Annotated in this window: 33 protein-coding genes and 3 pseudogenes; 12 read left to right on the top strand and 24 right to left on the bottom strand. The window is 43.0% G+C overall.

Features of this window, described 5'->3' with window-relative positions:
• Window positions 1-477 precede the first annotated feature (477 nt).
• The 9 genes from Q1A70_RS09960 to Q1A70_RS09920 form a co-directional block, all read right to left on the bottom strand.
• Window positions 478-630 carry a YoaH family protein gene (locus Q1A70_RS09960; protein ID WP_299689929.1) on the bottom strand — a complete coding sequence of 51 codons (153 nt, stop codon included), beginning with the start codon at window positions 628-630 and terminating at the stop codon, window positions 478-480.
• 41 nt (window positions 631-671) lie between these two features.
• On the bottom strand, window positions 672-1,832 hold the full coding sequence (traF, locus tag Q1A70_RS09955) for a conjugal transfer protein TraF (protein WP_299689932.1): 1,161 nt from the start codon (window positions 1,830-1,832) through the stop codon (window positions 672-674).
• A 50-nt stretch (window positions 1,833-1,882) separates the two neighbouring features.
• Complete coding sequence (locus tag Q1A70_RS09950) at window positions 1,883-2,770, bottom strand: DUF2861 family protein (protein ID WP_299689935.1); 888 nt, start codon at window positions 2,768-2,770, stop codon at window positions 1,883-1,885.
• Window positions 2,770-3,429 (bottom strand): response regulator transcription factor VxrB, encoded by a 660-nt coding sequence (vxrB, locus tag Q1A70_RS09945; RefSeq protein WP_299689938.1) that lies wholly within the window; start codon window positions 3,427-3,429, stop codon window positions 2,770-2,772. The genes Q1A70_RS09950 and vxrB overlap by 1 nt, the downstream gene beginning before the upstream one ends.
• Window positions 3,404-4,858, bottom strand: a complete 1,455-nt coding sequence (vxrA, locus tag Q1A70_RS09940) for a sensor histidine kinase VxrA (RefSeq protein WP_299689941.1) — start codon at window positions 4,856-4,858, stop codon at window positions 3,404-3,406. Before vxrA ends, vxrB begins: the two co-directional genes overlap by 26 nt.
• Before the next feature lie 231 nt (window positions 4,859-5,089).
• The gene (pntB, locus tag Q1A70_RS09935) at window positions 5,090-6,487 is read right to left on the bottom strand and encodes a Re/Si-specific NAD(P)(+) transhydrogenase subunit beta (RefSeq protein ID WP_299689944.1); all 1,398 of its coding nucleotides are present in this window, start codon (window positions 6,485-6,487) and stop codon (window positions 5,090-5,092) included.
• Window positions 6,488-6,497: 10 nt separating this feature from the next.
• Window positions 6,498-8,042, bottom strand: a complete 1,545-nt coding sequence (locus Q1A70_RS09930) for a Re/Si-specific NAD(P)(+) transhydrogenase subunit alpha (RefSeq protein WP_299689947.1) — start codon at window positions 8,040-8,042, stop codon at window positions 6,498-6,500.
• Window positions 8,043-8,341: 299 nt separating this feature from the next.
• Window positions 8,342-8,623: an HlyU family transcriptional regulator gene (locus tag Q1A70_RS09925; RefSeq protein ID WP_299689950.1), complete on the bottom strand. Its 282-nt coding sequence runs from the start codon at window positions 8,621-8,623 to the stop codon at window positions 8,342-8,344.
• Between the two features lie 38 nt (window positions 8,624-8,661).
• On the bottom strand, window positions 8,662-9,030 hold the full coding sequence (locus Q1A70_RS09920) for a late competence development ComFB family protein (RefSeq protein WP_299689953.1): 369 nt from the start codon (window positions 9,028-9,030) through the stop codon (window positions 8,662-8,664).
• Window positions 9,031-9,297: 267 nt separating this feature from the next.
• Between Q1A70_RS09920 and Q1A70_RS09915 the strand changes: the two genes are divergently transcribed.
• Window positions 9,298-10,539 (top strand): GGDEF domain-containing protein, encoded by a 1,242-nt coding sequence (locus Q1A70_RS09915; protein WP_299689956.1) that lies wholly within the window; start codon window positions 9,298-9,300, stop codon window positions 10,537-10,539.
• A 67-nt stretch (window positions 10,540-10,606) separates the two neighbouring features.
• Here Q1A70_RS09915 and Q1A70_RS09910 read toward each other — a convergent pair whose 3' ends face one another.
• Window positions 10,607-11,554, bottom strand: coding sequence for a diguanylate cyclase (locus tag Q1A70_RS09910; protein ID WP_299689959.1), 948 nt, complete (start codon window positions 11,552-11,554; stop codon window positions 10,607-10,609).
• Between the two features lie 152 nt (window positions 11,555-11,706).
• On the opposite strand from Q1A70_RS09910, the gene Q1A70_RS09905 reads away from it, so the two are divergent.
• Window positions 11,707-12,144, top strand: coding sequence for a DUF3069 domain-containing protein (locus Q1A70_RS09905; protein ID WP_299689962.1), 438 nt, complete (start codon window positions 11,707-11,709; stop codon window positions 12,142-12,144).
• A 210-nt stretch (window positions 12,145-12,354) separates the two neighbouring features.
• Here Q1A70_RS09905 and modC read toward each other — a convergent pair whose 3' ends face one another.
• From modC to Q1A70_RS09880, 5 genes are all read right to left on the bottom strand, one after another.
• Window positions 12,355-13,461: a molybdenum ABC transporter ATP-binding protein ModC gene (gene modC, locus Q1A70_RS09900; RefSeq protein ID WP_299689965.1), complete on the bottom strand. Its 1,107-nt coding sequence runs from the start codon at window positions 13,459-13,461 to the stop codon at window positions 12,355-12,357.
• Complete coding sequence (modB, locus tag Q1A70_RS09895) at window positions 13,458-14,156, bottom strand: molybdate ABC transporter permease subunit (RefSeq protein ID WP_299689968.1); 699 nt, start codon at window positions 14,154-14,156, stop codon at window positions 13,458-13,460. Before modB ends, modC begins: the two co-directional genes overlap by 4 nt.
• On the bottom strand, window positions 14,157-14,915 hold the full coding sequence (gene modA / locus Q1A70_RS09890; protein WP_299689971.1) for a molybdate ABC transporter substrate-binding protein: 759 nt from the start codon (window positions 14,913-14,915) through the stop codon (window positions 14,157-14,159).
• Window positions 14,916-14,965: 50 nt separating this feature from the next.
• Entirely contained in the window at window positions 14,966-16,414 is a 1,449-nt protein-coding gene (locus Q1A70_RS09885) for a cobyric acid synthase (RefSeq protein WP_299690023.1), read from the bottom strand.
• 522 nt (window positions 16,415-16,936) lie between these two features.
• Window positions 16,937-18,406 (bottom strand): hypothetical protein, encoded by a 1,470-nt coding sequence (locus Q1A70_RS09880; protein ID WP_299689974.1) that lies wholly within the window; start codon window positions 18,404-18,406, stop codon window positions 16,937-16,939.
• Between the two features lie 631 nt (window positions 18,407-19,037).
• Between Q1A70_RS09880 and Q1A70_RS09875 the strand changes: the two genes are divergently transcribed.
• Together Q1A70_RS09875 and Q1A70_RS09870 are read left to right on the top strand one after the other, a co-directional pair.
• The gene (locus Q1A70_RS09875) at window positions 19,038-19,415 is read left to right on the top strand and encodes a NirD/YgiW/YdeI family stress tolerance protein (RefSeq protein ID WP_299689977.1); all 378 of its coding nucleotides are present in this window, start codon (window positions 19,038-19,040) and stop codon (window positions 19,413-19,415) included.
• 118 nt (window positions 19,416-19,533) lie between these two features.
• The gene (locus tag Q1A70_RS09870; RefSeq protein WP_299689980.1) at window positions 19,534-20,058 is read left to right on the top strand and encodes a hypothetical protein; all 525 of its coding nucleotides are present in this window, start codon (window positions 19,534-19,536) and stop codon (window positions 20,056-20,058) included.
• Between the two features lie 107 nt (window positions 20,059-20,165).
• On the opposite strand, the gene Q1A70_RS09865 is transcribed toward Q1A70_RS09870, so the two are convergent.
• Genes Q1A70_RS09865 through Q1A70_RS09855 form a run of 3 tightly spaced genes read right to left on the bottom strand, consistent with a single transcriptional unit; the run spans window position 20,166 to window position 25,365 of the window.
• Window positions 20,166-23,225, bottom strand: a complete 3,060-nt coding sequence (locus Q1A70_RS09865; RefSeq protein ID WP_299689983.1) for an efflux RND transporter permease subunit — start codon at window positions 23,223-23,225, stop codon at window positions 20,166-20,168.
• Window positions 23,222-24,277, bottom strand: a complete 1,056-nt coding sequence (locus tag Q1A70_RS09860) for an efflux RND transporter periplasmic adaptor subunit (protein ID WP_299689986.1) — start codon at window positions 24,275-24,277, stop codon at window positions 23,222-23,224. Before Q1A70_RS09860 ends, Q1A70_RS09865 begins: the two co-directional genes overlap by 4 nt.
• Entirely contained in the window at window positions 24,277-25,365 is a 1,089-nt protein-coding gene (locus Q1A70_RS09855; RefSeq protein ID WP_299689990.1) for an efflux RND transporter periplasmic adaptor subunit, read from the bottom strand. The genes Q1A70_RS09860 and Q1A70_RS09855 overlap by 1 nt, the downstream gene beginning before the upstream one ends.
• Before the next feature lie 150 nt (window positions 25,366-25,515).
• Between Q1A70_RS09855 and Q1A70_RS09850 the strand changes: the two genes are divergently transcribed.
• Window positions 25,516-26,256, top strand: coding sequence for a TetR/AcrR family transcriptional regulator (locus Q1A70_RS09850; protein ID WP_299690026.1), 741 nt, complete (start codon window positions 25,516-25,518; stop codon window positions 26,254-26,256).
• Window positions 26,257-26,378: 122 nt separating this feature from the next.
• Here Q1A70_RS09850 and Q1A70_RS09845 read toward each other — a convergent pair whose 3' ends face one another.
• Together Q1A70_RS09845 and Q1A70_RS09840 are read right to left on the bottom strand one after the other, a co-directional pair.
• The gene (locus Q1A70_RS09845) at window positions 26,379-27,650 is read right to left on the bottom strand and encodes a DEAD/DEAH box helicase (RefSeq protein ID WP_299689993.1); all 1,272 of its coding nucleotides are present in this window, start codon (window positions 27,648-27,650) and stop codon (window positions 26,379-26,381) included.
• A 57-nt stretch (window positions 27,651-27,707) separates the two neighbouring features.
• Window positions 27,708-28,319 (bottom strand): ACP phosphodiesterase, encoded by a 612-nt coding sequence (locus Q1A70_RS09840; protein ID WP_299689996.1) that lies wholly within the window; start codon window positions 28,317-28,319, stop codon window positions 27,708-27,710.
• 284 nt (window positions 28,320-28,603) lie between these two features.
• Between Q1A70_RS09840 and Q1A70_RS09835 the strand changes: the two are divergent.
• Window positions 28,604-30,048: pseudogene (locus Q1A70_RS09835) on the top strand (methyl-accepting chemotaxis protein).
• Between the two features lie 528 nt (window positions 30,049-30,576).
• Here Q1A70_RS09835 and Q1A70_RS09830 read toward each other — a convergent pair.
• A complete protein-coding gene (locus Q1A70_RS09830) occupies window positions 30,577-31,305 on the bottom strand; it encodes an HAD-IA family hydrolase (protein WP_299689999.1) in 729 nt (242 codons plus the stop codon).
• A gap of 360 nt (window positions 31,306-31,665) precedes the next feature.
• Entirely contained in the window at window positions 31,666-32,160 is a 495-nt protein-coding gene (locus Q1A70_RS09825) for a hypothetical protein (RefSeq protein ID WP_299690002.1), read from the bottom strand.
• 248 nt (window positions 32,161-32,408) lie between these two features.
• On the opposite strand from Q1A70_RS09825, the gene Q1A70_RS09820 reads away from it, so the two are divergent.
• The 5 genes from Q1A70_RS09820 to arfB all read left to right on the top strand — a co-directional run bounded on the left by Q1A70_RS09820 (window position 32,409) and on the right by arfB (window position 39,139).
• Window positions 32,409-32,882, top strand: coding sequence for a CreA family protein (locus Q1A70_RS09820; protein ID WP_299690004.1), 474 nt, complete (start codon window positions 32,409-32,411; stop codon window positions 32,880-32,882).
• Window positions 32,883-33,006: 124 nt separating this feature from the next.
• Window positions 33,007-34,311, top strand: a complete 1,305-nt coding sequence (locus tag Q1A70_RS09815) for an inosine/guanosine kinase (RefSeq protein ID WP_299690006.1) — start codon at window positions 33,007-33,009, stop codon at window positions 34,309-34,311.
• Window positions 34,312-34,573: 262 nt separating this feature from the next.
• Window positions 34,574-36,322, top strand: a complete 1,749-nt coding sequence (locus Q1A70_RS09810; RefSeq protein ID WP_299690009.1) for a formate--tetrahydrofolate ligase — start codon at window positions 34,574-34,576, stop codon at window positions 36,320-36,322.
• 299 nt (window positions 36,323-36,621) lie between these two features.
• Complete coding sequence (locus tag Q1A70_RS09805) at window positions 36,622-38,526, top strand: diguanylate cyclase (RefSeq protein WP_299690013.1); 1,905 nt, start codon at window positions 36,622-36,624, stop codon at window positions 38,524-38,526.
• A 202-nt stretch (window positions 38,527-38,728) separates the two neighbouring features.
• Window positions 38,729-39,139: an alternative ribosome rescue aminoacyl-tRNA hydrolase ArfB gene (gene arfB / locus Q1A70_RS09800; RefSeq protein ID WP_299690016.1), complete on the top strand. Its 411-nt coding sequence runs from the start codon at window positions 38,729-38,731 to the stop codon at window positions 39,137-39,139.
• A 122-nt stretch (window positions 39,140-39,261) separates the two neighbouring features.
• Here the strand turns inward: arfB and Q1A70_RS09795 are convergent.
• A pseudogene (locus tag Q1A70_RS09795) lies at window positions 39,262-39,590 on the bottom strand (helix-turn-helix transcriptional regulator).
• A gap of 373 nt (window positions 39,591-39,963) precedes the next feature.
• Here Q1A70_RS09795 and Q1A70_RS09790 point away from each other — a divergent pair.
• Window positions 39,964-40,275, top strand: coding sequence for a hypothetical protein (locus Q1A70_RS09790; protein ID WP_299690019.1), 312 nt, complete (start codon window positions 39,964-39,966; stop codon window positions 40,273-40,275).
• 136 nt (window positions 40,276-40,411) lie between these two features.
• Here Q1A70_RS09790 and Q1A70_RS09785 read toward each other — a convergent pair.
• Window positions 40,412-40,557 (bottom strand): annotated as a pseudogene (locus tag Q1A70_RS09785) (IS630 family transposase); the annotation flags it as partial.

Below are 40,557 nucleotides of genomic sequence, written 5' to 3'. Positions count from 1 at the left end.
GAGGCTGTCCATAGCGTCTTTTTTCACGAAGAAGTAACAGCCTCAATTAGATCATATTTTTACTTAGATTGGTATAACTCCAATCAAATTATCAAAAAGGCCAGATCGTCATATTGGATATTTACTCTCAACGTACCGCTTAATGTTTATTTGTTTATATAAGCATATAAAAGTGACAGTATCACCCCCTCAAAAACCCGACAATTGACCGTTAAATTCAGGGTCAAAAATCATGACACCAGATTTATTAAGCTAAACCTACTCAGTACCTCTTGTAATTAAATTACACAAAAGGGAGTTGTGACCTTTACTTTAGTTAATAACGCCACACTAACCTATTGATTTAAAGGTGTAAGCTTTGAGGGGTAACCCAATCTGTGGCTATTCACGATGTGTTTTAATTAGGCAGGATATTATATTGAAGTGCAGTTTATTTAGTTATAGTGCGTTAAGTTGTAAAAAAGAAGGGCTTCTGCCCTACTCTTGTTTGTTGCTCATTTCTTCTCTAATTTGCACCGCAACAATTTTGATAGCTTGTGCGGTGCTGACGCCTTGGGTCATCATTTCTTGGATACGCTCAACAGCTTTCTGTTGCTCTTCATGAGAAAGGGTTGGTAAGTCGTTTAGCATGTTCTGCTCCTCTATTTGGGAGCAGAACTATATAAGGAGAATTAGTAACTAGCAAGGAAATTAAGTGATGCACCCATTGCGTTTTCGTTGGTGTAGTTCGCACTAATGTCTATTTGGAACAAATTCAGTGGCGACACGCCAATACCCGCGGTGAAGGTTCCCTCTGAATCAGAGTAAGCTAGGTTCTTGTAATACCCTCCCCTTAACTTAAGCTGACGTAGTAAGTCCACTTCGGTACCAACACGAATCATCTGTTCGTTGTCATCAAATGATTTAAACTTCTCCGCCTCATTCAAATCGTAATCCACGCTCAACGTAAAATAGTCAGCAACAATACCAGCGCCAACGGTATAGATTGGGCCTAAGTTATAGCTATAGCTTTTCCCGACCGTCGTGGTCGTGCCGTCTGTGGCCGTTAAAGTTTTTGTTGCAGTTTTTGTTTCAATATCGCGATCAATTAAGTTAGTCGCCGCCAGCCCTACACGGAATGGACCGAAAAACCAGAGTGCACCGGCATCGATATTAAAAATGGTTTCACCTGTTCCGTTTTCGCGAACATCAGTCAGTTCATAATCTGTGGTACTCGCGACATAGTTGTATGTGTAGATTCTTTGCAGTTTTGGTGAAATACCAAATGAAAGGTGCTGGCCCATAAACGTTTGATATTTAGCTAGTGAAATACCGGCTTCAGCGATGCCGATCGACACCGCTTGTATTGCAGTCAACTCAGCATTAGTCAGCGAATTTCCGTCTGAATAAACGTCAAGGGTAACAAATGATTCGGTATAAACTTTAGCAAAAACATTAGCGGCCACAAATTGATTGGGAATCGCAAAGGCGGCGGCACCGCCAACTTGTAAATTCAGATTATCGCCATCTAAATTTACAAGTGCTTCATCTAGCTCATTCGGTGTCACAGTGCTTGATTCAAGAAGATTGACGAGATGGTCAAGATCATCGACCAAGTTGTTTGGGTCGTTATAGTTCACGCCAAGACTTGGAACAATCATACCCATGTCATCATTGCGACGATAAATCGCAACCAATGCCGGATTATAAAATGGAGCGGTTAGGAAATTTGCTGATACAACACCAACACCACCCATTGCATCACCGCGCGCTTCAATGGCGTAGTTAGCAGCAGAAAGTGGTAGGCAGGCAAAGGAAATTGACGCTGCGAGTAGTTTAGTAATTTTTTTCATTCCGTTTATCTTTTTTAGATCCCTTAGATAGTTAGCGGTACAATCTTAAATTACTTTACCTCTTCCTCGCTAGAAATATCATAGGTTTTACTAATAGTTTGTGCTTGTTCTATCGCTATGTCGCCTTGCCAACGAGAATGTCTCATTGAAACAGCTAAGACATATCGGTCATTGGGGATATCTTCACCGCTCAGACTCATTGGATAATCGGATTCAAAACTTCTTCCCCAAACTTGCTCGTAGTCCTCTTCCACATAGTCGTATAGACCAATATCCAATTTAGGTAATGGGCAATATGGGTTTAAAAGCTCTTTCTTATCGACTCGCCAAGTATCTTTCGACGCCCAGCGAAGCTGCTGTCGCATCCTCACTTCACCGAGGATAATCCAAGCACTCCAAGTCACCCCTTCATCTGTTTTGACACTTAAACGATAGAGACCAGAATCTAGTTGAGAAGGGAGATCATAGCGTTTGTTATAAACACGCACTGGTTCATTGTTGACGATTTTGTTCACTTCCGTCAGCTCACTATCTGAAGAGACGGCTTTATCAACCCACTTTTCGAAAGTTATACGGCTAATGTCGTGTTCTGATTCAACATGAACAACAACCCGGAAGGTATCTCGTCCCGGGCTTTGAATAACATGTCTTTTAACAACAACGGAGTTAATCCAAGTTGGTAAGGTCGTTTGGGTGAGGGTTTTGCCACAATCCTTGTTTAATGCTTGATAAAACAAATTATTAAGGTGCTCTTCTCGAACCTTAGAAGAGTTGATCTGCCAAACTTCCACTAATGAATCAAACATTAAGGGTAAGTCATTATCTAATAGATGTTTGTGTGCCTGTGTTAGCACATCACTGCTCTGAAACCAATCAGAAGCTTGTGATGTTTGGCATACACCCATCAATATACAGAGTGAAAATAAGGCTTTTCTCATTACGCTTTCATCTTGTAACCAACGCCCCGTAAGGTCTCAATTTCCAAACCTGGGAGTTTCTGTCTTAACTGCAGTACATGGGTATCGACGGTACGCGTTGTTGGGAAATGATTGTAGCCCCACACGTGATCAAGCAATTCATCACGGGTAAAAACTCGACCTAAATTACTTGCTAAGAATAACAATAGATCAAACTCTGTGCGTGTTAGCGTGATTTCTTGTTCGTTGAAAAAAACCTCGCGGGTTGCTTTGTCGATAATTAAGTTCTGTGCGATGACTTTCGTTTCATCTTGTTCTTCGGCATCAGGTCGACGAAGTTGAGCACGAATTCGTGCAAAAAGCTCAGCTTCAGCGAAGGGTTTAGTCAGGTAATCGTTGGCACCCGAATCTAACCCCGTCACTTTATCTTTTACCGTGACAAGTGCCGTAAGCAGAATCACTGGAATATCTTTCTTTTTCTTCCAACCAGGCAGAGAGCTGACAGAGTCACCATCAGGAAGCTGGCGATCAAGAATAACCAGATCCGCTTGTTCCCAGTAGCCTTCAACTTCAGAGATCAACTCTGCATGTAAACATCTATACCCAGCTTGCTCAAGGCTGACTAATAGGCCGTCAGCTAAATTTTTATCATCTTCAACGAGAAGCAATGTCTGTTTCACAAGGAATCTCCAAAATAAATGTTGTTGGGGGGCCAATCAGCGTCATTTGACCGCCCATTTTTCCGACCATAGATTCAACTATCGTCAGACCTAAACCAAGGCCACTCTTGCTGACAAATGGCTTTCTTAATTGCCCCCAATCTTTGGCCGACAAGTCTCCATTATCAATAACTTTGAATGTCAGTTTTTTGTCAGAAGTATTCAGTTCTAATATCACTGGGGCCACACCGTATTTGACGGCATTTCTTATCAGGTTATCGATACACGTTCCTAACCAATATACATTCAATTTTGCGGCAATATCTTGGTTTATACGCAGTTCAATTCCCGGTGCGAAATCTTCTTCAATTTTGTACTGAAGCCACTCGTCAACACTTGGCACCCATTCTGTCGCCAGCGGTTGGTTATCTGACTGCAAGTAATCTTTACTTGCTTCTGCCAACTGCCTTAATCGGCGTGTGTCTTCACATAATCGGCGGAACTCATCATAGACCGATTCAGGTAAGTGCTCGAACTCACGTCGGAACCCTTCGACCGTGAGTGATAAGCTGGCAATTGGTGTTCTCAATTCATGCGTTAAGATCTGAAGAACCAACATTCGGCTTTTCATCTCTTGTTTCTTACTGTTCCAACGGTAAACCGCCCAACCCAAGACCAGCATGATGTTGGCGATCACCAAGATGAACATGGCAATCCTCAGAAGATCTGAATGATCTTCGATTTCCCAACATACATTACCACGTTGTACGAAACAGCTGTTCCCTTCTGAAGACAAACTGAACGATAGCCCCGCGTCCTTGGCATTGCTATTCCACATCGGTTCATTATACAGATAATATATGTCACCGCGCTTGAGCCACATTTCATCGAGTTCAACGAACATGCTGGCACCTGCTAACAATGCGGTAATGGCTTCGCTATCCATGTGCTGCAATCGAGACAACAGTTCATCATGGGCGGTGTTTGGCCGCTCTTGAATATGCATAAAACGTTTTAAAGAATCGAACTCTTCAGGATACTTGTCAACATATCGTGCAGCATACGAACCACCCCCTGGGTGAATTAAGCCACTCCGGCTAAACCAGCCTTCCGATAGCTTGGTGCCTTTACACATTGCACGAGTGAAGACTAAAGGTTCGGTAATCAAAGGGCTTAGTGGTAATTTTCCACCGCAGGTTTTTGATAGCTGATATAAGCGTTGAATATCATTGAGCGGATATTCAGCGGTTTGCGGCAGCATAGAAGATGGGGTGATCAAACGCGTTGGATAGTCTGTCTGGAGTTCACGAATATCATAAGAGTCGATGGCTTGTTGATGATCAAACAACTTAGTAAATTGATCGATACGCTCAGGCAGAGAGTCAGCAGAAACATTGACTGAAACGAGTAACGTTACGATGAGGAGGAGATAAGTTCTTTTAATGATCACAAATTAAGCACTGATTCATACTGATCAAGCAAATATATACTATTCCCTATAAAAGATAAATTTCTAACCTCATCTAAAGCTCTGTAATATCAAATAATCCCATGTTGTTGCGGTTACGCGTTATAAGCCACCACAATTTATGGTGAGTAAATCAAAAAAAGGAGCTCAAATGAGCTCCTGATTATCAGCGTGTTTTGTTGCATAACTCATGCTCAACCAATGCTGTTCATTTTATAAATGCTCTAAAATACTAGAGCAACTCGCCTTAGCATCACCAAACAACATTTGCGTGTTCTCTTTGAAAAACAGTGGGTTTTGAACGCCCGCGTAACCGGTACTCATCGAACGTTTAAAGACGATAACGTTCTCAGCGTTCCAAACTTCAAGCACTGGCATGCCAGCAATCGGGCTGTTTGGATCTTCTAATGCTGCAGGGTTCACGGTGTCGTTTGCACCAATAACCAATACCGTATCTGTCTCATTTAAGTCATCGTTAATTTCGTCCATTTCAAGAACAATATCATACGGCACCTTCGCTTCAGCAAGCAGTACGTTCATGTGACCCGGTAACCTACCAGCAACTGGGTGGATACCAAATCGAACATTGATGCCCTGCGCTCTTAGCTTCTCAGTGATTTCGTGTACTGGGTACTGAGCTTGAGCTACTGCCATGCCGTACCCTGGAGTGATGATCACTGACTTAGAGTTCTTAAGCATATCAGCCACATCTTCAGCTGAAGTTTCACGGTGTTCACCCTGCTCTTCATCGCCATCAGATACTGTTACTTCTTGACCAAAGCCACCAGCGATAACACTAATGAACGAACGGTTCATCGCCTTACACATAATGTACGACAGGATTGCACCTGACGAACCAACCAATGCACCAGTTACAATAAGCAAGTCGTTCGCAAGCATGAAACCTGCCGCCGCTGCTGCCCAACCTGAGTACGAGTTGAGCATAGAAACAACCACTGGCATATCTGCACCACCAATCGATGCCACTAGGTGGTAACCGAATGCGAATGCGATAAGTGTCATCACCATCAGTGCCAACATGCTGCCATCCGCTTTTACGAACATGATCATTAGCAATGTAGAAACTACGATAGCCGCTAGATTCCACTTGTGCTTATGAGGAATGTTCAAAGCAGACGATGAGATCACGCCGCGAAGCTTACCAAAAGCAACAATAGAACCTGTAAACGTCACCGCACCGATGAACACACCAAGGAACACTTCCACTAGATGGATAACGTGCTCTGCATGAATATCTGCAGGGTTGATAGACACAGCAGCCGGTGGATCAATGTAGCTGTTGTAACCGACAAGTACCGCCGCCATACCGACGAAGCTGTGCAAGATCGCCACTAGCTCAGGCATTTCGGTCATTTCTACTTTTCTTGCATAGTGGATACCAATACCACCACCGATCACCATCGCAATGATGATCCATACAATACCCGCTGAATGAGGACCAAATATCGTCGCGATCAAGGCGATTGCCATACCCGCAATACCGTAATAGTTACCTGCACGCGCAGATTCCTGTTTCGATAACCCAGCCAAACTCATGATAAAGAATACAGCAGCAACAATATAAGCTGCTTGTACTAATCCTTCAGACATCTGCTACTCCTCAGTCTTTACGGAACATTTCAAGCATACGTTTGGTCACGGTAAAGCCACCAAAGATATTGATACTTGCAATTAATACGGCAATAAATGATAAGAACGTGACAACGCCACTTCCTTGTCCTATCTGTAACAGTGCACCGACCACAATGATCCCTGAGATCGCGTTAGTCACGGACATCAAAGGCGTATGCAGAGAATGGCTTACATTCCAAACTACGTAATAACCCACCACACAGGCGAGAACAAAAACGGTAAAGTGAGATAAGAACGCAGCAGGAGCCACCGAAGCTATCCAAGCGAATGCACCAACAGCAACCGCCATACCCGCCACTTTCTTAATCGGCGACACAGGCTCTTCAACTTTTGGTTCTGGTTTTTCTGCTTTCGCTTGTTGTTGTGGTTGAGCTGAGACTTGAATAGGTGGCGCTGGCCAAGTAATCTCACCCTCTTTAACTACAGTAACACCACGCAGAACAACATCTTCAAAATCGATATTGATGTTGCCATCTTTCTCTTTGCAAAGCAGTTTCAGCAAGTTAACAAGGTTTGTCGCGTATAACTGAGAAGATTGAGTCGGCAAGCGGCCAACCATATCGGTGTACCCTACAACCTTCACACCATTGGCAGTTGTGATGACTTGATCCGCAACCGTGTATTCACAGTTACCGCCATTGGCAGCCGCAAGATCGACAATCACACTGCCCGCACTCATGCTGTCTACCATCTCTTTGGTGATCAACTTAGGTGCTGGACGCCCAGGAATAAGTGCCGTTGTTATGATGATATCGACGTCTTTCGCTTGATCCGCATAAAGCTCTTCTGCTTTTTTATTGAAAGCATCAGACATTTCTTTTGCATAGCCATCACCTGCGCTGGTATCTTCCTTGAAATCAACTTCCAAGAATTCAGCGCCCATTGACTCGACTTGCTCTTTGACTTCAGGACGAACATCGAACGAACGAACAATAGCACCCAAACTACCCGCCGCGCCAATCGCTGCAAGGCCAGCAACACCAGCACCAGCAACCAGTACTTTCGCAGGTGGAACTTTACCCGCTGCCGTAATTTGACCCGTGAAGAATCGACCAAACTCATGCGCCGCTTCCACAACCGCACGGTAGCCGGCGATGTTAGCCATAGAGCTCAACGCATCTAACGCCTGAGCTCTTGAGATACGAGGCACTGAATCCATCGCCATCACGTTAATGTTACGACTTGACAACTGCTCCATTAACTCTGGATTTTGAGCTGGCCAAATAAAGCTGACCAATGTCGCGCCATCTTTAAGTAGGTCGATTTCATTCTTAGTATCATCAACGATTGGAGCGTTAACTTTAAAGATAATATCGGATTTCCAAGCTTCATCTGCGGTGACAACTTTTGCTCCGGCTTGTTCATAAGCGGCATCTTCAAAACTTGCTAACGCACCTGCTTGTGATTCAACACAAACTTCAAATCCTAATTTTAGAAGCTGTTCTACCGATTTCGGTGAAGCAGCGACTCGCGTTTCGCCTGCGAGTGTTTCTCTTGGTACACCAATTTGCATAGCTATTCCTTGACTATTGGCACAATGACTTATTCGTTTGTATCTAACGACAACTAATACTTCAAGCGTTTTATTCAAAGAACAGCAAAAGTTATTACTTATAACAAATTGGACGGAATTTAAGCACTCAGCCTAAATAAATCATGGATCGCTCGAATATAGAGGTCAAACCACATGCCAATAATCCTTTAGATAACAACTCTCTAGCTGCTCTTCATCCCTAAAACCAAAAAGAGCTTTCAGCATATACACTGAAAGCTCTCCAAATTATGACCAATATCAATTCTAACTCTAATTGACTAACTAAATATATTGTCGCCCATTTGATCGATAAACATCTGCGACTTCTTGAGCATCAATTCATTGGCATCTTCTTTGTTTGAAACAACATCTGAACGAATAAAGCGATGCGTTTTTAATTCATCGCCAATTTCTTTCTCGATTCGCCCAGCAACACGGTACTGACCAGACTCTGCAATGGCATCTTGATAGATATTGAAACCTTTATATTCGACTAGTTCAATCTCTACTTTTTGTTCGGATTTTTCTTTACCACCAAATAATCTAGAAAAGAATCCCACGTTTTTACTCCTTAAATGACCGTACTGACACTAAACTATCATGACTGTTTACGGTCCAACAATGGCTTTTCATACCATTCCAGTTCAACATCATCATCAAAGTTATGTTGACTAAAGATGACAGGCACATTGTCATGTCGTTTGCGTCTTCTGTCATCAATGATCATGGTTTCTGCATTTTTAACGGCGACTTCACTATTTCTTTTATAAAGTACCAGTTTGTCTTCTGGTAGTGCCGAAAGAAAATCGACATCAAAGCGGATGTAGATAGGCTTAAGCTGTCCTAAAGCCAAACACGCGAGATCGGCCAACTGTTCATTGGTATAACTCGACACATATTCCTCGGTAGCTAAAACATTCCCTACCAAAGTTTCCATATAGTTATGTACATCGACACTAATTTGCATACTACATCTCCATTTGCAGTTTTCACCGATTAGCGGCATAAACATTGTTAGCATCTATAACAACTAATCAATCCATTTTATATACTTGTAGTTCGTTCTGAGGTTAAGATCAACTAAAATAATATAAAAACAATTGCACACTTACCGACCTATAGCTATGTTTTTGCACCAATTTACGCAAAAAGCTTGGCATTCTCTTATTTAATCGTATTCTAAATGTGAAATTAAATTACAAGATCATCAATATAGTTAGGTTTACCGTATCCAATGGCCTCTTCTTTTGTAACGTCGAGTATGTTTCGATTTTGCTTTCCTCTATTTTTGCTGGCAATTTTACTCATAGGTATGGACAGTGTCATTCTCGTGACAGACTCAAACTTAGGGTTTGCTAGTAACCTGCCATATATCTTATTGAGCGTGTCCGTTGTGCTATGCCATATATTCAAACAAGGGCGCATGGCAATGATCTCGTTAACAATGCTTATCGCGTACCTGATTATCCAAGGCCGGCTACAAACCCCCTTAAATACTGGAACCACACTACTGGAGTTGTCGTTACTTGCTGCCTTAGTGCCTGTTAGTTGCTTATTGGTGTACGCCTTTCCTGACACCGGCGTGAACTCAAAAGCGATGTTTCTATTTACCGTCATCGTCATACTCTTCATGGTTTGGGCAAAATTGATTGTCTCTCACTTTCATGCCGGAGGTTTTGAATCATGGAGTGAAGGCCTATTATTTACCGTAAGAGACTTCTCTAAGCTTCCTTTCGTATTGGTACTGTATAGCCTGTGCCTATTGGGGCTGACTGCCATTTTAGTTCTGGTGTATAACCGATCCATCGATGTGGTGGTTTACAGTGCTATCTTACTCTCATCGAGTACGTTCATATTCTTTGATGTCCAATACATCTCTAGTACGATGTTTTCATTATCGGGAATCTTGCTCATCGTGTATTTAATGTCTGCTAGCCATGAGATGGCCTTCAATGACCGACTGACCAATATCCCGGGAAGGCACGCCTTAGAAGTCGATATGAAACACTTGGGTCGCAAATATTCGATGGCTATGATCGATATTGACCATTTTAAAAAATTCAACGACACCTATGGGCATGATATTGGTGATGATGTATTAAAGTTGGTGGCAGGTATGTTAAAAGAAACGTCTGGCGGGGCAAGAGCGTATCGCTATGGTGGGGAAGAGTTTACAATCATCTTTAAAGGTAAGCACTCTGAACAAGTTAAACCCCATTTGCAAGCCTTGATCACCGATATCCAGAACAAAGATATGACGATACGTAATACTCAAAATCGGCCAGATGATCGTAAAGTCGGTATAAAACATCGTGGAAAAAGTGAAGAACCGACCAAAGTGGTCAATGTTACCGTCAGTATTGGTCTTTCAGATAGTTTGTCTACTAGGCAACCAGAAGAGGTATTAAAGCTTGCAGATAACGCACTATACAAAGCAAAAAAAGCGGGCCGAAACCGGCTCAGTTCACACAGTTAACCCAATATTTGGGACTCCCTGACCGGTTTACCTGCTGTATGTATGGCTTTTTAGCTGTATTAAGCCACTACACAATCCCTCTAATATCACGCTGTATATAGGTGTTCCGGCCACTTTGTTTCGCTTGATAGAGAGCTTGGTCTACCTTTTCATAAATAGAGTCTAGGGACTCATCGCCTTTAGGAACAAAAGTGAGCACACCTTGTGACACGGTCACTCTATCCGATACTTGAGAATAGTTATGTGGGTAGTTCATTTCAAACAGCGAATCTTTAACACGGATTGCATGTGACTTAGCGGTTTCTCTGTTTGTATCACTTAGGATCACAATAAATTCTTCACCACCATAGCGACCGACATATTCACCGGCACGTATGAATAGGTTCTTAAGCGTACTAGCAAGACCTCTCAAACAATCATCACCTTGAATGTGCCCGTAATTATCATTATAAGGTTTAAAATAGTCGACATCTAACAGTATAGCCGTCATCGGTAAGTTATGCCGCCCGTGCCACGCAATCATCTCTTCAAGTTTACTGTCCATATATCGACGGTTGTACAGCTTGGTCAGTCCATCCTCGTTCGCTTGTTGCTGAAGCAGGATATTGAACTCTTCTAGCTTTGCCGTACTTTGTTTGAGCTCTCGCCTCATATGCGCAATACGTTGCATTGCAATAAGTTTAGAGTTGAGAACGACTTTGTCGACAGGTTTAATGAGGTAATCATCGCCACCAGCCTCAATCGCTTTTGCGATCATTTCTGGCTCTTCATGACCACTCAGAAAAATGATAGGTATCCATTCAGGGAATTGAGAACGAACTTCGTTCGCCACCTCAAAACCGTCCATGTCGGGCATACTGATATCGAGCAACACCAGTTCTGGTTCGAAGCCAGAATAGACACTCAGGGCCTCTTTCCCGCTACCTACAGCTTCAACAATATGCCCTAGCTGCTTGAGTCGAATAGCAAGTTGAATCCTGTCTAGTTGAACGTCATCAACCAGTAATATGCGCATCGAAGATCCCTTTTCTATCATCACATCACCTTTATATCGTATCGAATATTCAAAGTAGCTCAATTTAAGGCTTAAATCATGCCCTAATTTCCATATTATATTGACTTTTGTACAGATCTTTTTAGCATTGTTTCTTTTTAAAGAGAAATACTATGTCGGACACTACACACAACGAACAACAAGAAATCGATTTAACTACAATCTCGCCAGAGCTTCGTCAAGTTATCGAATTCGATGAAGTGCCAAAAGAGATGCACTTTATGGTGACTTCTATTCATGAAGTGTCTGAAGAAGCAGTACGCGAAGCTTGGGATAGCCTGCCAGCAAGCGCACAAAATGTTTTGGACAACTTCGAACAGTTCCACGCTCTTATCTCAGTGAGCCAAGCTTTCGCTGGTATTAACGTGATGGAAGAGTTCCCTACTCTTAAACTTCCAGAAGACATGACTGACGAAGAAAAAGAAGAGTACCGTGCTCAACTGCTAGACCAAGTACTACACAACTGTGTGAAAGACATGGTTAAGCAGATCAAGAAAGCTCGTCGTGATGCGATCTTGAAGCGTGATTTTAAAGAAGTCTTTACTAAGTAAGTTACTGTCGTCTAATACCAATCACAGATTGACTACGATTGGTATAAGGTTAGATACACTCGTTATTTCGATGTGCGACTTTAAACTGATCGCCAACAGTAATACCTATGATTAAGCCGCAGGTTGTTTTACACAAGCGGCTTTTTTGTGCCCACAGCTATTCATAGCTTAACAGTACAGTTGTACTAATTCAGACCTGAGCCTATTCACCTAATGCGTCACCGCAATATCTCTCTGGGCGACACTTACTCCTTTGATCTGCGCATAAACTTGCTGTCCTACTTCTAAGGCTAACTCATCCAATGCCCACAAAGTGATGGTTGCCCAGAGGCTGCATTGCGACTCAAGCTCTAACTCAACCGCGACACTCTGCTTATTTGTGCCTTGTTGATGCTTCTCTATGCTTTTAATCGTCACAGGTAGGATATTACGTATTGAAGTGGCTTGCGGCTGCTCTAGTGTAATAGAGACATCATTTGCCCTCACTTGCAGCCTTACCTTTGCACCAATGTCACTCGACACCTTCTGAACCCAAAGTGACGTCGATTTCCCTAACGTCAGACGAGACAGCGCGTAATCATTATTATGCTCAGTAAGTGTTGCTTCAAACAGTGAGCTTTGTTCAGAGAACGATTGCCATGGTTGCATCGCCCTTGATGCCCACACTTGTTCTGTGACACCCGATGACAGCACCTTCCCCTGATCAATAATCACTAAGTGGTTCGCCAAGCGTAAAATCTCATTGAGGCTATGGGTGACATAGATGATCGGGATTTGAACCTTTTCCGATAGGCTTTCCAAAAACGGCATGACCTCACGCTTGCGTGGTATGTCTAGAGACGCTAACGGTTCATCCATTAACAAAATACTCGGTTTAGACAATAGCGCACGGCCTATCGCAACTCGTTGTTTCTCACCGCCAGACAAACGAGCAGGATAACGGTCAAGCAGTGCTCCCAAAGACAACAGCGAGACTATTTGCTCAAAATGAGCCTTATCAACTCCTTTCATGCCATATTTAAGATTGCCTGAGACCTTCATGTGCGGGAACAGCCGCGACTCTTGGAATACATACCCGACATTGCGTTTATAAGTCGGTAGGTCAATGCCATTCTCACTGTCAAACAAAGTGGTTCCAGATACGCTGATCACTCCTTTATCGGGCTGCTTAAGACCACTAATTGCATTAATAAGTGACGTTTTCCCTGCTCCAGAGCGGCCAAAAATCGCCGTGATGCCATGACTCGGCAATGTTAAATCAATATCAAAGAAGATCTCGCCAAGCTGTTGCTGGTACTGAAGGATTAAAGCACTCATGCATTCCCCCCTAAGCGCTGTGCCGACTTTCTATTAAGCCATTCAGATAGCATTAATGAACCAAGGGCAATCACTATAGAAATGACACACAAACGCGCCGCTTCCATCTCTGCGCCAGGGGTTTCAATAAAGGTATACATGGCTAATGGGATGGTTTGAGTTTCACCGGGAATATTGGAAACAAAGCTGATTGTCGCGCCAAATTCTCCCAGGCTTCTCGCGAAAGAGAGCATGGTGCCGGTAATGATCCCTGGGATCATTAAAGGCAGTGTAATGGTGAAAAAAACTCTCATTGGCGAAGCGCCCAATGTGGCAGCCGCCTCTTCAAGCTTGCTGTCGACGGTCTCTAGACTTAGCCTGATAGAACGGACCATTAGAGGTAAAGAAACGACCACACAGGCAAGCGCCGCGCCCTTCCAACTAAAGCTGAATACAATACCAAACACATCATTAAGCCATGCTCCAATGATGCCTTGTCTACCCATCATCACCAGCAACAAATAACCGATGACCACAGGTGGGAGTACCAAAGGCAGATGCACCACACTCTCTATAATACTCTTTCCAACAAAGTGTTTTTTAGCGAGCAGCCACGCTAAGCCAATGCCGATAGGAATCAGCCACAAGATGGCAAAACCAGCCACTTTCACGCTCAACATCAGCGCTTGGTATTCATATTCCGATAAATACATCATTTAACGCACTTCAAAACCAAAACTGTTTAAGATGTCCTTCGCATTTTCGCTATCGAGAAAACGATAGAAATCGTTTGCGACCGATTTATCGCTCATTTTTGCGACAGGGTAACGTATTGGAGTGTGTAGCTCTGAAGGAAATATCGATACCACATTCACTTCTTTTGATAATAGCGCATCGGTTTTGTAGACAATACCAAGTTTTGCTTCACTGCGTTCGACCAAGGCCAATGCGACACGAACATTGTTACTTGGCGCTAATCGATTCTTTACGTTGTCCCATACCCCTAGGGCTTGTAACGCTTCTTTTGCGTAGATACCGGCGGGAACCGACATCGTATTACCGACAGCAAGCCTTTCATTGGTCAGTAGTTTTGCCCATTGTTCGCCTTGTGACAGCTCCAATGATATCGACGTCTCCTTCGGCGAAATCAACACCAATTCGTTTTCGCATAAATTAGTGACATTGTCACTAGATACAACTTTTTGGTCGACGAGATGAGCCATCCACTTTTCATTTGCTGAGATAAAGATATCAGCCGATGCTCCCCTTTCTATCTGCCGTACTAGTGAAGACGTACTGGCATACACCGGAATAACATCAACTGAATGTTGTTTCTCAAACTCGTCAACTAATAGATTAACCGCATTAGTCATAGACGATGCCGCATAAACTCGTAGCTTTTCTGCGGCAAAAAGGTGACTAGAAGTCAACGCCGTACTTAAGGCGATAATTAAAAGAATAGTTAGCTTTTTCATTGTTCCCACTGATTTATGATGCATTTCAGTTCTTGAATGACCCGTTAAATTCAGGCCAAAGCGGTGAGTTCCGGCCAGAGTAAATCAAGATCTAAATATTCTTCAATGGCATCTGCGATCCGGTTTATACCCAACTCTTTTAATTGTTCATGGTCAATCACGGTAATGTCACTGGCGCCTGCCCATTCGCAAATAAGCGACAACGCATCACTGTTATCAAATACGCCATGCAAGTAGGTGCCCAATATCGAGTTATCTTGATTGACTGCGCCATCAAGGCGATTGGATTTCAACTGAACCGGTTGAACCGTTTCATTAACATCTGTTTTACCTACATGAATTTCATACCCTTTAACTGGCGCAGCTTTGCCACAAAGCGTGATGGTGCCACGCACGTTGGTTAAGGTTTTCTGCTGGGTTAAGGTGGTTTCAGTATCGAGATGCCCTAATCCTTCACTGCTACCGGGCTTCCCTTCCACACCATCAGGATCATGGATGAGGTTACCTAGCATCTGGTAACCGCCACAGATCCCCATAACCTTGCCGCCTAAACGTAAGTGTCGCTGAATATCTTTGTCCCAGCCTTGTTGTCTGAGATAGTCTAAATCGGCTCTTACCGACTTAGTCCCCGGTAAAATAATGAGATCAGCGCTGTTCAGGCGCTCGCCCTTACCGACATAACGTAAATCGATTGAAGGGTTCAGTCGTAGCGCATCAAAGTCGGTATGGTTGCTGATTCGAGTTAAAATGGGCACCACGACCTTAAGCTTAGCTTCTCCGTCAGATTCTTGAGCAGAGGTGATCGCATCTTCAGCTTCTAGATTAAAGCCATGTAGATATGGCAAGACACCAATTACCGGTTTGCCTGTTTTCTCCTCTAGCCAATCGAGGCCAGATTGAAGAAGCGCAATGTCACCTCTAAAACGGTTGATCACAAAACCTTTTACTCGCGCTTGTTCCGATTCAGACAAAAGGGCCAATGTACCATACAAGTGCGCAAAAACCCCTCCACGATCGATATCAGCGACGATGATCACTGGAATATCGGCTTTTTCCGCAAACCCCATATTCGCAATGTCGTTTTCACGAAGATTGATTTCAGCCGGGCTTCCCGCCCCTTCGATCATCACACTCTCGTACTCTTCACCAAGGCGCTCAAATGAGTCAATCACCGTATCCATCGCGACTTTCTTGTAATCATGATAGCCCATCGCTTCCATGTTGCTCAGCGCGCGGCCTTGCAGAATCACTTGTGCGCCCGTGTCGGAATTGGGTTTTAGTAGTACAGGGTTCATGTGAATGGAAGGCTCAATATTACACGCTTGTGCCTGAACCGCTTGAGCGCGACCGATTTCACCACCGTCTTTGGTCACCGCACTGTTTAATGCCATATTCTGTGGCTTAAAAGGGGCAACTTTAACGCCTTTTCTGACCAAAACACGGCACAAACCTGCCACCAAAACGCTTTTACCAGCATCTGATGTTGTACCTTGAACCATTAAGTGTTTATTTTTCAAACTTTACACAACCTTAAGCTAAGAATTTCTCTTAAACTAAACTTTGTCTATCCACTGCGGCTGAAAGATAAATATGAATCTTATAGGGCGCGTTGATCTTTCGAGCTGATTTTTGCAGCGAGTTGCTGGGTATTTATACAAGGCAGAGGCTTCGATGTGTAGCTAGCCTACATGAGAAGCCGATAACGCAGTAGAAATGACCAGCAAACGCTGCCCGAAGGGTTCGGCTAAAAGCGTTTTACTCTTTGTTGAGGAGGATTTGCTTAGAATGCTAGGCTACTTCCTCCTCGCCGCGATTAAAACGCTTTTATCTCGAACAAAATTTAACCGCGAAAGGTCAACACGCCCTAGCCTGAATACAAATGATTAAAACCTATCACAAATTGATGGACAACATCATATATATTCAGCAGTCTTGAAACCCAACAAGGTGATAACAGTACCGAACACTCAAAATATCGACATTTTTGTAAAGTTCATACGCCTAAATTTATCGAGCAAGCATTAGCCAATAGTTTTATTGAGGCAACGAATATTATTGGATAGCTGCTTTTTTACGGATTCAAGAGGTATAAAATCACTCGCCAAAATCGCTTTTCTTGAAAATATTGCGTTCATCTCATAGGACAGTGGGTAGTTAACATAAACGCCCATCATCATTTTAAAGGTTATTTTCTCAAAATTTTCTCGGAGCAACTTATACTGACTCAATAAATTTTTGTACCTTTGAAGGTTAAATCTGACAATGTCCATATACCCATCAGGTTTTTTAACGTTTGAGGCGTTCGCCACCACATCAAACAACCTTTTTGACTCTCTCAAACTGCCAAGTTCCACAAGAATGGTCTTTTTAATGATCAAGGGGACGCTGCTACTATCAAGTTTGTAGCCTCTGCTATCCCACCGTTGAACCAAATGCAAAGCGGCTTTGTCTTTGCCAGCTCTTAATGTTAGGTAAGCAAAGAACAGTTCTAAAACTGAATCTACATAGCGTTTTTGACCGAGTCCAAACTTCTTAATCATCTTCTTAAGAAGAGTTTGATGTACGCGTCTGCCTTCTACATAGCCAAGAAAGCATTGTTTTGAGTTAATTATTTTTACCAATACCGAAACACCTAGGTGATTAAAATCATCGATGGATAGTGCGCCGTATCGCTCTCTGCACTTGATTGCTGCAATGACACAATCTTCTTTTCCGGTCACTAATGCAGAATAAATAACACCCGATAGGCTTTCACAATCAAAGGGGTTGAAATTCAAAGATTCTAAACAATATAAGCTGTAATTAACCAGATCATTTTTTGCTAAACATCGTTGCGCTAGGCACTTATTAGAAAAATAAGTCAAGCTAAGCTTTCGACTTACTCTCGATAGCCTTGCTAATGAAATGCCATTTCCCTCATTATTTTTCATGAAATTAATAAAATGGAAGTCGCTCAATTTATGGGTGTCGAACTCTCTCAACAGATGATCATACGTGGTTGGTTTATGGTGATAGAGTAAATTAAGGACCAATTCACTAAGATTATTATTTCTTTCAATAATCTTCTTTAAATTTGTTTCACTCTCACCCAGCACCAACTCACGAACTTTTGCGATTTTTTGGAAGTATCGATATTTCGCTTCTAGTTGATTAATATTCTCTCTGAACACCGCTAGGTTAATTAATCCAACATGGGAAAGCATAGTCAAAGGATAAAGAGCTTGTAATTCTCTGAGGAAGGGTTCATTCGCTTCAACAGAGTGAACCAGAAAGATTACACCTTTTTTATTGAATAATTTTGCCAACTTTTCAATTTGATTGAAATTTTTATAGGAATACTCAATGTAGGCAAACTCACAGCCTTCTGGAATCTGAGCGTTTGCGTAGATAGTACTAGCAACGTTTGCAAAACCTAGATGCTCAAACAATCGCTTTACTTGAAAAGATTTTTCTCGGTCTTCTGATAAACACAAAACTACTTTACTTTTCATCTAGCCATACTCGCACTTACATAACCTTCAATAGAAACGGAATAAAGGTCAGGCAATGCATGAATACGAATGCTGTTCTCTTTACTCATAGATAGATCTCTCACCAAGATAACTCTCCACAATCAGCCCAGAGCTTATTAACTGCAGGCAAGTCAAAAAGCAGCCTCAAATCATTTAAAGGCCGCCGTCCATAAAAAGAAAATCCGTATTCTTAAATCTTATAAGTGTGTGAAAAACACAATATCCTCCCACGAGAAGTGAGAAAGGAAGGTATTCTAACAACCAAAGGACACATTTAAAATAACCAAATCACAATGAAATGTAATAAAAAAACAACAGAAACTATCAATGACCACCATTAATCACCCAGTTCTATAAATGCACTTATTACTCAATCGTTAATGGCATGGATGCATTCAAATTAATTATAACTACGCTGGCAATATTCATCCGCTTATTGGTACTATGAGCGAATCGATGCTCAATAAAATGAATCCAGAATGAATACCTTACTCATTCTGGATTCAACCCTAACGTTGTTTAATAGCGCCATCGAAACTAAAACCTTTTAGGGCAGATTTTTTATTCACCCAAACTCGTATCAACCTAAACCAACACTAAGGGATCCATCATGAAAAAAACGGTATTAACTATCGCAACCACTCTTATTATTGCTCCTACGCTCGCGATGGCGAGTGACCACAAGCACAATAAAAACCAAGATCCAATCACTTACACAGGCCCGGTAGAAACCGTTGCTGTTGCCTCTTTACTTGAAAACACCAGTATGTTTTCAGAGCAAGACGTTATTGTGGACGGTAAAATTATCCGTCAGCTAAAAAGTGACACGTTTATCTTCTCTGATGGACAGAGTGATATTCAAATTGAACTCGATGACAACATTCGCTTGACGCAACCTCTCAATGCGGATACGAAAGTCCGCCTCTTTGGTGAATATGAAGGCGGCAAAACACCTGAAATCGAGGTTGAACACATCCAATTGTTGTAAACCACAGCCTCAAATAACTGGCTTTACATAAAAACTTGATATAAGTTGATGTTAATTGGTCTGCATTTTGCGGACTTTTTTATATGCTGTTGAAAATACAAATTTATATGGAGTCACCATGCAAGATCGCACAAACAAGAGTGTTCTTTTTGGAATAGCTGCACTGTGTTCATTCTCTGCGTCTGCAAACAACTTTAACTACAACACATTTGAATTTCGTATGGGGGCAAGCCCTAGCACTTTCGGTGGTGAAGTAACAACTATGTTCACGCAGAACTCGCACTTTGTTGCACGTATCGATTCTGAATTTGAAAGCGATTGGGATGCGGCGATCGGTATGGGATTCAATGGACCAACGGGGCAATTTGCCGATATCACGGGTCAATTGCTATTGCACAACATTGAACGTAATAGCAACAACGATTTCAGAACTGAAGTCAATATCGGAATGAGAGCTTGGGTGGTTGCAAACGTTGAAGTGAACGCGAAACTTGGCCAACTGATTGACAACGATAAAACCAACTCGCTCTTTGGTGTCGGTGTGCGTTTTCACTCAACGGAACAACTTTCGGTTGGGATCAATTGGGGCAGCAATGGAACCTATGGCAACCAAGCTCTGATATCGGCTCGATTCGGCTACTAATCTGAATACGCTTTTTACCAACACTTTACGATATCAGCATCCACTCAATAAAAAAGCCCAGTCAAAACTGACTGGGCTGGCTTAAAAGAATCGCTTTATATCAATCCCTAATAACCCGCAGTAGACGGTTTGATTCTAAATAAGATAGTGTACATCACAGGTACGACGATTAACGTTAATACCGTAGCAAAGCCTAAACCCGCCATGATGGTGATTGCCATCGAGCCAAAAAACGCATCAAATACCAAAGGAATCATACCTAAGATAGTGGTCAGTGCTGCCATTGATACCGGGCGAACGCGACTAATAGCACTGTCGACAACCGCTAAGTATGGATCTTTACCTGTCGCAAGTTCACTGTTGATCTGATCAAGCAATACGATACCGTTCTTCAAGATCATGCCACTTAAACTCAGTAAGCCTAAAAACGCGGTAAAGCTGAATGGCATGTTCGTGCCTAGCAAACCAATCGATACGCCGATAATCGATAGTGGCACTGTAAACCAAATTACCAGCGGCTTACGAACTGAGTTAAACAAAAGCATAGTGATGATGAACATCAACAAGTACCCCATTGGTAATGCGCTAAATAGGGATTCTTGCGCGTCTTGAGCACTTTCATATTCACCGCCCCAACTAATGCTATAGCCTTCTGGTAACGCTAATGCTTCTACCTTTGGTTGTACGCGACTAAACAAGCTCACCGGTGTTTCATCACCCAATACGTCGTGGTCAGCCAGTACCGTTAAAGTGCGTTTTCTATCGCGACGTTGAATCAGTGGTTCAGACCATTGAAGTTCAACGCCATCAATCACCTGTTCAACGGGAATGTACGTTTGCAGTGATGGACTCCAAATCTTCACATTGTTCAGTGACTCAAAATCAAAACGCTCTTTTTCCGGCAAACGCGCAACGATAGGCAGCATATGAGTGCCATCACGCAGTAACCCGATATTGTAACCACCAAATGCCATTTGTAACGTTTCAGACAGATCGGTTTTTGAGATACCAAGACGACGTGCCTTTGATTCATTAAACAGAGGCACCAACTCTTTGGTACGCTCACGCCAGTCATGACGAACATTTCGCGAGCCAGGATCCGCCAAGAAGATATCTTCAACCTCTACCGCTATACTGCGAAGTACCTGTGGGTCTGCGCCACTGATTCGAGCTTCAATTTTTGACGCCGGTGACGGGCCAAACTCAATCAGTTTAAACTGGAAAGTTGGCTGTTCAAATTCGCTGGCTAGGTTCTTATCTAGCCCTTGTAGGACTTGGAACATGCTATCAAGGTCTGTTGTTCGAACCTGCAGTTGACTGTACGCTTCGTAACTTTTTTCTGGTTGGTATGTTAAGGTAAAACGCTGCATTCCCTGCCCAACCGTTGTGGTGACAAACTCGACGTCATCTTGCTGGCGAATGTAGCTTTCTACCTGCTTAGTCTGTTTAATAGTTTCACGAACATCCGTTCCTTCCGGCATCCACATATCGACGTAAAACATTGGCGTATTCGATGCAGGGAAGAATTGCTGCTTCACCATGCCAAAACCTACCACTGAAAATGCCAGTAATACGACCATGCTAACAGCGGTAAGCCATCTAAATCGAAGCGCAGCTTTCAGGCATGCTCCGAATACAACGAACAGAATACCTTTATAAGGGTCTTCGTTTTCATCCTCCTTATCTTCTTCTTTCAACATCATTTCGGCAAGGAATGGCGTCAGCGTCAACGCCGTGATCCAGCTTAAAAATAATGAGAAGCAGAGCACCCAAAATAGGGATCCCATGAACTCGCCCGTGGCATCTTTGGACAGGCCAATAGGCGCAAACGCGGTGATGGCAATGATGGTGGCACCTAATAAAGGCCACTGTGTTTGCGTGACAATATCTTTTGCTGCTTGTAGCTTCGTCTTGCCTTTTTTCAGGCCAACCAAAATACCTTCAACGACGACAATAGCGTTATCCACCAGCATACCCAACGCGATAATCAAGGCACCTAGTGAGATTCGGTGCAGTTCTAACCCGTTGTAGTCCATGAGAATGAAGGTACCGAATACCGTCAATAAAAGGACTAAACCAATAATTAAGCCACTACGTAAACCCATTGCGAACAGTAGAACAATGATAACAATCGCGACCGCTTGGCCAAGACTGATCAAGAAATCAGCCACCGATTTATCCACTTCTTGGGATTGATTATAGAAATAATTCAGCTCAATTCCGGCAGGTTTAATGCTTTCAAGATGCTCAAGCTCTGCATCGAGCGCTTGACCAATCTCAACCACGTTTACGCCCGCCGAGAATGCAATACCAAGGTTAATGGCAGGCTTACCGTTATACGTCAGCACATTATTCGGCTTTTCTTGAATGCCACGCGTAACGTTTGCAACATCTTTCAAGCGGATCAAATTGCCCGTGTCACGGCCATGAATGATCAGGTTTTCTAGCTCTTCAACCGTGTTCAACGTGCCATTAGGTTTGATCGCCAAACTTTGACCATTGAGCATCACCTGACCGGCTGAGACCACACTGTTTTGCTGTGATAGCAGCGCCGTCACAGTCGACATATCGAGGTTTAATGCCGCCAATCGCTCAAGAGACATTTCGACAAACAGTTGCTCTTGTTGATCGCCCGCGATACTGACTTTACCAATACCGTCGACCAGTTCGATCTCTCGTGTTAAATAATCAGCATACTGTTTCAGCTCGACGTAATCATAACCATCGCCTGTCAGCATGATCATCACGCCAAAGACGTCACCAAAATCATCAATGATCTGAACCGAGTTAACACCACTTGGTAATGTCGGCCGAAGATCATTAATTTTACGACGCATTTCATCCCAAATCTGTGGCAATTCATCAGGACCGTAATCCATCTTCATGCTCACCATTATTTGAGACATACCATCGGATGATGTCGACGTGATCTTATCGATATAAGGCAACTGTCGAATCTCTTTTTCAAGCGGATACGTCAGCTCTTCTTCAACCTCCATCGACGTCGCGCCGGGGTACGTTGAAATAACCATAGCGTCTTTAATCGTAAAAGCGGGATCTTCTAAACGGGATAGATTGCCGAATGATGAAATACCACCCACGGCTAAAATGACCAGAAACAGCCAGCTGATTACTTTATTTTTTATTGAATATTCTGCAATGTTCATTCTGCTTTCCCTGACAATTTCATTCCATCACGAAGCTTTCTTAGATTCGAATTGACGAGTTGATCACCTTGCTCAACACCATGTGCGATAAGAGCGCCTTGGCCGCTGATCTTGTCGACTTCCACTTCGCTTTTGAATGCTTGGCCGTCTTCCATTTTCCACACGTAAAATTGGTTCGCTTCAGCACCGGCTTGTAGAGTCGTCATCGGTAGTTGATAACCTTGCACATCACTCAGCCCTGCTTTTGCCATATCAACATTCACCGTCACGCTTGTTCCCGGCAGAATTTCACTTTCCGGTTGCGGCATCTGCATCCAGAATTCATAAGTACGAGATTGTGGGTGCAGTTCGCTGGTGTGCTCAAGATACGTCAATGGAAACTGCCCAACATGGCTACCAAACGTCGCTTCAGGGCGATAATTGCTTGAGCGCATGTCAGGGCTAATCGACGCTAAGATCGAATCGGATACTTGGATTCGCACGTAGACCTTATCGTTCTGATACAAACTAAGGAGCGTTTCACCCGGTGTCGTGTTTTCAAAACGCTGCTTATCAACGGTAGAAACCGTGCCTGAAAATGGTGCTAGCAGCTCTGTGTAGCTCAGCTTGCGTTGTGCCGCAGCCAAGTTAGCCGATGCCAGTTTGTAGTTAGCTGTCAGTTGGTCGTGTTCCGATTGCGACAACATCTTGCTACCAAACATCTCAGTACCGCGAGACAATTGCTTGCTCGCTAATTCAAACTGAGATTGAGCATCTGTTAAATCTTGTTTGTATGTCGCGTTGTCTAGGGTCGCCAGTAGCTGACCTTTTTCAACTTTGTCACCCGCTTCAACCAATACTTGTTGAATTTCACCAGCAAGCTTAAATGCCAATGGTGTCAGTTCTGTAGGCATCACCTGTCCGTTAAAACTTCTGAATTGTTCAGTAAGCGGCGCACCAACTTCAAAGGTTGAAACCAATAGTGAAGGCCGCTCACGGTGGTCTGCTTCGTTATTACAAGCTTGTAGTAATAACGCAGATGCAACCACAACTGATAATTTGGAAAGGTTCATTAAATACCGCCCTCACGTAACCAAGCTTTTACTTGCTGTCCATCTGATAACACATCCACACCTGCTTCTACGATTAGGTCGCCAGAAGACAGGCCATCAATCACCTTGCCCTGTTCATCAAGGGTAACTTGTACTTTAGAAATCAATTGCGACTCTGGGTTGTAGCGCCACAATTCACCGTGGTCTGCCTCTTTGCTTAACCAAGCAGAGTCAACAATACCAATGCCGTAGTCCGATCTGTTCTTCTGAACTTCAACTTGCGCTGTCATGCCAGAAAGCAGGTTTATATCTTCAGGCTTTTCGATAGACACAACCGCTTGGTAGCTGTTGGTATCTTCGTCTGGTTGAGTTGATATCTCTTTAAAGCGAGTCGGGATACGAATGCCGCGGTGGCTATCCATCACAACCCACATGTTTGAGCTTGTTAGGTCTTGAATTGAACGGTCTTCAAGCTTTGATACCGGAATGGAGAAAGTCACATCCATTTCGCTGTGATTCAAAATATTAAGTACCGGCTGCTTTTCTGCGATCAATTGATATTGCTTACCAAACACCATCGATACCACGCCATCGAATGGAGCAACTAATGTGGTGTAGCCAAGGTTTGTTTTTGCTTGGTCCAACTCAACTTCAGCGGCAGTAAAGGTGTTTACGGCTTGATCGTAGTAATCCGTGCTCACAAGCTTCTTCGAGTACAACTCAGACGCTTGCTTGTATTGGCTGTTCGCCAGATCAAATTTTGCTTGTGCTGCATCAACTGCAATACGGAAATCCGTCGCATCTAACACGGCGAGTACTTGCCCTTTCTTCACTTCTTGTCCCATGCGAACAGAGAATGTTTCAATATCTCCACCCACATTAAAAGAAAGCGCAGCCCGATCGGTCGCATCCACTTTGGCGATAAAACTATCAAGCTCCATATCTGTCTGTTGAGGGATCTCAAACAGCTTCACTGGCTTGACGACCTGCTGATGTTCCTCTGACTGAACTTTATCGCATCCCGTCAGAGAGCCAGTCAGCAATAGTGCTGCAATGACAACGCCCATGCGCCTGCTCGATGTGGCATTGATAGACAAGTTGGAATGCATGATGTCTCTCCATTCTATGATTATTATTTACTACACAGGTGTGCAGTATATTAAATAGAACGGAATATACAAGTTTTACTTTCCACCTGTGCAGTATTTTTTATTTCAGTAAAAACAGTGTAGAATGTGGTAATCAGGTAAATGTGTGAAATGAAGATGACTGAAAAGAAACAAGGTAGAAGAAGCGCCAAAGACGCGGAAGAAACTCGATTTCAAATTATGGCGGTTGCCGCAGAGATGTTTTGTGACTGTGGCTATGACCGTGTATCACTGCGAAACATCAGTGAAAAAGCTGGGGTATCCCATAGCCTTATCCGCCACCACTTTGGTAGCAAAGAAAAAATATGGCATGCAATCAGCGATTGTTTGCACGATTATTTTCAGTCATACATCAGCAAGATCATGGAAGAGCTGCCAAAAGATATTGCACCGAACATCTCTATCTATTTGTTTACCATGCGCCTTTTCACCAACATGATTCATTCACGCAGACCAATGCAGCTAATTTCAGACTCTGTTCGACAAGAAGATAACTTGGTTGATTATTTTATCGACAATGTTGGTGATATTGAGAAAGAAATTAATGAACTAGCAAAACAATATAACGACGCTAATCCAGACAATCTGATCAATATTTACGAAGTTAAATGGCAAATGATGATTTACGCTAACGCCGCGGTATGTTTAACCCCGTTCATGGAAAACATATGGAACGAAGGTGATATGAAAACTTCACCTGAAGAATCCCTGCTCAAGCATTGGCAACTCTTCAACTCACAAATGGTGAGTAAGTTCCGAATCGAGGATGAGTGGGTACTTAATCCTACTGCCCTAGAAGAGCTGATTTACGAAGTACCTTGTGTGTGGAAGTGCAATCAAGAACAACATTAATCCGATGCTTTTGTTTGCCCTGCCCGTAAATTAATTTACTTGATATAAAAAATGCCGTTACAGAATCAACTGTAACGGCGTTTTTTAGTATCTTATATATTGTAGATCTTTAATCTGGCTGATTAACGACGAGCTTTACCACGGTTTTGATGGATCTTAAGCTTTGCTTTCATTTTACGCTTTTCTGCTGAACGACCCTTACTGCGACCACCGCGATCGGGGGCTGCATCTTTTTCTAAGCTTGGTTCAAAGCCGTCTAACCACTCTTGAGGTAGGCGCGTATCCAGTAGTCGCTCAATGTCACCCAATAGGTAGGCTTCGTCTTGGCTCATCAATGAAATCGCAAGACCGCTGTTACCAGCACGACCTGTACGACCAATACGGTGAACGTAGTCTTCCGCTTTAAATGGCATATCGTAGTTCACAACTTGCTCTAGCTGCTGAATATCGATACCACGCGCTGCAACATCCGTTGCAATCAACGCTCGCACTTTGCCTGACTTGAAATCGTCCAGTGCTTTTTGACGCGCTCCTTGGCTCTTATCACCATTGATTGAAGCCGCTTTGATGCCGTCTAGTTTAAGCTCTTTTACTAGCGCGTCCGTACCCTGCTTAGTTTTAGTGAATACCAACACTTGTTGCCAGTTCTTTGAACCGATCAAATAAGCCAACAGTTCGCTTTTACGCGATTTATCAACCGGATAAACCATCTGAGTCACAGTGTCAGCCGTGCTGTTCTTCGGCGTCACTTGAATTTCACTTGGCGACTTCATCATGCGGTACGCAATCGCTTTGATTTTGGTATCGAACGTTGCCGAGAAGAACAACGTTTGGCGAACTTCATTCATACGCGAAAGAATGCGTTTGATATCAGGCATAAAGCCCATGTCCAGCATGCGGTCAGCTTCATCCAATACCAGAACATCAGTTTGACTCAACATGATGTTCCTTGTGAACATATGATCAATAAGACGACCAGGCGTCGCGACAAGAATATCTGCGCCACCGCGTAGCTTATCCGTTTGTACCTTCATACTCACGCCGCCGTAAGCCACTACGACTTTAATATCGGTGCCCTTTGCGTAGCGAGCTAAGTTATCAAACACCTGCTGTGCCAATTCACGAGTTGGTACCAACACAAGCGCACGAACGAGCTTAGGGTTTGGAATAACGTTATCTTTCGTCTCAATTAATCTTTGAATAATCGGTAAACCAAACGCGGCCGTTTTACCTGTACCCGTTTGAGCACCAGCCAGTACATCTTTACCTTCTAATACCAATGGAATCGCTTGTTCTTGGACACTGGTAGGAGCCGTAAAATTAAGCTCTGACAGTGTGTTAAGAAGATGCTCAGATAATCCTAGTTGGTTAAAAGATTTTGTAGATTCAGACATAGTATGATGCTCAAAGATTAAATAGGCGCGGATTGTAGCAAACCTGCATTGCGCTGTTTACCTTTCCTTTTGATTTTTCTTCATTTGCAGTGCATGAAACTGCTTCGCTTCTTCTAAAATGTTGGGATAAAGCTGATTAAAGTGACACTGCAACGTATCATAGTGACGTTCGAGGTCATCGTAACATACCTCAAGCATACCAAGCTTGGGTCTTCTCAACGCCATTCGCTGTAACACCACCTCTAAAGATGACATGTCTTGATAGCTCTCTAACCATCTATGCTCAGCCATTTTCTGATGAACCATCACGAAATTTTCTGGCCAGTGTGGTTCTTGATGTTCAAAGATTTGTTGATGGCTATCCAAACAAAAACGCTCTAAGGTCTGCTGCGAGAACTGAGTCCAATGATTGGCTAAGCAGTGATCCCAAAATACATCGAGTGCAATAGGTGCAAAGCGTCGTGTTTGACGGGAAAACAGCGATTTAGCCGCGCGAGATACATCATGACGATCCGTATAGCCATCAACAAATCGATGAAGCCGAATCCCATCACAAAGTGAATCTGAATAGTGTTTGCTCGGATCACCTTTAACGAAGTCGCCCAACAGGTTACCTGCTAAGTTGCTTTGGCAGTGATGAGCGATGTGGAGATGGGCGAGAAAGTTCATTGAACCTCATTAAAGTATCGATAACGGATCGTGAGCTAAGCGCTCAATTAGCAAATAAATAAGTACACAAGTAAATTACAGAGTAAACCTAGTTGTTTGCCTTGGCGAGCTTTAATCAGTATTGACTTCTTTGCATGAAACCCATAGACAATAAAAATATCCAACCAAAATCACAAAAATAAAAACACAATCTCACAAATTCTCACTACAATATGATATAGATCACATTCTTATCAGGGTCGGTTATTTAGAGTCCACGGTAAAGGATTTACCATGGAGTTTTTATGAAAGAAGTACAATTTCGAACGATAGACAAACTGTTTGTTAAGATGTCTATCAACGATAAGTTTTGGGTCATTTTCTTGATCTTTTTCGCCGCATTATCTTTTTCGCCGCATTGGCAAGCCTAGCTGGCGCTAACTACGCCCACACAGTGCAACACATTGACGCGAGTGCAAAGCAGCAGGTTGAGCATCAACTGCAAGGCATGTTATCAATATCAGATTCCCCTGCTTCTGTTAGAACGCTTCGTAAGCAAACACGCCCTCAACAAACGGTCGTAATGAACAGTGGCGCGATTACCGCTACCGCACTTGCACAAGATGGTAACTATTACTCTCTCACCGTTTCGAACATCGACACCCAGAGTCAAAAGCAGCAAGCACTGTACACTTTATTACTCAGCTTTTTATGGTGTGTGCCTTTTGGCCTTTTCTGTTACTGGGTCGCAACTTTCCTAGGTGGCGCACTTTGGGTGCTTTATTCAACCACTCAAAAAATTGGTGATGGCGATTTGACATCACGCCTTGGCTTTCACTCTGGTCGAGATGAGTTTGGTACGATTGGCAGTGCGCTCGACCGTTCAATGGACACACTGAGCGAGTTAGTCAGTAACGTTAACCGCAGTGCCGTGACTCTGAGCGAAACGTCGACTTCTTTCGAGACAGAATTGAAGCGCAGTGGAGCACAAATCATGAGCCAGAATGCTTCGCTAGATTCGGTTGCCACCGCAATGGATCAGATGACGGCTTCAGCAAATGAAGTGTCTAATATTTCAGCACGAGCAACTGAGCAGACAGAGCAAGACGCACAGCAGATCAACGATAGTCATACCAAGGTTCAACAAGCGATATCAGAGATCACCACCCTCTCTTCTTTGATCGAGCAAACCTCCTCTTCTGTCACTAGCCTGAACGTTAACACAAGCCAAATTAACGAAGTAATCACAACGATCAACGCAATCTCGGAACAAACTAACCTACTAGCACTGAATGCCGCGATTGAAGCTGCACGTGCGGGTGAACAAGGGCGTGGTTTCGCCGTTGTCGCTGATGAAGTCAGAACACTGGCAAGCCGCACCCAATCAGCTACGGTTGAGATCCAAGCGATGATTGAGCGCTTACAGCAAGAGAGCCAGAACATCGCCAAGATCACTGAGCAAACGGTCAACCAAGCACAAACTAGTAGTCAGCTGATTTCAAACATTGGTGACGATGTAAATTCAATTGCGGATTCAGAACAAGCATTAATGGATATGAGCATTCAAATTGCCACATCGGCAGACGAGCAAAGTAACGTTGCGAATACCATTGCAGCCGAGCTTAACGATATCCGTAGCCAATCCGATGTCATTAAAGATGTGGCTAATAATTCATCAAATGGAGTTTCCAAGCTCACTGAAGCGTCGGTTTCCCTATCTCAAACACTGGTAAGATATCGCACTCAATAGAACGTTCGACATCTAATCAATCGAAAGGGCTCATCATGAGCTCTTTTCTATTCATGTATTTACGTATTAATAGGTTATTGGGGAAATAGTACGTGAGTGATAGCACTCAATTTTAAGAGTGAATAGCAAGAAGTGATGTTGTCAGGAAACCTCTATAAATTTTGAAGAGTACTCATAAAAGTTGAGCATTTGGCTTTTAACGACATGATAATCTGTATATAGGTTGGTTTCTGGATTGTCATTATCATGAAGTCAGTCGCAAAGGAAAGATTATCATGTGTCCAAAATGTTTTTTAATTAAGCTTGAAGGTAACCTAGTACATGGCTTTACTTTTCGCTTCCCTTCTTGCCGAAATAATAGGTGACACATAATGAATAAAACAAAAGCACCAAACATCGAAGACATCAAATGCCCTTTATGCCAACATGACGAGTATCTGCTTTCAACAAGTGGCGAGAAGTTTACTTGTGCATCTTGCGGTTTTCATACCAAACAATTCAGTAAAATTGTCAGCTTTGAATTATGTGCTAACCTGCCAAAGCTCTCTGATTCGGTATACCCCCCCTTGAGTAGTGTTTGCCACTAATCCAAGCTGAAATCTCACCTAAACTGTATATATCAACCGCTGCTAGTTCTGCTGTGACAGTTTGTGAATCACTCGCTATCGACTCACTATGACTTGGGCGTAAACGGAAAGATTGAATGCCAGCACCAACACCCGCTTGAATACCCTTTAATGTATCATCAACATAGATACATTCATTGGGTAGGTAGCCCATATTCATTGCGGTATACATAATAAGATCGGGTTCTGGCTTCCAACTATTGGCATCAAACGCTGAAAATACTTTACCTTTAAAATCATCGAGCATTCCTGTCATTGTCAACGAAGATTCGATCCGAGATTTAGGGGCATTTGAAGCGATACAATATTCAATATCTTGTCGCTTAAGAAATTCAATAAGCTCAAGTGCACCGTCCATTGGCTTTAGGTGCCGTTGAAACAGTGTTTCGAGTTCAGAGCGATATAACGGTTCAAGGCTATCAATGGATATCGACAATCCAAGACGCTGCTGAGTGTCCATAAGGATGTCAGCAAGTTTTCCGCCTTGAAAGTGTGTGTAGCACTCATTGACGTCAAGATAAGCACCAAAATGACAAAAGACGTTAACTAATGCTTGGCAGCACAGCTTTTCACTATCAATCAGTGTTCCATCACAATCAAAAATTACACACTTAGTTTGTTCCAACCGCATCGATAATCCACTCTCATTGAATCCAAGCTTTATCCTATAGGGTTATCTGATTTCTCGGGATGATAAAGGTAACACTTTGTCGATAGGCGCTTTTTTCTCTTCGCAAAATATGCAGTGGATCACCTTATTACTCAATTTTTATGCAACAAGTGTCATTTATTCAAAAATAAACTTAATCGAGCGCGGTGCAGAATTATCATCGGTATTAAAGAAAGCATAGAAACTATAATGCTGAGACAGCCAGTAAATAATGAGAAATGACGCTCATTCATTATTCTATCATTGAGACCAATAGCTGAACGCTATTAGCCTCTTGTCAAAATGTGACGTATTGCATGAGATTAACGCTGCAAAAAGAGGTTACTTTTCTAACCAAACTTTACTCTTGGTACCTTGGTTTTGTGTCCAGAGATCGTACAACTGTTTGGCAAAGCCAGCAAGGTTGTGATCGTGCTGGTTAACCACATCCGAAATCAACAGTGCGTCGTCGCTCGCGGTAACAATGGCGCTTGCCACGACATCGCCATTGTGTGTCCCAACATACAGCTCATGCTCATCCGACAGCATTATCTGGCTTAAGAACTCCAAGATATTGGCTCTTTCGGTTTCACTTTGGTATGTACTAGCTTGATTGAGTGAGAAAAGCACGGTTAATTTATGAAAATCGACTTTATGCAGCTCATCAATGTGAGTAGGAGTTTGCTCTTGGGGAAGAAGTTGATAATTTTTTTGGGAAAGTTGGCTTTTATAGAGCTCTCGACCAAGAAGGCTCTCTTTTGCAGGGTAGGCAATGTCGAGTTGGCTAAATAGCCATTGGTTTTTATTATGTGCAATTTCAGGTATTTCGTTATTCATTCTTTTAGTACCTACGGTTAGTATCCCCAAATATCACAGTTATTTGGAAGACATAGGGTCGGCTGAGGTGCCGAGCTACAACCAGAGAGCATACAGAGCATGACCAAGGCCAACAAGTACTTTAAATGCTTCATATTTTTCATTATCCAACAACATCCTTTAAGAACTTAACGAAAAGCTCTACACTCGTATTCATGATTTCAATATCCTTATAGTAAACAGAACTATATAAATAAAAAGGACTTCTTATGAAAAAAGCCCTAATAGCAGCAGGTATCATCACAATGTTAGCTGGCTGTTCGGACAACGAGGTTGGCGACGTGTCTTTGGGATTATTCACCATGAAAGATATTAAGATGTCATCTTTGGATGACGATAAAATCCCGGGTGTAACGTGTCACATTGCTTCAATCGAAGCGAATCTTAGCCTTTCTGATCCTAGTGACAGTTCCATCTCATGTCGCCAAACGGGTGATATTACACCAAAGATGATAGCGGCCATCGACAAGAGTAAATCGGGAGAAGTGGTATTCAAGCAGTCTAAAAGTATCTTCTTCAAAACAATGAAAGTTAGACGTATTTACGATGCCGATAATCAAACCTTACTCTACTTGTCTTACACGACCAAAGAGACCGAAGGCAGTTTCAAACACAGCCTTTCTACCGTTCCACTTTGGGGAACAACGGCTTACGTTGATTCTGTAACATTAGTGACAGAGTAACGCTCTTGAATCGCCTGTTCTGACTCTGTCCTTTCACAGTTCAGGTGATTCAAAATGTAATATTGATGCAAGATTACATTTATAGTGTGATATAATACGCAAAATTTTTCACTGTATTTTTCATATGAAGTTTCCTGGACAGCGTAAATCTAAGCACTACTTTCCAACTCACGCCCGTGATCCGTTGGTCAACCAAATTCAACAGACTCCTAAGCTACACCGGGCAACCATTGTCGGTGTGGGTCAGACAATTGTTGATATCGAAGCACGTGTTGACAACGCGTTCCTAGAAAAATATCAACTGAGTAAAGGTCACTCGCTGGTATTGGAGGAAAGTAAAGCAGATGCGCTGTACGAAGAGTTGGTAGAACGCGGTTTGATTACGCATCAATACCCTGGCGACACCATCGGTAATACACTGCACAATTATTCGGTTTTGGCCGACAGTAAATCTGTGTTACTTGGCGTGATGTCTAAAAAGATTGAAGTCGGCTCATTTGGTTACCGTTACCTGTGCCGCACTTCGGCTCGTATGAACTTAAACCACCTACAAACGGTTGATGGCCCAATTGGTCGTTGCTATACGCTGATCAGCGAAGATGGCGAGCGTACATTTGCGATCAACGAAGGACACATGAATCAACTGCTTCCTGAAAGCATCCCTAAAAAAGTGTTCGAGAAAGCGTCGGCGCTGGTGGTTTCTTCCTACTTAATGCGCGGCAAACCTGAAGACCCAATGCCAAAAGCGGTACAAAAGGCTATTGAATACGCAAAAGCGTACAATGTACCCGTTGTACTCACGCTTGGTACTAAGTATGTAATCGAAGGTAACGCTGAATGGTGGCAAGAATACCTGAAAGAAAACGTCACCATCGTTGCGATGAATGAAGACGAAGGCGAAGCCCTAACGGGTGAGAAAGATCCACTATTGGCCGCCAACAAAGCACTGGAGTGGGTTGACCTTGTTCTATGTACTGCGGGGCCAATTGGCTTATATATGGCAGGTTATACTGACGAGTCAGCAAAACGCGAAACCACGCTGCCATTGTTACCGGGTAACATTTCAGAGTTCAATAAATACGAATTCAGCCGTGCTATGCGTAAGCAAGACTGTAAAGCACCGGTAAAAGTGTACTCTCACATTGGCCCATACCTCGGTGGTCCTGTTGAGATTAAGAATACCAATGGCGCGGGTGATGCGGCACTTTCAGCCGTTCTGCACGACATGGCTGCCAACAGTTATCACTGTGCCAACGTACCGAACTCAGCGAAACACCAACAGACTTGCCTCACCTACTCTTCGCTATCACAAATCTGTAAATACGCGAACCGTGTAAGCTACGAGGTGTTAACTCAGCACTCTCCTCGCCTTTCACGTGCCCTTCCTGAACGTGAGGATAGCTTAGAAGAAACGTATTGGGAGCGTTAATCTCACCGTGGTGTGTGGTTTACCTGTGTTTAAGCCAACCATAGATTACCAATAATCAGAATGGCTGCTCTATGCAGCCATTTTTGTATAAATACCCAATGATGTGCTCAATTTTAGATTGGATCTTAATCAATAATTCTTCATGTTGACTTTCTGCTAGTGCATTATTCGAATAATTCGACTTTACTTAGCGAATATATGCAGTATCATCGCTGCGCAAACGTTTACGTACCACTTTTCGGTTCTGATATAAGGATCAAATATGCTGTCTGATATTGATATTTGCCGCTCGACTCCCCTTCAAAATATCCGTGAGGTTGCCAAAAAAGCAGGCCTGCTACCCGACGAACATCAGCCGCTCGGGCAACATAAATCAAAGGTCTCTTTAACGTCACTTGATCGATTATCAAATCAAAAAGACGGCAAACTCATTGTTGTTACTGCGATTACACCCACACCACTTGGTGAAGGCAAAACAGTGACCACCATCGGGCTCGCTCAAGGTCTTGCCAAAATTAACCAATCAGCGATGGCGTGTATTCGTCAGCCTTCAATGGGCCCTGTGTTTGGTGTTAAAGGTGGCGCAGCTGGCGGTGGCTATTCTCAAGTCGCGCCGATGGAGCAGCTAAATCTTCATCTAACTGGTGATATTCATGCCGTAACAGCCGCTCATAACCTTGCGTCTGCAGCGATTGATGCACGTTTGTATCACGAACAACGCGAAGGCTTAGACGCGTTTGAAGCGCGTTCTGGCTTAAAAGCCTTGGATATTGACCCAAGCAGAATAGTTTGGCGACGTGTACTCGACCACAATGATCGTGCACTGCGCATGATCACGGTTGGTCAAAACGAAGCAGGCAAAACCATTAACGGATTTGAGCGCCAAGATGGCTTTGATATTTCTGCCGCTTCAGAGTTGATGGCGATCCTTGCGCTGGCTGATGACCTTCAAGATTTAAGAAAGCGTATCGGACGAGTGGTACTCGCTTACAACCAGCAAGGATTGCCGTTAACCGCCGAAAACTTTAATGTCGCGGGCGCGATGACCGTCACAATGAAAAACGCTATTGAGCCAACGTTAATGCAAACCCTTGAGGGTGTTCCTACACTTATTCACGCAGGGCCATTTGCGAACATTGCACACGGTAACTCTTCAATTATTGCCGACAAGATTGCCTTAAAACTGAGTGATTTTGTGGTGACCGAAGGTGGTTTCGGCTCAGACATGGGTTTCGAGAAAGCGTGCAACATCAAGGTTAAGGCATCTAACAAGAAGCCTGACTGTGCCGTTGTTGTTGCGACGCTACGTGGATTAAAAGCGAACTCAGGTTTATACAATTTAAGACCGGGCACCCCACTGCCAGATTCTATTTTTAGTGACGACCAAGATGCACTTATTGCCGGTTTTGAAAACCTGAAATGGCATATCAACAACGTTAAGCAATACCAAGTTCCTACCGTGGTTGCGATTAATAGATTCCCGCAAGACTCAGATCAAGAGCTAGAAGCTTTGACACAGATGGTCACCGACTTTGACCCAAGCGTTAGCGTGACAGTGAGTGAAGCATTTGGTCAAGGTGGCAAAGGGGCGACTCAGTTGGCTCACGCCGTGGTAAAAGCTTGTCAAACTGAGAGTGAGTTCAAGCCTTTGTACGACTCTGAGCAAAGCCTCGAAGAAAAACTGATGGTGGTCGCTGAAGTAGGTTATGGCGCAGCAAGTATGACCCTATCGCCTCTAGCAAAAAAACAGTTGGCAGAATTTAAGCAGCACGGATATGACAAGCTATCGGTTTGCTTGGCGAAAACCCCACTATCTATCTCAACACAAGCACAAATCAAAGGTGCACCTACCCAGTTTGATGTCCCAGTAAGAGAGCTTAAGCTATGTGCAGGCGCGGGCTTTATTTACGCGTTATGCGGCAATGTCATGACAATGCCTGGCCTACCCGATAGACCGGCATTTATGTCTTTGGACATTGATAGCAACGGAAACACCATCGGATTAAGCTAATCATGCAGAGCCTTTATTAAAGCGACGTATAAAGGCTCTGTATTAATCCGGGAAAACATCCCGACAACTCACCGTATGTGTTAGGCAATGATGCATTAATACGATACCGATACATTGATACGAACAGGTTTCACTTATTCGATTGCAGCTAACCTCTTTTTATAAATTTAGCAACATTTCGAGACGGAACTTGGACTAACTTCATGTAAATTTTGATATTACATTTAAATTTCTCGGTAAGTATCACATTAAATATTTTAAGAAATATATAGTATTACCCTAATTCTGTAAGGGTGATAATGAAAACCAGCATAAAAAATCTAACCAGCCAGTTTCTATTGACCATATTCATATTGGGGTTGCTACCTGCGTTCTACATCCACTCTGAATGGCAGCACGTGGATGCTCAGCATACTTTCAACATCACACAATCTGCGCGAAATCAAATTGATTACAGCTTCCATGAGCTCGAAGTGATTGTCGAACAAATATCTAACTCGGTCCCTTTTATTGCAGATTCTAAGACCCTACTACGAGCGATAGAAGAGCCTTCCATTGTTCATAAAGAAGCCCTGCTAGACCTTTGGAAGATGTCAGCGCTTGGGCAAAAGTACTATTCTCAACTTCGCTACCTTGATTTAAGCGGAAATGAAGTCTTTCGTGTGAATTATAAAGACGAGCAAGCAACGGTTGTTCCTGACTCTCAATTACAAAATAATGCTGAGCGCGACTACTTTAAAACCCTTCAACAGCTAAAAAGCGGCCAAGTCAGTGCCAGTGATATTGGCTGGGAGATGGAAAATGGCCAACGAGTCAAGCCCTTAGTTCCCACCCTACGCATCATGACAACCGTGACTGCCAACAAGAAAATCGTCGGCTACTTTATTGCCAATCTCAATATGCTTGAGATCTATGAGCGCCTTCACTTTCAAATTGGCACCTCAACAACCGTCCCGATGATCCTTGATAAAAAAAGCCACATCATTGCAGGGCCTAATCCTTCTGAACTCTCTGTTGATAAATACGAATCACAGTCAAACATAACATACGCAAACCGTTTCCCTAAACTGTGGCAAGCCATCCAAGACAATACTTCACCAAGCTACTTTGACGGTGAAAATTGGTTTTTCTATTCCAATATCAGCGCTAATATAGATCAACTTTCAGACCCCATTTATCTGGTTCTGCACATTGAAAACCAACAATTCAATCGCCAATACCGCCAAGAGCTGCAAGCCATTATCGTACAAATAGTAATCCTAACCTTTCTCATTTTGATGCTTGCTGCTGGGTTTGTGTTGTGGAATCGAAACCATAAAAAGAACAGCATTGAAAGCCAACTGGCGAAAGCAGTAATGAACGGTATGTCGTCACTGCTGATCACCGACCGTCATAACCGAATCATCAAAATAAACCAAGAGTTTACCCGCGCTAGCGGCTATAGCTTAGCGGATGTAAAAGGACACAAGCCATCGATACTTTCCTCTGGATACCAAGATAAAGCGTTCTACAAAAAAATGTGGTGTACCATCAATGAAGAAGGGATGTGGAAAGGGGAAGTCGTCAATCGTTGTAAAGACGGCTCTTTGATCACGGAAATACTGCGAATCCAAACCATTAAAGACTCAGACGATGTCATCCAGTTCTATGTGGCGTCATTTGTTGATATTAGCAAGCATAAGGAGCTCGAAAACAAACTGAGAAACCTCAGTGAAAAAGACGCTCTGGCGGGTTGTTGGAACCGTCGTAAATTTGACCGAGAACTGCGTGAGGGTTGTTCACGCGTAAATCGCTATCCCGCACAAGAGCAGGCTTGTCTAGCTATCCTAGATATTGATCACTTCAAGGGCATCAACGACAGGTACGGTCACCACTTCGGCGACCAAGTGATTCAAACCGTCGTAAAAGTACTGCAGCGAGAATGTCGTCAAACCGATTTCATAGCGCGAATTGGCGGTGAAGAGTTTGGCATTATTCTTCCTCATACCACAATCGAAGAAGCAGATAATGTACTCAATCGTCTGAGAACCACCGTCAGCGTAGAACTCGACAATATGGTGACAATAAGTGGTGGAGTGACAAACTTAACTAATGACCCAACTCTCAACTATAAGTGTGCTGATTTAGCACTATACGAAGCAAAAGCAACCGGTCGAAACCGAGTGTGCTTATTAGTCGACACAGAAATGAGTGACATGGCCTAATCAATCATCAAGGCCACTCGATGAGCGGATAAACAGGCAAATGATTAACAAAACTCTCAGTGTTCAATAAAGTATCAGTGATCCACTAGGCAGTAATTAGATGGCTGAGTTAACTCGTTAGCGATGATGGCTGAAGAAAGTTACTGATACCCTCATCAATATTCAGTATCATGAGCGACATTACCACTCAAGATGGATGTTTATGTTACACATATCTAACTCTGTTTCGATTCAAGGCTGGGAACTCCAGTTAACCGCGATCAGAGCGCAAGGAGCTGGAGGCCAAAACGTCAATAAAGTATCGAGCGCGATACATTTACGTTTTGATGTTAAGCATTCAACCCTACCCGATTTCTATAAAGAAAAGCTGTTAGCATTCAAAGATAGTCGTATAACCAAAGACGGTGTGATTATCATAAAAGCTCAACAATATAGGACTCAGGAGCAAAACCGAGAAGACGCCTTAATACGCCTCAAAGAATTGATCTTGGAAGCGACAAAAGTTCAAAAATCAAGACGTGCAACCAAGCCAACTCGAGGCTCTCAAAGAAGACGTTTAGAAAATAAGAAGCAAAGAAGCTCAACCAAACAGTTGCGTGGAAGAGTCAGCTGATCCCCTCATAAACCATTCGCTTTAGCCTTTAGCCTTTAGCCTTTAGCCTTTAGCCTTTAGCCTTTCACCACGGTGAACCGTCGAACGCATCACTTAGCAAGCTTAAAGCCAGTAACTATCGACTAGCGATATTTTAAAGCGACACTTCCCTTTTTCACAGACAAGATAAGCTTAATTAATAGCATCCGCTACTCAGTAACCGGCTAGCGGCGGCTACATCTTCATCTGTCGTATGAGATGCGTGCAAGGTGTCGAGTACAATATCTAAGTCAGTCACCTTTAGCGTCCGTGTAATTGCTCGATATTGTGACATTTTGATATCGGCTTCTCCGCGCTCAATACGTTGGTAAGTTTTTAGACTCATCCCAGCAAGTGAAGCGAGTTTCTCTTGAGATAAACTCGCTTGCTTCCTACGCTCAATCAACGCCATAACAACAGGTTCTTGCGGCATAATCCCTCTCCTCATTTGGACAGTTATGACCTATAAACAGCAAGAAGCAGACCATATTGACTCGCACAGGTTTACATAAGTAACCAAAAGCATACTATCTGGTTTATATAAACGTTAGGTATCAATTTTACCAATCACAGTGACAGTCACTGTCGCTATTAAAAAGTGTGTCGAGAACAAGGCGGAATTTTTCGATAACTCGTTATTTCACAACCAAAAACTCTAACGACGTTATAGAGGTTTTAATACGCTCGGATACTCAGTGGCTGACTATGAATAGTATTCTCACTTTTATTTCATTGGTGAGCTTAGGTTTAATTGGTAGGCTTAGAGCTAGTACGCTTGAAACATCAAGCTCAGGAAATTATAAAAATTGCAAATTGCGAATAACAAAGATGCTCAATGGGAAATTGCAAATCAGTATGCATTGGTTTTCCCATGTATCGAACAGGCTTTACAATCAAACAACGTGCGCTTTGAAATACACGCAGTACAACAACGACTGCTGACCTATAAAGAGTTGCTATTACACCGAAACATATTGGATGACAACGTACTGAAACATGCGTTCATCGCACTCACTCAACAAGAGAAAGAAATCGTCCACGGCGGGTTCAATGACATCGACGATGCTATAAAACAAATTGATGGGATCATTGAAAGGTACAGCTCAAAACCTCAATAAAGTGGTGTCTTAACTCAAAGGCGACTGTTCCCCTTCCCCCAATTATTGGATGAATATCAGTTGGATAATGAATCAACATCAATTGGGTAACGAATAAAATATCAGTTAACTAAACGAAAAATAGAGATATACTCGTTCAACTTGAAAATGCAGGCTTGAGAACTTGAAAGTGATCATTAATTCGAGATGCCAAAGAGCCTGCGAGCTCTGGAAGAGTCACAGTAAAAAATTGGTCTATTGCCGCCTTGAAATCCCGTTTACTTTTGAAGTAAACGTTGTTCC

This window comes from uncultured Vibrio sp. (genome assembly GCF_947488985.1).
Classification (GTDB): domain Bacteria; phylum Pseudomonadota; class Gammaproteobacteria; order Enterobacterales; family Vibrionaceae; genus Vibrio.
This window is presented reverse-complemented; position numbering and strand designations above follow the sequence as displayed.

What these genes read in the sequence shown, in the direction of transcription:
- pntB (WP_299689944.1), bottom strand. Translation starts at nt 6,487, where the DNA reads ATGTCTGAAGGATTAGTACAAGCAGCTTATATTGTTGCTGCTGTATTC.
- Q1A70_RS09920 (WP_299689953.1), bottom strand. Translation starts at nt 9,030, where the DNA reads ATGCAAATTAGTGTCGATGTACATAACTATATGGAAACTTTGGTAGGG.
- Q1A70_RS09830 (WP_299689999.1), bottom strand. Translation starts at nt 31,305, where the DNA reads ATGCGGTTGGAACAAACTAAGTGTGTAATTTTTGATTGTGATGGAACA.
- Q1A70_RS09815 (WP_299690006.1), top strand. Translation starts at nt 33,007, where the DNA reads ATGAAGTTTCCTGGACAGCGTAAATCTAAGCACTACTTTCCAACTCAC.
- Q1A70_RS09825 (WP_299690002.1), bottom strand. Translation starts at nt 32,160, where the DNA reads ATGAATAACGAAATACCTGAAATTGCACATAATAAAAACCAATGGCTA.
- Q1A70_RS09860 (WP_299689986.1), bottom strand. Translation starts at nt 24,277, where the DNA reads ATGAACCTTTCCAAATTATCAGTTGTGGTTGCATCTGCGTTATTACTA.
- Q1A70_RS09915 (WP_299689956.1), top strand. Translation starts at nt 9,298, where the DNA reads ATGGCCTCTTCTTTTGTAACGTCGAGTATGTTTCGATTTTGCTTTCCT.
- Q1A70_RS09885 (WP_299690023.1), bottom strand. Translation starts at nt 16,414, where the DNA reads ATGGTTCAAGGTACAACATCAGATGCTGGTAAAAGCGTTTTGGTGGCA.
- Q1A70_RS09910 (WP_299689959.1), bottom strand. Translation starts at nt 11,554, where the DNA reads ATGCGCATATTACTGGTTGATGACGTTCAACTAGACAGGATTCAACTT.
- modC (WP_299689965.1), bottom strand. Translation starts at nt 13,461, where the DNA reads ATGAGTGCTTTAATCCTTCAGTACCAGCAACAGCTTGGCGAGATCTTC.
- Q1A70_RS09950 (WP_299689935.1), bottom strand. Translation starts at nt 2,770, where the DNA reads ATGAGAAAAGCCTTATTTTCACTCTGTATATTGATGGGTGTATGCCAA.
- Q1A70_RS09960 (WP_299689929.1), bottom strand. Translation starts at nt 630, where the DNA reads ATGCTAAACGACTTACCAACCCTTTCTCATGAAGAGCAACAGAAAGCT.
- Q1A70_RS09855 (WP_299689990.1), bottom strand. Translation starts at nt 25,365, where the DNA reads ATGCATTCCAACTTGTCTATCAATGCCACATCGAGCAGGCGCATGGGC.
- Q1A70_RS09875 (WP_299689977.1), top strand. Translation starts at nt 19,038, where the DNA reads ATGAAAAAAACGGTATTAACTATCGCAACCACTCTTATTATTGCTCCT.
- traF (WP_299689932.1), bottom strand. Translation starts at nt 1,832, where the DNA reads ATGAAAAAAATTACTAAACTACTCGCAGCGTCAATTTCCTTTGCCTGC.
- Q1A70_RS09850 (WP_299690026.1), top strand. Translation starts at nt 25,516, where the DNA reads ATGAAGATGACTGAAAAGAAACAAGGTAGAAGAAGCGCCAAAGACGCG.
- Q1A70_RS09865 (WP_299689983.1), bottom strand. Translation starts at nt 23,225, where the DNA reads ATGAACATTGCAGAATATTCAATAAAAAATAAAGTAATCAGCTGGCTG.
- Q1A70_RS09870 (WP_299689980.1), top strand. Translation starts at nt 19,534, where the DNA reads ATGCAAGATCGCACAAACAAGAGTGTTCTTTTTGGAATAGCTGCACTG.
- Q1A70_RS09840 (WP_299689996.1), bottom strand. Translation starts at nt 28,319, where the DNA reads ATGAACTTTCTCGCCCATCTCCACATCGCTCATCACTGCCAAAGCAAC.
- Q1A70_RS09880 (WP_299689974.1), bottom strand. Translation starts at nt 18,406, where the DNA reads ATGAAAAGTAAAGTAGTTTTGTGTTTATCAGAAGACCGAGAAAAATCT.
- Q1A70_RS09805 (WP_299690013.1), top strand. Translation starts at nt 36,622, where the DNA reads ATGAAAACCAGCATAAAAAATCTAACCAGCCAGTTTCTATTGACCATA.
- modB (WP_299689968.1), bottom strand. Translation starts at nt 14,156, where the DNA reads ATGATGTATTTATCGGAATATGAATACCAAGCGCTGATGTTGAGCGTG.
- Q1A70_RS09905 (WP_299689962.1), top strand. Translation starts at nt 11,707, where the DNA reads ATGTCGGACACTACACACAACGAACAACAAGAAATCGATTTAACTACA.
- Q1A70_RS09845 (WP_299689993.1), bottom strand. Translation starts at nt 27,650, where the DNA reads ATGTCTGAATCTACAAAATCTTTTAACCAACTAGGATTATCTGAGCAT.
- Q1A70_RS09930 (WP_299689947.1), bottom strand. Translation starts at nt 8,042, where the DNA reads ATGCAAATTGGTGTACCAAGAGAAACACTCGCAGGCGAAACGCGAGTC.
- arfB (WP_299690016.1), top strand. Translation starts at nt 38,729, where the DNA reads ATGTTACACATATCTAACTCTGTTTCGATTCAAGGCTGGGAACTCCAG.
- modA (WP_299689971.1), bottom strand. Translation starts at nt 14,915, where the DNA reads ATGAAAAAGCTAACTATTCTTTTAATTATCGCCTTAAGTACGGCGTTG.
- Q1A70_RS09810 (WP_299690009.1), top strand. Translation starts at nt 34,574, where the DNA reads ATGCTGTCTGATATTGATATTTGCCGCTCGACTCCCCTTCAAAATATC.
- Q1A70_RS09820 (WP_299690004.1), top strand. Translation starts at nt 32,409, where the DNA reads ATGAAAAAAGCCCTAATAGCAGCAGGTATCATCACAATGTTAGCTGGC.